At 71.9% G+C, this 56,616-nt stretch carries 49 protein-coding genes, 2 tRNA genes and 1 pseudogene (1 of these 52 only partly in view); 22 read left to right on the plus strand and 30 right to left on the minus strand.

Annotated elements, in window-relative coordinates:
* Positions 1-564 precede the first annotated feature (564 nt).
* From ACIBEC_RS36710 to ACIBEC_RS36720, 3 genes are all read right to left on the minus strand, one after another.
* A complete protein-coding gene (locus ACIBEC_RS36710) occupies positions 565-1,509 on the minus strand; it encodes a hypothetical protein (RefSeq protein WP_360502304.1) in 945 nt (314 codons plus the stop codon).
* A 339-nt stretch (positions 1,510-1,848) separates the two neighbouring features.
* Positions 1,849-3,201: a hypothetical protein gene (locus ACIBEC_RS36715; protein ID WP_360502306.1), complete on the minus strand. Its 1,353-nt coding sequence runs from the start codon at positions 3,199-3,201 to the stop codon at positions 1,849-1,851.
* A gap of 10 nt (positions 3,202-3,211) precedes the next feature.
* Entirely contained in the window at positions 3,212-3,895 is a 684-nt protein-coding gene (locus ACIBEC_RS36720; protein WP_360502309.1) for a hypothetical protein, read from the minus strand.
* 133 nt (positions 3,896-4,028) lie between these two features.
* Here ACIBEC_RS36720 and ACIBEC_RS36725 point away from each other — a divergent pair, with 133 nt between their 5' ends.
* Positions 4,029-4,868, plus strand: coding sequence for a glycosyltransferase family 2 protein (locus ACIBEC_RS36725; RefSeq protein ID WP_396289932.1), 840 nt, complete (start codon positions 4,029-4,031; stop codon positions 4,866-4,868).
* Here ACIBEC_RS36725 and ACIBEC_RS36730 read toward each other — a convergent pair.
* The 3 genes from ACIBEC_RS36730 to ACIBEC_RS36740 all read right to left on the minus strand — a co-directional run bounded on the left by ACIBEC_RS36730 (position 4,865) and on the right by ACIBEC_RS36740 (position 6,510).
* Positions 4,865-5,899, minus strand: coding sequence for an NAD-dependent epimerase/dehydratase family protein (locus ACIBEC_RS36730; protein WP_360502315.1), 1,035 nt, complete (start codon positions 5,897-5,899; stop codon positions 4,865-4,867). The genes ACIBEC_RS36725 and ACIBEC_RS36730 overlap by 4 nt on opposite strands.
* A 25-nt stretch (positions 5,900-5,924) precedes the next feature.
* Positions 5,925-6,128, minus strand: coding sequence for a hypothetical protein (locus ACIBEC_RS36735; RefSeq protein WP_360502318.1), 204 nt, complete (start codon positions 6,126-6,128; stop codon positions 5,925-5,927).
* Positions 6,129-6,273: 145 nt separating this feature from the next.
* Positions 6,274-6,510 carry a hypothetical protein gene (locus ACIBEC_RS36740; RefSeq protein ID WP_360502321.1) on the minus strand — a complete coding sequence of 79 codons (237 nt, stop codon included), beginning with the start codon at positions 6,508-6,510 and terminating at the stop codon, positions 6,274-6,276.
* Positions 6,511-6,731: 221 nt separating this feature from the next.
* Between ACIBEC_RS36740 and ACIBEC_RS36745 the strand changes: the two genes are divergently transcribed.
* Both ACIBEC_RS36745 and ACIBEC_RS36750 read left to right on the plus strand, forming a co-directional pair.
* Positions 6,732-8,114, plus strand: coding sequence for a Tat pathway signal protein (locus tag ACIBEC_RS36745; RefSeq protein WP_360502324.1), 1,383 nt, complete (start codon positions 6,732-6,734; stop codon positions 8,112-8,114).
* 13 nt (positions 8,115-8,127) lie between these two features.
* A complete protein-coding gene (locus ACIBEC_RS36750; protein WP_360502327.1) occupies positions 8,128-8,619 on the plus strand; it encodes a TrmO family methyltransferase in 492 nt (163 codons plus the stop codon).
* A gap of 147 nt (positions 8,620-8,766) precedes the next feature.
* Here ACIBEC_RS36750 and ACIBEC_RS36755 read toward each other — a convergent pair whose 3' ends face one another.
* From ACIBEC_RS36755 to ACIBEC_RS36770, 4 genes are all read right to left on the minus strand, one after another.
* A complete protein-coding gene (locus tag ACIBEC_RS36755; RefSeq protein ID WP_360502330.1) occupies positions 8,767-10,521 on the minus strand; it encodes a relaxase/mobilization nuclease domain-containing protein in 1,755 nt (584 codons plus the stop codon).
* A complete protein-coding gene (gene mobC, locus ACIBEC_RS36760) occupies positions 10,518-11,186 on the minus strand; it encodes a plasmid mobilization relaxosome protein MobC (protein ID WP_360502333.1) in 669 nt (222 codons plus the stop codon). Before mobC ends, ACIBEC_RS36755 begins: the two co-directional genes overlap by 4 nt.
* Before the next feature lie 389 nt (positions 11,187-11,575).
* On the minus strand, positions 11,576-12,547 hold the full coding sequence (locus tag ACIBEC_RS36765; RefSeq protein WP_360502335.1) for a DUF2637 domain-containing protein: 972 nt from the start codon (positions 12,545-12,547) through the stop codon (positions 11,576-11,578).
* Between the two features lie 243 nt (positions 12,548-12,790).
* Entirely contained in the window at positions 12,791-14,341 is a 1,551-nt protein-coding gene (locus ACIBEC_RS36770) for a DnaB-like helicase N-terminal domain-containing protein (RefSeq protein ID WP_360502338.1), read from the minus strand.
* Between the two features lie 1,104 nt (positions 14,342-15,445).
* On the opposite strand from ACIBEC_RS36770, the gene ACIBEC_RS36775 reads away from it, so the two are divergent.
* A complete protein-coding gene (locus ACIBEC_RS36775; protein ID WP_360502341.1) occupies positions 15,446-16,252 on the plus strand; it encodes an SAVMC3_10250 family protein in 807 nt (268 codons plus the stop codon).
* Between the two features lie 66 nt (positions 16,253-16,318).
* Here the strand turns inward: ACIBEC_RS36775 and ACIBEC_RS36780 are convergent, their stop codons facing one another.
* Entirely contained in the window at positions 16,319-17,758 is a 1,440-nt protein-coding gene (locus ACIBEC_RS36780) for a recombinase family protein (protein ID WP_360502343.1), read from the minus strand.
* A gap of 23 nt (positions 17,759-17,781) precedes the next feature.
* On the opposite strand from ACIBEC_RS36780, the pseudogene ACIBEC_RS36785 reads away from it, so the two are divergent.
* From ACIBEC_RS36785 to pyrE, 5 genes and pseudogenes are all read left to right on the plus strand, one after another.
* A pseudogene (locus ACIBEC_RS36785) lies at positions 17,782-18,213 on the plus strand (aminotransferase class I/II-fold pyridoxal phosphate-dependent enzyme); the annotation flags it as partial.
* Between the two features lie 501 nt (positions 18,214-18,714).
* Positions 18,715-19,245 carry a DUF2617 family protein gene (locus ACIBEC_RS36790; protein ID WP_360502346.1) on the plus strand — a complete coding sequence of 177 codons (531 nt, stop codon included), beginning with the start codon at positions 18,715-18,717 and terminating at the stop codon, positions 19,243-19,245.
* 307 nt (positions 19,246-19,552) lie between these two features.
* Complete coding sequence (locus ACIBEC_RS36795; protein ID WP_396289933.1) at positions 19,553-21,067, plus strand: polyamine aminopropyltransferase; 1,515 nt, start codon at positions 19,553-19,555, stop codon at positions 21,065-21,067.
* A gap of 196 nt (positions 21,068-21,263) precedes the next feature.
* A complete protein-coding gene (locus ACIBEC_RS36800; RefSeq protein WP_360502351.1) occupies positions 21,264-22,322 on the plus strand; it encodes a hypothetical protein in 1,059 nt (352 codons plus the stop codon).
* Between the two features lie 46 nt (positions 22,323-22,368).
* Entirely contained in the window at positions 22,369-22,905 is a 537-nt protein-coding gene (pyrE, locus tag ACIBEC_RS36805) for an orotate phosphoribosyltransferase (protein WP_360502354.1), read from the plus strand.
* A 130-nt stretch (positions 22,906-23,035) separates the two neighbouring features.
* Here the strand turns inward: pyrE and ACIBEC_RS36810 are convergent, their stop codons facing one another.
* Entirely contained in the window at positions 23,036-23,755 is a 720-nt protein-coding gene (locus tag ACIBEC_RS36810; protein ID WP_360502357.1) for a VTT domain-containing protein, read from the minus strand.
* A gap of 297 nt (positions 23,756-24,052) precedes the next feature.
* Here ACIBEC_RS36810 and fbaA point away from each other — a divergent pair, with 297 nt between their 5' ends.
* Positions 24,053-25,075 carry a class II fructose-bisphosphate aldolase gene (gene fbaA / locus ACIBEC_RS36815; protein WP_360502359.1) on the plus strand — a complete coding sequence of 341 codons (1,023 nt, stop codon included), beginning with the start codon at positions 24,053-24,055 and terminating at the stop codon, positions 25,073-25,075.
* Between the two features lie 113 nt (positions 25,076-25,188).
* Here fbaA and ACIBEC_RS36820 read toward each other — a convergent pair whose 3' ends face one another.
* The gene (locus ACIBEC_RS36820; protein WP_360502362.1) at positions 25,189-25,608 is read right to left on the minus strand and encodes a DUF3151 domain-containing protein; all 420 of its coding nucleotides are present in this window, start codon (positions 25,606-25,608) and stop codon (positions 25,189-25,191) included.
* A 309-nt stretch (positions 25,609-25,917) separates the two neighbouring features.
* On the opposite strand from ACIBEC_RS36820, the gene ACIBEC_RS36825 reads away from it, so the two are divergent.
* Positions 25,918-26,709 carry a DUF3152 domain-containing protein gene (locus tag ACIBEC_RS36825; RefSeq protein ID WP_360502365.1) on the plus strand — a complete coding sequence of 264 codons (792 nt, stop codon included), beginning with the start codon at positions 25,918-25,920 and terminating at the stop codon, positions 26,707-26,709.
* 104 nt (positions 26,710-26,813) lie between these two features.
* Positions 26,814-27,515, plus strand: a complete 702-nt coding sequence (locus ACIBEC_RS36830) for a hypothetical protein (protein WP_360502368.1) — start codon at positions 26,814-26,816, stop codon at positions 27,513-27,515.
* A gap of 3 nt (positions 27,516-27,518) precedes the next feature.
* Here the strand turns inward: ACIBEC_RS36830 and ACIBEC_RS36835 are convergent, their stop codons facing one another.
* The 4 genes from ACIBEC_RS36835 to purS all read right to left on the minus strand — a co-directional run bounded on the left by ACIBEC_RS36835 (position 27,519) and on the right by purS (position 31,585).
* Complete coding sequence (locus tag ACIBEC_RS36835) at positions 27,519-28,334, minus strand: sterol carrier family protein (protein ID WP_360502370.1); 816 nt, start codon at positions 28,332-28,334, stop codon at positions 27,519-27,521.
* A gap of 67 nt (positions 28,335-28,401) precedes the next feature.
* On the minus strand, positions 28,402-30,657 hold the full coding sequence (purL, locus tag ACIBEC_RS36840) for a phosphoribosylformylglycinamidine synthase subunit PurL (protein ID WP_360502373.1): 2,256 nt from the start codon (positions 30,655-30,657) through the stop codon (positions 28,402-28,404).
* Positions 30,657-31,334: a phosphoribosylformylglycinamidine synthase subunit PurQ gene (purQ, locus tag ACIBEC_RS36845; RefSeq protein ID WP_360502376.1), complete on the minus strand. Its 678-nt coding sequence runs from the start codon at positions 31,332-31,334 to the stop codon at positions 30,657-30,659. Before purQ ends, purL begins: the two co-directional genes overlap by 1 nt.
* Positions 31,331-31,585, minus strand: a complete 255-nt coding sequence (gene purS, locus ACIBEC_RS36850; protein WP_030232982.1) for a phosphoribosylformylglycinamidine synthase subunit PurS — start codon at positions 31,583-31,585, stop codon at positions 31,331-31,333. The genes purQ and purS overlap by 4 nt, the downstream gene beginning before the upstream one ends.
* A 468-nt stretch (positions 31,586-32,053) precedes the next feature.
* Here purS and ACIBEC_RS36855 point away from each other — a divergent pair, with 468 nt between their 5' ends.
* The 7 genes from ACIBEC_RS36855 to ACIBEC_RS36885 all read left to right on the plus strand — a co-directional run bounded on the left by ACIBEC_RS36855 (position 32,054) and on the right by ACIBEC_RS36885 (position 36,708).
* Positions 32,054-32,371 carry an Lsr2 family protein gene (locus ACIBEC_RS36855; RefSeq protein ID WP_030056585.1) on the plus strand — a complete coding sequence of 106 codons (318 nt, stop codon included), beginning with the start codon at positions 32,054-32,056 and terminating at the stop codon, positions 32,369-32,371.
* A 164-nt stretch (positions 32,372-32,535) separates the two neighbouring features.
* A tRNA-Gly gene (locus tag ACIBEC_RS36860) sits at positions 32,536-32,608 on the plus strand.
* Between the two features lie 39 nt (positions 32,609-32,647).
* Positions 32,648-32,720, plus strand: a tRNA-Gly gene (locus ACIBEC_RS36865).
* Positions 32,721-32,895: 175 nt separating this feature from the next.
* Complete coding sequence (locus tag ACIBEC_RS36870) at positions 32,896-33,921, plus strand: ABC transporter ATP-binding protein (protein WP_360502378.1); 1,026 nt, start codon at positions 32,896-32,898, stop codon at positions 33,919-33,921.
* Entirely contained in the window at positions 33,918-34,748 is an 831-nt protein-coding gene (locus tag ACIBEC_RS36875) for an ABC transporter permease (RefSeq protein WP_360502381.1), read from the plus strand. The genes ACIBEC_RS36870 and ACIBEC_RS36875 overlap by 4 nt, the downstream gene beginning before the upstream one ends.
* Before the next feature lie 90 nt (positions 34,749-34,838).
* Positions 34,839-36,071: a histidine kinase gene (locus ACIBEC_RS36880; protein ID WP_360502383.1), complete on the plus strand. Its 1,233-nt coding sequence runs from the start codon at positions 34,839-34,841 to the stop codon at positions 36,069-36,071.
* Positions 36,072-36,084: 13 nt separating this feature from the next.
* Positions 36,085-36,708, plus strand: coding sequence for a response regulator transcription factor (locus ACIBEC_RS36885; protein ID WP_360502386.1), 624 nt, complete (start codon positions 36,085-36,087; stop codon positions 36,706-36,708).
* Positions 36,709-36,741: 33 nt separating this feature from the next.
* On the opposite strand, the gene ACIBEC_RS36890 is transcribed toward ACIBEC_RS36885, so the two are convergent.
* The 4 genes from ACIBEC_RS36890 to purD form a co-directional block, all read right to left on the minus strand.
* On the minus strand, positions 36,742-37,641 hold the full coding sequence (locus ACIBEC_RS36890) for a phosphoribosylaminoimidazolesuccinocarboxamide synthase (protein ID WP_360502388.1): 900 nt from the start codon (positions 37,639-37,641) through the stop codon (positions 36,742-36,744).
* Between the two features lie 111 nt (positions 37,642-37,752).
* A complete protein-coding gene (locus ACIBEC_RS36895) occupies positions 37,753-39,291 on the minus strand; it encodes a N,N-dimethylformamidase beta subunit family domain-containing protein (RefSeq protein ID WP_360502551.1) in 1,539 nt (512 codons plus the stop codon).
* Positions 39,292-39,622: 331 nt separating this feature from the next.
* Positions 39,623-41,206, minus strand: a complete 1,584-nt coding sequence (locus ACIBEC_RS36900; protein WP_360502391.1) for a hypothetical protein — start codon at positions 41,204-41,206, stop codon at positions 39,623-39,625.
* A 536-nt stretch (positions 41,207-41,742) separates the two neighbouring features.
* The gene (gene purD / locus ACIBEC_RS36905) at positions 41,743-42,990 is read right to left on the minus strand and encodes a phosphoribosylamine--glycine ligase (RefSeq protein ID WP_360502394.1); all 1,248 of its coding nucleotides are present in this window, start codon (positions 42,988-42,990) and stop codon (positions 41,743-41,745) included.
* Positions 42,991-43,358: 368 nt separating this feature from the next.
* Between purD and ACIBEC_RS36910 the strand changes: the two genes are divergently transcribed.
* Entirely contained in the window at positions 43,359-44,144 is a 786-nt protein-coding gene (locus ACIBEC_RS36910) for an SLATT domain-containing protein (RefSeq protein WP_360502396.1), read from the plus strand.
* 61 nt (positions 44,145-44,205) lie between these two features.
* Here the strand turns inward: ACIBEC_RS36910 and ACIBEC_RS36915 are convergent, their stop codons facing one another.
* From ACIBEC_RS36915 to ACIBEC_RS36925, 3 genes are all read right to left on the minus strand, one after another.
* Positions 44,206-44,853, minus strand: coding sequence for a hypothetical protein (locus tag ACIBEC_RS36915; protein WP_360502397.1), 648 nt, complete (start codon positions 44,851-44,853; stop codon positions 44,206-44,208).
* 117 nt (positions 44,854-44,970) lie between these two features.
* Positions 44,971-46,050 (minus strand): GntR family transcriptional regulator, encoded by a 1,080-nt coding sequence (locus tag ACIBEC_RS36920; protein WP_360502399.1) that lies wholly within the window; start codon positions 46,048-46,050, stop codon positions 44,971-44,973.
* Positions 46,051-46,209: 159 nt separating this feature from the next.
* Positions 46,210-47,007, minus strand: coding sequence for a carbon-nitrogen family hydrolase (locus ACIBEC_RS36925; RefSeq protein ID WP_360502401.1), 798 nt, complete (start codon positions 47,005-47,007; stop codon positions 46,210-46,212).
* A 173-nt stretch (positions 47,008-47,180) separates the two neighbouring features.
* Here ACIBEC_RS36925 and ACIBEC_RS36930 point away from each other — a divergent pair, with 173 nt between their 5' ends.
* A complete protein-coding gene (locus ACIBEC_RS36930) occupies positions 47,181-48,002 on the plus strand; it encodes a maleylpyruvate isomerase family mycothiol-dependent enzyme (protein WP_360502404.1) in 822 nt (273 codons plus the stop codon).
* Positions 48,003-48,128: 126 nt separating this feature from the next.
* On the opposite strand, the gene ACIBEC_RS36935 is transcribed toward ACIBEC_RS36930, so the two are convergent.
* The 3 genes from ACIBEC_RS36935 to ACIBEC_RS36945 all read right to left on the minus strand — a co-directional run bounded on the left by ACIBEC_RS36935 (position 48,129) and on the right by ACIBEC_RS36945 (position 52,297).
* Positions 48,129-49,511 (minus strand): MFS transporter, encoded by a 1,383-nt coding sequence (locus ACIBEC_RS36935; RefSeq protein WP_360502407.1) that lies wholly within the window; start codon positions 49,509-49,511, stop codon positions 48,129-48,131.
* Positions 49,512-49,675: 164 nt separating this feature from the next.
* A complete protein-coding gene (locus ACIBEC_RS36940; RefSeq protein WP_360502410.1) occupies positions 49,676-50,908 on the minus strand; it encodes a M64 family metallopeptidase in 1,233 nt (410 codons plus the stop codon).
* Between the two features lie 165 nt (positions 50,909-51,073).
* Entirely contained in the window at positions 51,074-52,297 is a 1,224-nt protein-coding gene (locus tag ACIBEC_RS36945) for a benzoate/H(+) symporter BenE family transporter (RefSeq protein WP_360502411.1), read from the minus strand.
* Between the two features lie 206 nt (positions 52,298-52,503).
* Here ACIBEC_RS36945 and ACIBEC_RS36950 point away from each other — a divergent pair, with 206 nt between their 5' ends.
* Positions 52,504-53,436 (plus strand): LPXTG cell wall anchor domain-containing protein, encoded by a 933-nt coding sequence (locus ACIBEC_RS36950; RefSeq protein ID WP_360502413.1) that lies wholly within the window; start codon positions 52,504-52,506, stop codon positions 53,434-53,436.
* 79 nt (positions 53,437-53,515) lie between these two features.
* On the opposite strand, the gene ACIBEC_RS36955 is transcribed toward ACIBEC_RS36950, so the two are convergent.
* The 3 genes in view from ACIBEC_RS36955 to pdhA are tightly spaced (at most 14 nt apart) and all read right to left on the minus strand, a layout consistent with a single transcriptional unit that may run on beyond the window.
* Entirely contained in the window at positions 53,516-54,955 is a 1,440-nt protein-coding gene (locus ACIBEC_RS36955) for a dihydrolipoamide acetyltransferase family protein (protein ID WP_360502414.1), read from the minus strand.
* A gap of 14 nt (positions 54,956-54,969) precedes the next feature.
* Positions 54,970-55,944 carry an alpha-ketoacid dehydrogenase subunit beta gene (locus ACIBEC_RS36960; RefSeq protein ID WP_396289910.1) on the minus strand — a complete coding sequence of 325 codons (975 nt, stop codon included), beginning with the start codon at positions 55,942-55,944 and terminating at the stop codon, positions 54,970-54,972.
* On the minus strand, positions 55,944-56,616 hold the 3' portion of the coding sequence (gene pdhA, locus ACIBEC_RS36965; protein WP_396289912.1) for a pyruvate dehydrogenase (acetyl-transferring) E1 component subunit alpha. Its footprint extends 482 nt past the window's final position; 673 of the gene's 1,155 nt are visible here — the last part of the coding sequence; its start codon lies off the right edge, out of view; the stop codon is at positions 55,944-55,946. The genes ACIBEC_RS36960 and pdhA overlap by 1 nt, the downstream gene beginning before the upstream one ends.

The following is a 56,616-nucleotide window of genomic DNA, read 5'->3' on the forward strand; positions in this document are numbered from 1 at the left end:
CGGTCTGACAGCAGAGCTCGAACGGCTCCGGCGAACGGAGTGCTCACCCGCTGGCGGCTACGGACCGTAGTCTCCCTCACGGCCCGTCGGGTCCCATTAGGCGAGCGGACAGCTCCGCCAGGCGGTTGGGCCTTGTGTAAGCGATCGCCGAGAGTCTTCGAGTCACCTCGGACAGTCTCGGAGCGAACGCGTACGTAGCAGCAGTCCCAATCGGCACACCGGGCCCGTCCTGCGACTGGTCCGCTCGCCCTTCAGGCCCTGACTTTCCAAATCCGTTTGCCGAACTGACCGTTGCGGAGCCACCCCCCGACACCGTCCAGTCACCCCCCGAAGCCGGATGATCACAGAAGATCTCGCGGGGACGACCGTACCAAGCAGCAGCGGGCTGTACCGGCTGAACGAGAAAACAGTCTGTGCTCGCGCTACTGCAGCAATGACTGGGCGACGGAGCGGTGGGGCCAGGTCTCGCCGGTCGGGGCAGCCCTGCCTGAGACGATCTACGGCGCGATTTCAGCCCGGGGTGGGGCGCACCCCACAGGTGCCTGACGTTTCGTCGGATTGAAGCTATCCGGTGACGGTCAGGCTGCCAAGACTGAGCGCTTCCTTGGCAGCGCGCAGGGCGACTCTGGCGCGGGCTGCACCGCTGCGGGTGGCCGCCTCGCCGCCGCCGACCCCGACAGTTCGCACTCCAAGGCCTGCGCAGGGGCCGCAGATGCCGGGCTGGGGCACCGGGTCGTGACACTTGACGCATTCGGCGTACCGGGCCGCTGTGGGCCGCACAGCGGTCTGCATGGGCGGCATCTTGCGCTCCAGGCGGTAGCGGAGCACCCCGACCACCGAGTACATCGGGGCGGGCAGGCCTGGCAGCAGGGCCTGCGAGAGGTCGGCTTGGGTCGCGCCGCGCTCCAGCCACTGCGCGATGAGGGGCGCGAGTTCCTCGGCTTCGGCCTGGCCGACCCGCAGGCGCGGCTCGGGGCGGATCACCCGGAACAACGTGGCGACCGCCTCGCGGACCTGCTCGTCTGGCAGCGCCACGGGCTGCTCGTCGAGGTCTTCCGCCCGCCCTCCCGTCCTCACCGGTGGCTCGTCGGCGAGGACCGGCTCGCCGGCCTGCTGGGTGGGGAGGGAGGTTTCTTTCGCCGGGTTCTTTACAAGGGCGTCAGCACCGCCGGTGGTCGCTTCACCGGAGACCGGACGGGTGACACCCGGAAACGCAAGCTGCGGGGTGTCGTAGACGTGGGTCTCGGTGATGATCGTGCCGTCCGGCATGCGGATCTTCTCGACCTGATAGAAGCCAGCCTCGGTCAGCTCCTTCAGGGCCTTGCGGATCGCACCACGCCCCTGAGGGCTGGTGTCGGCCATGTGCCGGCCGTCCTCTCGCCAGCCGTCCGGGCGGGAGAGGAGGTCCGCGAGCAGGCCACGGGCGGTGTAGGACAGCCGCCGGTACTGCAGGACGCAGTTGGGCAGCACGGTGAAGTTACGTACGTGTTCGGTACGATGGACTCGCATCGGGAGTTCGCGCTCCTGGTGCCGGACCCCGGGATGTTCGCGCATCGCCGGGGTCGCCTATTTTCGATTGGACCACGGAACGTACCACAACGACCAGGCACACAAGGCGCGTTCACGCCAGCGGCCTCGATCACATTCAAGGCGCGTCGTTGGTGGAGCCGTGTGCGGTGGCCAGTGCGGGTCCTCGGGGGCTGGCGTCGGCCGACTCGAACTTTCCGCCGACGATCACCCAGTACGGGTCGATGCCGGGGCGAATGCGCTCGATCCCGAGTCACCGGCAGCGTGGTCACTGAGGTCATCTACGCAGCTCAGAGATAGTGCTGGAGGTGCTGGTGGTCACTACTGGGCGGGCCCTGCTGCCGACGAGGCGTGCGTCTGGTGTCCTGCGGCCTTCCCCGTCTCGTCTCTCCGCATGGCGGTCATGGACAGCTCGGCGAGGCGGGGTAGGAAGGCGACGTCGAGTTGTTCGATCGGGTGCAGCAGGCCGCGCTCGCAGGTCTCCGCGGTCCAGACTGTGCAACTGGATCGCGAATAGGCCGTGTTGATGCCGATCTCGCCCTTCGGGATGGTGCCGTTGAACGGTGTCGGGATGCCTTCGGCGTTCCAGTAGTTCCATGCCTCAAGGGCCTTGGCCTGCTCGAACGCAAGGTAGAGCAGCGGGTAGCGGTCGATGATCCGCATCTCGCGGAAAACGAGTTGCCCCAGCAGTTGCGGCGCAGTCGCGGCGACGGTGTCGAAGTCGGCTTCTCGGAAGGTGAAGGAGGCCGCGTCCCGGCCGGGCGCGAGTGCCACGCTAGCGAACAAGTGCGACAGGCGCCTCCTGGCGAAACGGGCTACCCCGGCAGTCAGGCCCGGCTCGATCTGTCCGACGAGCTGGAGGAGGCGTTCGTGTCCTGGGTTGAAGCGGGCCAGGTCGAAGAGCTGGTCCATGCCCTGGACCGCGGAGAATGCCAGCCTCTTGTAGAGGCGGTTGTTCATCTCGCCGAGTTGGGCGTACGCCATGGTCTCGGGGGTCGCGGAGTTGAGCATGAGGTATTCGGACAGCACCTCGAAGTAGAGGTAGCCCAGGAATGGGAAAGCCGGCACGGTGGCGGCGAGCTGGTCGATGAACTCGGCGTCTGGCGTCGGCTTCCCAGCGGCGTTGGCGAGGAGGGTGTCGAGGAAGGGTGCCGCTGTACGGAGCCGCTTCATCACCACCCGGCGGAGCTGGGCGTCCTCGGGCCCGGTGAGGAAGCTGCGGTGGGTGAGGTAGGTGCGCAAGTGGATGGCGCCCAAGCGGAGGTAATCGATGCCCTTGGGTGGGACGGGGGCGTCGGGGGTGATCTCGAAGATCAGGGTGCGGGTGTGCTTCTTGGTCTCCAGGAGGTAGGAGCCGAGGTTGTGGGGGCGCAGGCCGGCGGGCTCGGGGGTGAGGGGCGCACAGTAGAGGGCCGCGACGAGGCAACCGGTGGAGGCGTAGAGGTGGCCGCTGGCGCGGATCGCGTCCAGGGCCACGGTGGTGTGCATCAGGTGGATGGGGCGTCCGGAGGCCAGCGTCTTGGTCATGGCGTTGCCGCTCAGGAGCCAGCCGTTGGGCGTCTCGCGTTCGAGGTGGTGGCGCCAGTCGGCTTCGGTCTCGGCGAGTCCGGACGGACCAGGTCGGATGGCACCGGTGGTGTGGTCGGTGTGGGCGTTGTCCCACTCATGGTGCATGGATGACCTCCTATTGCCGAGGGTTGAGGATCTGGCTGGCGTGGATGAGTGCCCCACGGTTCGTGGCGCCGTCGAGCCGGGCCTGTTCGCTTCGGACGACCAGGTCGAAGGCGACGCGGTGGAGCCAATCCGGGATGGCGATGCGCAGGTGGGAGGGGTCGGGCCACCAGCGGATGAGGGGAAGCCGGTAGCGGTCCAGGCAGTCGGCCGCCTTCAGCAGGTCGACCAGGTGGGGTGCGCTCCGGTAAGCGAGGTTCTGCTGCGGGGTGAAGCCCGCGTACGGAAGGTCGTGGAGGCCGATCGCTGTGGCTGCCCGTTCGGCCAGGTCCGGCAGCAGTTGGCGGCCGAGCATGGTGGACGTCACCGTGTGCTGGTTGCGGGTGAACCAGGCTGCTGCCCGCTGGCCGTGCCCCGGGTCATCGCGGTCGTCCTGCCGCCGGCAGTCGTGGACCGCTGCGGCAGCGCACAGAGCAGCGGTGTGATCGCGGTCGAGCCCGTACTCCTGGGCGAGCAGACCGGCGAGCAGGGAGACGCGGGCGTTGTGCCGGATGCCGTGGATGGAGTCGACGAGCTGGGCCTCCGCGAACCAGGTGACGTCCGGTACCAGCATGAGCGGCGGATGTGGCAGGGTGGGCGGCGCGGCTGAGGCTTCGAGCCGGTTCCTGGCGATCCAGGCGAGTGTGTCCTGGTCCATGACCTGATGAGCGGGAAGGCTCCGGTTCTCGGCGAGTTCTCGGAGCGACGCGGAACCCGGTTTCGGCGTTCGTGAGGTCATCTCTGGTTCCTCGAAGGGAAGAGGTTCGGTGGACGTCAAGCTGGGCGTGGCGATGCTGACCATGGGCACGCGGCCGAAGGAACTGGCCGAGCTGCTGGCCTCGGTGGAGATGCAGACGGTCAAGGCCGCGAAGATCGTGGTGGTCGGCAACGGGTGCGCGCTGCCAGAACTGCCGTCGTGGGTGGAGAGCGTGGAGCTGGCGGACAACCTCGGGGTGACCGGCGGCCGGAACGTTGCCCTGGAGCACCTGCGGGACGTGGACGTCGTGATCGACCTGGACGATGACGGCCTGCTGGTCGCGGACGACGTCCTGGCACGGATCACCGCCCTGTACGAGGCGGAGCCCCGGCTGGGCATTGTGAGCTTCCGGATTGCGGACGAGACCGGCCTCACCCAGCGGCGCCACGTTCCCCGGCTTCGGGCTGGTGACCCGATGCACGGTGGTGAGGTGACCAGCTTCCTCGGCGGCGGCCACGCGCTGTCGTCGAAGATGCTGGAGCAGGTCGGCGACTGGCCGGACTGCTTCTTCTTCGCGCACGAGGAGACCGACATGGCGTGGCGGGCGCTGGATGCCGGCTGGCGGGTGCTGTACGTCCCTGAGCTGTTGCTGCAGCACCCGCGGACCAGCCCGACCCGGCACTCGTTCTTCTACCGGGTGAACGCCCGCAACCGGGTCTACCTTGCCCGTCGGCACCTCCCGGCCCTGCTGGTGCCGGTCTACCTCGGTGTGTGGGTGGCGCTCACTGTCGCCCGCACCCGGGACATGGCCGGGCTGAAGGCGTGGTTCGCGGGCTTCGCCGAGGGCTGGCGCACACCGTGCGGCCGTCGCAAGCCGATGCGCTGGCGCACGGTGTGGACCATGACCCGCCTGGGTCGCCCGCCGATCATCTAGGCTGCCACCGCCTGTTGCATCCAGTCCGGGATGGCGTCAGGGGTGGCCCTGAGCCAGGCCACGTAGCGGGCGACGCCCTCCTCGACGGTGATGCTCGGCCTCCAGCCCAGCGTGTCCTCCATCCGCTGGACGGAGGCGTACCCGCCCTCGGGGTCACCGGGCGGCATGGGCGTCTCGACTAGCCGGATGTCCGGATGGTGGCTGCGGACCAGCTCGGCAACCTGCCGGATCGAAGTGCCGGTTCCGGTACCGATGTTGACGGTCGCGTTGTGTGCGCGGGGCGCGACCAGCGCGTACAGGGTGCCGGTGGCGATGTCGTCCACGTGGACCAGATCGCGGATCTGGTGGCCGCCGCCATTGAGGTGCAACGGAAGCCCGAGAGCGGCCCGCATGGCGAACCAGGCGACCACCCACGAGTGGCTGTTCTCCTTGACGACCTGCGGCTCGCCGTAGACGGAGAAGTACCGCACTACGGCGTACGAGGTGCCGCCCCCGAGCACGGCGGCGGTCTGGTACTCGCCCCAGACCTTGCTGTTCCCGTACACCGAGACCGGGGAGACAGCCGCGCCTTCGGTGAACTGCGCGGGCACGTGATCGTGCACAGGTTCCGGCGAGGTGCCATTGCCGTAGACGCTGGCGGAGGAGACGAACACCATCCTCTGCACCTGGTCCGAGGCGGCCACGGCGTCGAGCACGCGCTGGGTGCCGATGATGTTGGTGTCGATGGCGTCCAGCGGGCGGCGCGTGCAGGCGGCGACGTCGGCCAGGGCGGCAGCGTGGATCACGTAGTCGCTGCCGGAGATCGCCTCGCTCATCAGCTCCGGGTCGGCGATGTCACCGACGATGAAGTCCGGCTCGGTGGTGTTGATGCCGAACCGGTCGCGGTAGACCTCGGGCGGGTAGGCGTCGAGCCTGCACACCGAGATGGGGCGGGCGCCGAGCCGGCGGAGCTGGGAGGTGATGCGGCTGCCGATGAGGCCGCCCGCTCCGGTGACCAGCACGGTCTTTCCTGAAAGCTGTTCGAGGGACAAGGGAGCTCCTTTGCTCGGTGGTTGATCAGCCCTCGCGGTGCTGCGGGCACCGGCAGATGGGCCAGGACGCGGATGGGTGGTAGGCCGCCGGGTCGGGCTCCGAGTCGACGATGACGACTCCGGAGTCGTCGTAACGGGTGCCGTCGGCCGCGACCCTGAAGGTCCGGATGTACAGGCCCTGGCGCCGTTCGGCGGGGAGCTTGAAGTCCGGGGAGTTCTCGTTTCTCACGCCGCCGACTCCCGGTACTGCTTGCGGCGACGTCGTCCAAGGGCGAGCTGACGCAAGACCTGGGCACGCCTTCGGGCGCGTTCCCGGTCCGGAACGATGACCGCAGTCCGGTCGCCGGCCGCCTGGATGCAGAGGTCCACGGTGTTCACGTCGTGCCCCCGGACCTGATGCTCCTGGTCACGTCGCAGGGCCACAGGCTCCCGCACCGTACGCACTGGCCCTTCTCGCTGCGGTGCTCGTCCAGCAGCATCCGGTTGTTGGTGGCCATGGCGCTCTCGGCCGTCGAGCTCGTAGACCGGCGCGAGGCCGACGAGTTGGGATCCACCAGCGTGGAGGGGCCGTTGAGGCTCCACGGGTGCGGTGTACGGTCGGCAGTCGTCATCAGCCTCTCCGGGTTCGCGAACTGGCGCGACTGCCCGTCGGCGTCGAGGGACGCAACGACGGAGCTGCCGCAGACGGCCGCGCCGCGGGCTCCCTGCCGGTGTCGGCTGCACCCTGCGGAGCGGCATGTCAGTTAGCGAACCGCCCAACCGTTACCAGGAGTACGGTGTTGGACACGCAATGCGGTTTAAGCGGTTTAACGGCCAGTCAGGTAGGTGGGCGTTGGCGTCGGCGAGGGAACCGAACGAGAAGCTGCGGGCGGTCATCGACGAGACGAAGCTCTCGGGTGATGCGATCGCGCGCCTGGTCAAGCGAGTTGCGGCCGAGCACGACGAGTTCCCGGAGACCAACAAGTCGAGCATCACGCACTGGAAGAACGGGGGTCAGCCGTCCGGGAACGTCGGGCTGTTCCTGGCCGAGGCGTTGGGCCGTGCGCTGGGCGGCCGGGTCGTGACCCTGGAAGAGATCGGCCTGATCGCCCCCTTACCTCAAGTTCCCGACTGGGACGCCGATACGCTGAGCGCGCTGGCCGAACTCGGGAGAACCGACGTGGACGTGGAACGCAGGCGGGCGCTGGGGGTGGCGGTCTACTCGGTGGCCGCCCTCTCGCTACCCGGCGAGGACTGGTGGAGCCGCATGTCCGAGCGGGGCAGCGCGCGCAGCTCGGCCGCAACGCGACGGGTCGGCCCCGGAGACCTCGCCGCCGTCCGGGACATGACCACTCTGTTCTCCCAGGTGGACCAACGGCGTGGCGGTGCTCACGCCTGGACGTCCGTGGTGCAGTACCTGACCACCGACGTCACCGCCTACCTGTGCGGCAAGTTCACCGACGAGCGCGTTCGCCGTGACCTCTTCTCCTCGGCCAGCGAACTCGCCTACCTGGCAGGCTGGATGGCGTTCGACAGCGGTCGACACGCGACCGCTCAGCGGTACTTCACCGAGGCCGTGAAACTGGCGGCCGAGGCCGACGACGCACCCATGGCCGGCCATGTGCTGCGGGCGATGGCGCACCAGGCGATCGACCTCGGGCACCACCAGCAAGCGCTGGATATCGCAGCCGCGTCCATCGACGGCGACCGGTACGAGCTCGCCTCCCCACGTGAGCGTGCCCTCCTGGGCGTCGTCCACGCCCGGAGCCTGGCCGCTGCCGGGCGCAAGAACTCCGCCGCCAAGGCGTTGCTGCGGGCCGAGGACGATCTGTCCGCCGCCAGCGATGGCATCGAGGAGCCGGACCGGGTGTTCTTCTTCGGCGAGGCCAGCCTGGCTCACGAGACCGCGTGTGCCCTGCGCGACATAGGAGACCTCGACGGCTCCGTCCGCGAGTTCCACCACAGCGTCCGCACCCGCAAGACGGCGAAGTTCACCCGCACCCACGCGGTGACGCTGGGATATCTCGGCTCTGTGTACGCGCAGATGAACAACATCGACCGGGCTTGTGCCACTTGGTCGCAGGCACTCGATGCCATGGACGGCGTACGGTCCGGCCGCACCCGGCAGGCCGCTGCCGACATGCGCACCCTGCTGTCCCCTTACCGACGGCGCGGCGCTTCGTCGGTAAGCGAGATCGACGCGCGCGCCGCCGCGTACCTGTCCGAAACAGCCTGATGAGGAGCCACTGATGGCAGACCGTGAGACGTTCGAGGTCGAGGCACTCGGCCATGTGGTCGGCGGCCGGATCGAACCCACTGACGACTTCTGGGGTGGCACCCGGGCGATCATCCGGCTCGACGGGTCCCTCTTCACGCCCGACGCGACCAAGGGCCTGGAGGACTTCTCGCACCTGGAGGTCGCCTTCCGCTTCCACCTCACCGACCCGACCGATCTGAACCTCGGAGCCCGCCGGCCCCGGGACAACCCGGACTGGCCGGAGGTCGGCATCTTCGGGCACCGCAACATGCGGCGCCTGAACTGGCTCGGGGTCTCGCGCTGCCGCCTGATCAAGGTAGACGGCCTGGACCTCCACGTCGAAGACCTCGACGCCGTGGACGGCACCCCGGTCCTGGATGTGAAGCCGTGGTTCGCCGAAATGGGGCCGCGCGGCGAGCAGCGCCAGGCCGACTGGACCACCATCATGCTCCACGACTACTTCGCGCCAGCAGTCGGCGACTGACAGGGGCGAGTTCACGAAAGCTGCAGGCCGCCACCGAGCAGTGGCGGCCTGCAGCTTTGGGCCGGTCAGCCCCAGGTAGCGTCGGCGAGCAGTGGTGGGGCATTAGGTCGGTGCCCGACGTGAGGTCGGCCGGTGTCCGGGGCGGGCTCAGCGGGTTCGGCGCTGAGGTGCGGTGGCCGGCGCGGTCGGCGGGGTTACCGGGCTGGCCGGGACGGTGGGAGCGGGCCGCTGGCCGGGGGAGATCGCGGTGGCTGCGCGTATGCGCGCGGCTTCGGCGGTGGGGTTGGGGGCGGGGTTGCGGCTGGTGTGCTGAATGCGGCCGAGAAGGACCTTGGCGGGCAGGCGGGCGGTGGTGAGTTCGCGCCTGGCGGCGGCTTCGGCGATCAGCTCCATCGGCTGGTGGCCGAGGGCCTTGGCGTCGGCGAGGACGGTGGCGAGAGCGGGCCAGTTGGGGTCGGCGAGGATCCGCTTCGCGTGGTCGGGGATGGCGGAGCGAACGTCGCCGGCGAGGGTGTTGGTGATCTCCCTGGTCGGCTGGCGGTGGGTGAGTGCGGCAAGGTGGTCGATGGCGGCGTGGTCGTAAGCGGCCTGCAAGTGCTGGACGGCCTGCTGGGCGGCCTGGGCCTGCTGGGCGTGGCCTCGGGCCTGGTGCCAGCGACTGGTGAGGATCGCGGCCCACACGAGGGCTGCGAGCGTCACGGTGAGTGCGTTTCCGTCTGGCCCGTCGCCCGCGTGGATGATGTCGCGGGCTGCTCGGCGAAGGTCGGCGGCGGCCTGGTGGTCGGCGCGGATCCTTGAGCGCTGGGCTCGGGCGAACGCGCGGGTGGCGGATCGTAGTTCGGCCCGGAGTTCGGCGGGGGCGGTCTGCGCGGTGGCGTTGATGATGTCGCCCAGTGCGGTGATCTGCGCCTGCGCCAGCGCACCGTTCCCATCCCCACCGGTTCCGCTGGCGGTGTCCTCGGTGAGGTGCTGGTGGAGGGTGTCGAGGGCGTCGGTGGTGCGCTGCCAGCTGATGGTGGGCCGGTTGCGCCGGGCGGTGGGGTGCTCCTCTGGGGTGCCGGCCGTGAGGCGGGCCTGAAGCTTGGGCAGGGAGAGGTCGGGGGCGATCTTGCCGCCGGGGATGTAGATCTGCTCGCCGGCCTTGTTCACGTCGCCGGGACGGCCGACTGAGTAGCCCTGGAGGTCGCCGGAGGGCAGGCGGCGGATCTTGACCTCGACGCCGTCCGCCTGGAGGTAGGCGAGGAGTTCCTCGACGTTTGCGGCGTGGGGGATGGCGTCGCGGATACGTTCCTGCAGCCAGACGCGGCTGGCCTGCTGCCAGCCGAGGCGGTCGGCCTTGTGCATCTCGGCCTGGGTGGGATGGCGCTCGCCGGTGCGGTCACCGGCGGGGACTTGGTAGAGGCCGAGTTCCTTCTCGATCTGACGGGCTTCGGCCTGGGCGTGCTTGCCGCAGTTGTGGAGTTTGGGGCGGCGGCCGTCCTCGCGGACGGTGGTGGCGAGTATGTGGATGTGGTCGTCCGCGTGGCGGACGGCGATCCAGCGGCAGCCGTGCGGGTCGCGGTCGGGAGCGATGCCGGCGGCGTGGACGATGCGGCGGGCGATCTCGCCCCACTCGGCGTCCGAGAGGTAGCGGTCGGTCTTGGCGGCACGGACGGGGCAGTGCCATACGTGGTCGGTGACCTTCCGCCCGAAGCCGCTGTTGCGCAAGTTGACCGGCTCGTCGAGGATCCGGGCGAGCTGGGTGAGGGTCGCGCTTGGGTCGCGGCCGGGGTCGGCCAGGCCGAGCGGGCTGAAGGAAGCGACGATGTGCGGGTCGATGTGCTCATCGTGGCGGCCGGGCCCGTACAGGTAGGCAAGTAGGCCGCGGGTGTTGTGGCCGAGGTCCTTGACGGAGGGGATCACGCGGGTTCGCCTCCTTCGGGGCTGGTGGTGGGAAGGAGCAGGGCACGGGCGATGTCGCGGAGCAGGTTCTCCACGCGGATCAGGCGCTCACGGCTGTCAGGTACGAGGCGGTCGTCGCGGTGGAGCACGTGGACCATCTGGTTGATGTTGTTGCCGATGGCGTTGATCTCCAGGCGGACCTCGGCCCGGAACTCCTGAAGGGCGAGGCGGTCGGTGTGCAGGGGCAGGTCGACGGTGAACTCGCCCCGGATGAACGCCAGGGAGATGTCCCCGAGGTATCCGGAGATGGTGTCCCCGTAGCCGTGGTGGTCGGAGGCATCGAGCAGCTCTGCGTACTCGGGTTCGGTGAAGCCGACCGGACCGACTCGTTCCGTGCGGCGCTTCCCGTTGAACTTCCGGATCTTCCCCTTCGGCATCGGCTGGGCGCCTTCGGGAGCGTTCAGTTTCGGGACGTCGAGGGCGGCGGTGTTCACGTGCAGGAACGCGTCGCGGGCGGCGCACACGCTCTCGTCATCGACGGCGGCGGGCGTCGCGGTGCTCGGCTGGTCGGCGTGGACGCGGGCGAGGATGTCGAGCTGCAGTGCGTTGAGCTTGTCCGGGTCCAGGCCGCCCTCGGCCTGGACCTCCTGGCTTGGCGCGCCCTCGCGCCGGGCTTCCTCCGCCACGCCTGGGGCGGAGGACCCCAGACCCGCGCGAAGTGTCGGAGACTGGGTACAACTGGCTCCGCCAGGAGCCGAGTTACCGAACGCCCGGAGCAGACGGCTGAACAGCCTACCGGCCTTCGCACCCTGCTCGGGGACAGTGACGCCGGCATCGAGGGGGTGCTGCGGATCGGGCACGGGGTCCTCCGGATTTTCTGTCGGGACAGGCCGATGGGCGGTGGGGTGTCGCGGGTGATGGTCCAGGCGAATGCCGGTTTGGCAGTGCCGAATTTGCGGTGTAGCAGGCGGCGGTCCGGGGCTTCGCGGCAGGGGAACGGGCACGGCGCTGGGCGGATGCGGCGGGTCGGGCATCTCGCCTCGCCGGGTCGGCGAGGTGCCCGGAAGGACGCGGATCAGTCGGCGGCGGTCGGCTGGTGGGGCTCGTCGTCGGGGCGGAGCATCTTCATGACCTCGGTGAGCCGCTGGTCGGAGATCGTGAGGCCCCGTTCCCGTATGGCATCGCGGACCACGGATCGGCTCAGCTTCCGGGCGTCGGTCCACGCCTGGAGGCCGATGGCGGCCAGTTCGTCCAGGGAAGCGCCCGGCGGACGGCCTGCGGGCTTGGCGGTTGGGGGCTGAGCCGTATTTCCGCTCGGCCTCTGGCCTGCGGGTTCGTCGGGGACGGTGTCCTCGGTCCGGGCGTGCCCGCGGCTGCCCGGAACTGTCCACGGAAGATCTTCGGCCGCTGCGGACCGGCTGCGGGCCGCGGGCCGTTCCGGCGTCGTCTGCCCGACTCCGCTCTCGCGCGGCTCGCTTGTCGGTAGCTGAGCGGGGACGCTGCCGTGTTCTGCGGGCCTCAGACCGCCCGCAGTTTCGCTCACCGCCCGGACGGTTTCTTCGACCGGGGACGGGTCGCCGGTCCGGGCGGCGGTGGGGTGGGTGTGGCGGGCGGTGATAATGCCCAGGTGGACGGACCCGGCGAGGGCGAGCGGGGCAACGGCGGACAGGACGCCGACCGACACATCGCTTAGGTACAGCTGACCGGTGACCGCGAGGGTCTGTTGGTTGAGGCGGACGGCGTGCAGGACATTGGCCCAGATGCTGGCGGTGGTGGAGGCGCCGAAGAGCAGCCACACGTAGGCGCGGGCCGTCAGTGGCGCGATGCGCAAGATCAGCAGCGCGCGGACGCTGTAGGCGATGAACCCGTCGATGATCAGAGGGAAGAGGTAGGTGAGCGGGCCTCGGACATGGATCGCGATGGCCGTCTGGCGCAGGGCGTCGTAGGAGAGAGCGAAGCCGACGAGGGCGAGCAGGCCGATCGCGGCAAAATCCCAGCCGGTCACGCGGCTTGAGGTCTGGGCGGTGCGGTCCAGGGTGGCGGGCATGGGGTGGTGTTCGTCCCTTTGGCTGTCGGGGTGTTGGGTGCCTGGCCTGCTGAACGCGCACGCGTTCCCCCTCTTAAGGAGGGGGAACGCGCGTGCGACTGGGGCCGCGTGAACGGCATGCAGGGGCGCGTGCGCTGCGGGCTCGCGGTTTTCGGTGGTTGGCGTGCGCGGTGTGGGCGGCGCGTGGTGGCCAGCACGGCGGGTGGCGCGTGATCGGCTGCGTGATCGCGACTGGTGGGCCGGTCAGGAGACGGCGGCGATGTGGCGGACGGTGGAGCGGTAGCGGGTCTGCTGGCCGCCCCCGGCTCCGCCCGTGGCGCCGTCCTGCCGGGTGGCCTTGCCGGTCTTGACCAGGTTCTCCAGGCGCCTGCGGGCCTTCTCGATGTCGGAGCGGTCGGGGTCGGCCTCGCCGGTCAGCCGGCAGGCCAGCTCACGGGCGGTCATGCCCTGTGGGGCGGCGGCGAGGATGGCGGCCGGGTCGAGGGCCGCCTCGACGGTGGAGGTGCCCCGGGTGTGGTCGTGGACCACCGACAGCGGGCCGACGTCGCCGGTGACGGTCTTGAGCTGGTGCAGCTTGACGATCGGATCCCCGGCCGCGCCGGCGAGGAACAGCACGCTGCCGGCTCCGGCGGTGAACCACGCCGACCCGTACACCCGGTCCAGCACTGGCCGCTCACCGCGCTTGGCGTCGCCGCCGGACTTGCGCTGGTGGTGAAGTTCCAGCAGCTGGGTACCGGAGCGAAGCAGCCGCTGACGGGCGTTGTTGTAGGCGAGGCCAGCCTCGTCGTCGGTGAGTTTGCCGACGACGTCCTTGAGGCTGTCGATGACCACGGTGTCCGCCCGGTGGGCCTCGGCCATCTCGGCCAGCAGGTTGGGCTCCCGGTCGAGGCCGGCGGGCAGCGGGCCGGTCCAGAAGACCAGCCGCTCGGCGAGGTGGCGCCGGTCTGCGGGCAGGACGCGGCGGGCGAAGGCGCGGGCGATCTGCGGCGGGCGGTCCATCGCCAAGTACAGGACGCGCTCGCCCTCGGCGACCGGCATGTCCAGCACGGCAGAGAGCAGGCCGAGGCGGGCCAGGACGATCTGGTGGGCGATCGTGGTCTTGCCGACCCCCGGCGGGCCGACCAGCATCAGGGACTCGCCATCGGCCCAGGCGGTCTGCTCGCGGCTGCCCCAGATCGGGGCGACCTGGTCGCCGAGGTCCTGGACGAAGGACCAGCCGTCCACCGCGAACCGGGTCAGCCGCTGCCCGCCCGCACCGAAGCCCCGGTCGGCCGCCGAGGTCAGCTCGGCGTCGAGTGCGGCCCGGATCCGCTCCGGGTCGGCGCCCTCGGCGTCGGTCTGCTGGAGCAGACGGACGGCGGTGGCCTGCCAGCGCCGCAGTTCGGCCTTCTCCCGCACGATCTGCGCGTGGTAGTCCGCGCCGGAGACGGGGACGGCGGCGGTGAACAGGCGGTGAAGGTAGGACGGGCCGCCGACGCGGCTGAGGTTGCCGCCCTTGGCGAGCTGAGCGCCCACGGCGGTCGGGTCGGTCGGGGCGCCCTCGTCGCGCAGCGCGAGCAGCGCGCGCCAGACATCGCCGTGCGCGGGCCGGTAGAAGTCGCCCGGCTCCAGGATCGGGCGGATCACGTCGATCGCCTCGGCCTGGAACATGCCGGTGCCCAGCACCATCGCCTCGGCGTCCAGGTCGTGCGGCGGCACCGGCAGCCCGCCCAGCCCACCGAGGGCCAGCGAGGTGGGCTCGTCATCCTGGAAGGGGGGTGCGGTCCGGGAGCTGGGAAACGTACGCTGGGACACGGAACTCCTTGCGCGGTGCCGTACGGCTGGCAGGCCGAAGGCACCCGTGTTGATCGTTATTTGTGGGCGGTCGTCAGGGAGTCGTCTCGGCCCTTGGTGCTCCAACACCAGGGGCCGACCCTTTCCCGGGGCCCGCGCCGTGCGCGGGCCCCGGGTGAGCGCGGTCAGGCCGCGAGAGCCACGGCGCTGGCCGTAGCGGTCCCCATCAGGTCGGCCAGGCGGGCCGCGCTGCGGGGGCTGATTGTCGTCCGGAAACCGGAGCAGACCCTCTCCAGCGCTCGTGCGCGCTCATCGGCCGGGCCGTCGATGCGCGGCCGGGTGCTGGTGGAGCCGTCGGCTCGGTGGGGCGCGATCACCTTCCCGTGAGCGTCGGGAGGGTGGGCGGCCTGAGGGCGTACGGGCAGGGTCAACTGAGCCTCCTCACGGACGGGGTGCGGGGCTGGGCAGGCCCTCAACGTGCACCGGGCCGCGCGGGTTGTGGGCGGTCGTCTGGTGGTGTCCCTGGCCGTGGTGCTCCAACACCACGGCCAGGAGGCTGCCGCACTCCGAGCGCTGGCAGGCGGTCGTCGCGGCTCGGGCGGGGTTACGGCATGTTGGGGTTCCTCGTATCTGGGCAGGCTGGGGCGTCCGGCGAAGGCGCGCTGCCTTCGCCGTGCACAGATGACCACGGGTTGGCCGGTTTGGCGCTGCCGGAATCCGGTGATAGTGACCGGCCATAAGGCGAGGGACCCGATCTGCCTGCCCGGTCGCGAGCAGAACGGCCTCTCGTCATCAGTTCCTCTTCCCTGTCTCGTTCTGTCCCGGATGACGCTTGGTCGGCAGCGGAATGCAGCCCGCAGACTGCACATCAGCATCGCGATGAAGCGGCCGTTTCCAAGCGGCCGACCTTCGCGGCAATGGGCCCTCCTGCCGTTCTGATCGGTGCTCTGGCGGGCTGGTCTAGCGCGCTGGCCCCAGCACCCGAGGCTGCTGGCGCTCGCCGTGGCCGGATTCATCAAGGCTGTGTGTGGCACATGAGAGCCGTCGTCCAACGCTGAATCGGCCTCGCGCCTGGCGCTGCCGTCCTAGCATCAGCCGTGAGGGTCGGCGCACCAGGAGGGCGTTGTGGCAGATCTCGTCTACCTGTCCGAGAGGAAGATCCGCGATGAGCTTGATCGTCTAGGTAAAGCTCCACGTCAGCGTTCAACCGGGCTTGAGTTAGCGGCCGTTCCCAAGCTCACAATCGCTGAGGCACCCCTGACGCCCGGGGCCGATGACTTGCCGCAGAGGTTCCAACGGGCCTTGGCCTACGTAGAAAAGGAAGCAAGAGCGTTCACGGATCCGGCGATTGAGTTGGCAGAGTGGATCACCTTCGACCTACCCATGGGATACGCACTGGGCGGCCGGGATGGGCGAACCCCACCTGTTCAAGACGTCGCCCTCTTCGCCGGCGCCGTTCCTGGAATTGCTGTAGGCCAGGAGCGACCCATCAAGCTCTTGCTCTCCGGCGACGCCAGGCATCTGCTGATGGGTGGCTGCAAACCGCTCAGCCCAGATGATCCCGTCGGTGTGGGTTGGATGGGCTCTGGGACAACCTGGCTGTACCACCTCGTTCAGACGATCGAAGACTTCACCGACCGTGGCATCGATGAACTGCCTTCCTTCCTACGAGATCCTGCTATTCACCTCCGTCGAGGAAACGACCCCGAACAAGTAGCGCAATGGGTGTATCGCTATGTGGCTCGCAGCCATCCAGCCGGGCAGGAGGAACGGCTGCGGGGATACGCACGGGTTCTCCTCAAGACAGAGCGTGACTGGCCAGAGCGCCTCGTTCTGGCCACTCCTCTATACATCGAACATTCCAGGCCTAGGCCCGCACGCTGGTTGATCCCTCTGCGTCGGTCCCGACGATTCAGGCACCAGACAGCATGAGTTGGGTGACAGCTGCCCGTGCCACCCGCCTCCCAGAGCGCGGGTACGACGGCACTCGATAGCAGTTCAGAGCGGGTTCTGATCGATCCGGATCCGGTCCCAGTCCATGTATCGGCCGTACTTCGAGGGCTCGTCGATCACCACGCCGGAGAAGAGGAACCGTAGCACCGCGTTCCGCCGCTCGTCCGTCATCTCCTTGGCGAACCACGCTTGCCGAGCCCCGGCCCCGGTCAGGCCGTCCAGCAGGACCATCGGCCGTACGACGACCCTGCGTTGGGCTTTCGCGATGCGGGCCTGGATCTCCTTGCGCATCTTGCGGAACTCCGCGGTGCTGATCTCCTTGGCCGTCCACATCTCGTTCAGCTCGGCGAGCTGCTGCTGGTCTGCATCGACCGCCTCGGCGGCATCGCCCGACATGTTGCTGGCCGCAAGACGGCCGTCAACCCTGAGCTTCCCGAGCAGCTCGATCGCGGCATCCCTCACGAAGTCCTCCAGCGACTCCGCCCTGATCGAACGAACGCACTTCTGATCGCCGTTCCGGTTCCGCCGGTTGCACTGGTAGGCCGGACCGTTCTGCTTCGCGGTACCGGACATCAAGGTGCCGCACCGCGAGCACATCACGAGGCCGCGCAGGAGGTAGAACCGCTGCGGAGGCTTGCTCCTGCTCTCCTGGTATGCCGCCGCCCGGTACTCACGCCGGGCTCGGACCTCCTCCCAGGTACCCGGCTCGATGATGGCCGGCCAGGCACCCCGGCCCACCTCCTCCCCTTGGTGCATGCGGATGCCGGCGACATGCCGTGAGTCGAGCAGCGCGCGCACGGTCCCGGCGTTCCACGCCTTGCCGTTGGCCGTCTGGATCCCGCGCTGGTGCAGGTCTCGCGCGATCGGGGAGGGCCCCTCGCCCTTGAGGTATCGGTCGAACACCTCTCGGACGGTCTCCGCCTCCTCCTTCACGATCGTCATGCCGCCCGGCTCGTAGCCGAACCGGCGGACGCCGCCCTGCGGCTTCCCTTCCTGGGCACGGTCCTTCATGGCCGACTTCAACCGGCGGGAGGTGTCGTCGGACGAGCGGCAGGCGTGGGCCACCTCGATTCGCAGGATGAACCGGTCATCCGGGTCGGAGAGGTCACGCCGGTTCGCCTCACCATGGAGGGTGATCGCGTGGTCGTCCGAGACCTGGAGCAGTTCCTCCAGGTCTCGCGGCTGCCGCATCAGCCGGTCCGGGTGGTAGGCGATGATGTGCCGGAAGTTCCGGTTCCGGGCCTCCTCCAGCAGCTTGTCCCAGCCCGGCCTCTTCCTCTTCCGCTTCCAGGCCGACCGGCTGTTGTCCACGTACACGTGCTCAGGGTTGATGACGAAACCACGCCGCTCGGCGATCTCGCGGCAGATTCGCTCCTGGCGGTCCACGCCAGTCTGGTCGTCGTCGTCCGCCTGGGATATTCGGCAGTAGATCGCCGCCGGTTCTCCGGCGGCGGAGGTTCGCAGGTCAGAACTGGTTCGTCGCATGCGAATGAGTGTACGAACACGGAGTGGCCTGGGTCACCGCGAGCCCGGCCCTGGTCGCGGCCGTGCGCACCGCCAAGCAGTACCTCACCTACGTGAGCGCCGGCCCCTTCCAGTACGCCGTCGCCGAGGCGCTGCGGCTGCCCGACAGCTACTTCGACACCCTCCGCGCCGACCTGCGGCGCAAGCGGGACCTGCTGGTCGACGGCCTGGCGGCGGCCGGCTTCCGGGCCTTCACCCCCGAGGGCACGTACTTCGTCACCACCGACATCACCCCACTCGGAGGGAAGGACGGCGTCGAGTTCTGCCGCGCCCTGCCCGAGCGCTGCGGGGTCGTCGCCATCCCGAACGCCGTGTTCTACGACAACGTCGACGCCGGCCGTAGCCTGGTCCGCTTCACTTTCTGCAAAAAGGACGATGTCCTCCAGGAGGCCGTGACCCGTCTGCAGCGCCTCTGAGGGCCCGCGCGCCCCATTTCGCGCCCTTCGAACAGGAGCGGTCCCGCCCCGACAAAAGTTCTGAGGCACCATCAACTTGCTTGGTCGGCTTGCCCGTTTACTGCCAACGAGGCACATCCGACGGCCTTTCCGGCACACCTCCGCCGCCCTCTCCGTCGCGTGCAGGGAGGGCGGCGGCGCGTGATGCGCGCGGGCGGCGCACACCCGGCGCGCACGGCGCGCGACCCGGTGGGAGGGGCGCGCGCTGTGCAAACTCGCACACCGGGTCGATCAGAGCCGGGAAGCAGGTGTGCTCGAAACGGTGAATGCTTGACAAAGTTGGGTAAATCACCGGCGGACCCGGCGTATTCGTGCTTCTCTGCTGCTGAATCTCCAGCCGGAATCCTTCCTTCCACGGTCGGCCGCGCCCAGGGCCGCACAGCCACGAACAGCCTCGCGATCGCCTAGGCCTACTCGCTGCTGCTCGGCGGGCGCGCACGGAGCTGAAACGCGGAGCCGAGCATGCTCACCACACTGCAGACCTCCTACACGGACACCCGCGCCGGTGACCTCGCCTGGTGCCTCGGCGGCGACCCGCTGCCCGCTCTCGCGGTCCGCGACCTGAGACTCTCCGGAGGCGGCCGTCCGGGCACGACCGGCACCCTCCAGCTGCGGCTGCTGGGCGCCTCGCACCAAGTGGTGATCGACGCCGCTCCCGGCCGGTGCCTGGAGACCGTCGCCTGCCTGCCCGGCCGCCGCACCCCGCTGCCGGCCCGGGTGGCCAAACAGGTCGGCGGCTGGGAGTACGAGTTCGCCGCCCGGATCGAGGCGCTGCCGCCGCACGACTTCGCCGCCCGCGCCCAGGAACTGCTCACCCTCGTCGAAGGCCACCCGCGGGGCCTCGCCGGGGTCTTCCCGGGCGACCCCAGCGCCTTCACCGCACTGGTCACCCAGGGCGGCACGGACCGCCTGCTCTGGCGGACCTGGCACGCCTACCCGCAGGAGGGGCAGCTGGTGTGCACCCGCTCCTCGCTCGTGGTGTCGGGGCCATGACCACCGAAGGCCAGGACGGAAGCACCGATCCGGACATACGCCGCAAAGTGAAGGCCTCAGAATCGTACGCAGGAACGATTCGTCAATCCGACGTCGCTCACTGTCCGTCGGATGGGCGCAGCTATCCGTCCCGCACGTCCCCTAGCGTTTGTTCGTGATCAACCATCCGGCCGGTCCGCCCGCACGCCCGCGAGTGGACCTCGACGACGGCACCCCACCCCGCCCCGGGCACGGCCTCGCCCCACTGCCCGCCCGCCGTCGGTCCCGGCTGCGCTGCCGCCCCCGGCTCGCCCGCCTGACCGTCCTGATGGCCGCGTTCGTCTGCGCGGCCTGCGGACTGGTCTACGAGCTCGAACTCGTCGCGCTCGGCGACTACCTGCTCGGGGACACCGTCACCCAGACCTCCGTCGTGCTCTCCGTCATGGTGTTCGCGATGGGCCTCGGCTCCCTGCTCGCCAAACGGCTCACCCGCCGACCCGCCACCGCCTTCGCCCTCGTCGAGTGCGCGCTCGCCCTCACCGGCGGACTCTCCGTCCTCACCCTCTACTCCTGCTGGGCCTGGCTCGGCCGCTACCAAGCCGCGATGATCGGCCTCACCTGCCTCATCGGCACCCTGATCGGCGCCGAGATCCCCCTGCTGATGACCCTCATCCAACGGATCCGGCGCGAGGACGCGGGCCGCGCCGCAGCCGACCTGTTCGCCGCCGACTACGTGGGCGCGCTGATCGGCGGACTCGCCTTCCCGTTCCTGATCCTGCCCGCGCTCGGCCCCGGCGACGGCGCACTTGTCACCGGCGCCGTCAACGCCGTCGCCGGCGCCGCCGTCGTGCTCTGGCTCTTCCGGGAAGAACCGGCCCCGCCGATACGACGGCTCCTCTGGGGCGGCTGCCTGCTCGTCCTCGCCGTGCTCGCCGCGGCCGCCGCCGGCTCCGAGAGCATCGAACGCGCCGCCCGGCACGCCCTCTACGGCGACCAGGTCCGCTACGCCACCCGCAGCCGGCACCAGGAAATCGTGCTCACCGGCCCCGCCGAGGGCCCCCTCCGGCTCTACCTCGACGGACGACTCGCGGTCTGCGGCCCCGACGAGTACCGGGCCAGCGAGGGCCTGGTCCACCCCGCCATGGCCGCCGGCCCCGACACCCGCGTCCTGCTGCTCGGCGGCGGCGACGGGCTCGCCCTCCGGGAGGTCCTGCGACACCGGGGCGTCCGCTCCGTCCGGCTGGTCGACGCCGACCCAGCCCTCCCCCGGCTCGCCCGCACCGACCCCGCCCTCGCCGCCCTCGGCGGCCACTCCCTGGACGACCCCCGGGTCCGCACCACCGCCGCCGACCCGATGGCCTGGCTGCGCGGAGCGGGCACGGACGCGGGCACGGACGCGGACGCCTCCGGCGGCGACGGACCGTACGACGTGGTGCTCGCCGACCTGCCCGCACCGGCCGACGGCGGGCCGGTCAAGTTCCACTCCCAGGAGTTCTACGGCCTCGCCGCCCGGCTGCTCTCCCCCGGCGGCCGGATCGCCGTCCGGGCCGGAAGCGACCTGGACGGCCTCTGGCAGATCGACTCCGGTCTGCGCACGGCCGGGCTGCAGACCACCCCGTACGCCGTGCCCGGCAGCCCCACCGCCACCTGCCGCCCCGGCCCACCGGACACCACCCAGAACTACCTCCTCGCCGCCGCCACCCGCCCCCCGCTCACCCTCGCCCCCGACGCCCCACCGCCCCTCGCCCTCACCCCCGACACCCTCCACGCCTCCACCACCCGCCTCACCACCCTCCGCCCCGCCCACCCCCCGGCCGCCCTCACCCTCCTCAGCCCCCGCTGACCGGCGGTCGCAGGCGCCCTCAGGAGCAGTCGGGCCTCCGGGGGAGCAAGCGCGATCGGAACGACGGCGGGCCGGGCGGGTCGCGAGGCGCCGGGCGGGGGTGTGGGGGGTCGGTCGGGGTGGGGCGGGTGAGGTGGGGAAAGTCGGGTGGTGGTGGGTAGGGACCGGGCGGGTTCGGGTCGGTAGGCTCCGTGGCATGGAGCATGAGGTTGTCGTCCCGATGTCCGCCGAGCTGGTGCGGCAGGCCTTGCAGGATCCGGCACTGCTGGCGCGGAGTGTGCCGGGGCTGAGCACCGAGCCGGCTGCGGTCGGGGGCGGGCCGGCCGAGGAGATCAGCGGGCGGCTGAAGCTGCGGATCGGCAGCTCCACGATCACGTACAAGGGTGTGCTGTCGCTGATCGGGGGCCGGGAGGGCGTGCTGACCGTGCTCGCCGAGGGCCAGGAGGCCCGGGGCAGTGGTGAGGCGACGGCCACCGTACGGGTCAGCGTCGCGGACGGCGCCGAGGACGGCACCGCCGTGATCCGCTTCACCGGCGATCTGAGCGCCACCGGTCGGCTGACCGAGTTCGACGGGGAGTCCCTCGACGCCACCGGCCGCCGACTGCTGGACAGGTTCGCCGCCGCCCTGGTGGCCCCGGAGGGCGACCAGGAGGGCGACCAGGAGCAGGACCAGGACCAGGAGGACGCCGAGGCCGGGACCGCCGGAGTGGTCTTCATCGAGGACCGCCTGGACCAGCCCGGTGGCGACCTCGACGACGACCTCTCCGACCTGATCGCCTTCTCCGACGCCGACGCCGAGCGCTTCGGTCTCCCCACCGGCTCCGCCGACGACGAGGACACCGAGGACGCCCAGGCCGCCCAGGACGGGCAGAACGAGGACGGGGACGACAGCGGCGCCGAGGTGGCGGACGACGTCGAGGAGGGCCCCGCCGAGCAGGACGCCGTCGCCGAGGAGATCCCCGTCGAGCCACTCTTCGCGTACGAGGAGGAGCCGGTGCTCACCGGCCCGGTGCGCCGCAGCATCGTCGGCCGGTCCGCCGAGGAGGTGGATCACGCCCCGCCGCGCGGTCCGTACGCCCCGGCGCTGCCGTCCCGCAGCGCGCGGGCCCGGGCGGCGTCCCGCTGGGGCGGCGAGGCGGGCGGGATCGTGGTGCCGGGTGCCGGCGGCCGTAGTGCGGTGCCGTGGGTGATCGGCGGTTCGGTGGCGCTGCTGGGTGGTGCCGTGGTGCTGGTGAGGGCGCTGCGCCGCCGCTAGTCGGCCGGAGCGCCGCGGGGATCGCCAGGCCCTAGACTGAACGCTCATGAGCAACGACCGCGACGCCCTGCTGGCACAGATCAAGGACAAGGCCGTCGTGCACGGCAAGGTCACCCTTTCCTCCGGCAAGGAGGCCGACTACTACGTCGACCTGCGCCGGATCACGCTGGACGGCGAGGCAGCCCCGCTGGTCGGTCGGGTGATGCTGGATGCGACCTCGCACCTGGAGTACGACGCCGTCGGCGGTCTGACCCTGGGCGCCGACCCGGTGGCCGCCTCGATGCTGCACGCCGCCGCCGCTCGCGGGCAGAAGCTGGACGCCTTCGTGGTCCGCAAGGCGGGCAAGGCGCACGGCCTGCAGCGCCGGATCGAGGGCCCCGAGGTGAAGGGCCGCCGGGTGCTGGCGGTCGAGGACACCTCCACCACGGGCGGCTCGGTGCTGACCGCGGTCGAGGCGCTGCGCGAGGCGGGCGCCGAGGTGGTCGGCGTCGCGGTGATCGTGGAGCGCGGCGGCGCGGGTGCCATCGCGGAGCAGGGCCTGGAGTACGTGACCGCGTACACCCTGGACGACCTGGGTCTCTGACGTCCGAGCCGCAGCACGGAACCGCCTGACGGGACCGCCTTGCCGGGAGCCTGACGGGACCACCTGACGAACGACAGAGGGCCGGGTCTGTTTCACGTGAAACAGACCCGGCCCTCTGGTGCGTCTGCGGTCAGCCCCGCCGGTGCCGACCGCCGCCGGCCTGGGCCGAGGTGTCGTCGGTGTGGTCGGCGCCGCCCGCCTTCTTCTTCTTCCGCTCGCGCATGACCTCGATCAGGATCGGCGAGATCGACAGCAGCACGATCAGCAGCACCGCCGGGATCAGGTACTTGTCGATGACCGGGGCGAGCGCGTCGCCGAAGAAGTAGCCGATCAGCAGCATGGACTCGGTCCAGAGCACACCGCCGATGACGTTCCACAGGAAGAACGTCTTGGCGGGCATCTCCAGGGTGCCGGCGACCGGGTTCAGGAAGGTGCGGACGATCGGCATGAAGCGGGCCAGCAGCACGGCCTTGCCGGAGCCGAACTTGTTGAAGTACTCCTCCGCCTTCACCACGTACTCGCGGCGGAAGATCTTCGAGTCGGGCTTGTCGAACATCTTCGGCCCGACCTTGGCGCCGATCAGGTGCCCCAGCTGGGCGCCGGCGATCGCCGCGATCGGGCAGCCGACGAGCAGGACCCCGATCGGCAGCCTGGCGCCTTCACCGAGCACCGACGAGGCGGCGCTCGAGGAGGCGACGCCCGCGATGATCAGCAGCGAGTCGCCCGGGAAGAAGAAGCCCACGAGCAGGCCGGTCTCCGCGAAGATGATCGCGATCAGCCCGATGGCGCCGAGGGACGAGATCAGGGATTTGGCGTCGAGCAGATTGACGGCCAACTGGTTGTAGTCCACGGGCGCAGGATAGCGGGCGGACCTTACGGACGAGCGGGCGTACCGTGCCCGGGACCCCTGTTCCGACAGGCGGGCTCCTGCTGACCTGTGGGCACGAGTCTGGGAAGATGGCCCAGGCGTCCGGTCCGCGGCGGCCCACCACCCTCATGGCCGTACGCGGAGGTCGCCTCGAAGCTTGGTGCCGGAGAGCCACACCGCAACGCCGCGCGTCGGCGGGCCGGCACGGAGTCGTCACGAAGGCGTACACAGCGTCGGACAGCACCGTCCGTACGCCGCAACCCGACAGGAGCGGATCGCATGCCCATCGCAACTCCCGAGGTCTACACCGAGATGCTGGACCGGGCCAAGGCGGGCAAGTTCGCCTACCCGGCCATCAACGTCACGTCGTCGCAGACCCTGCACGCCGCGCTGCGTGGTTTCGCCGAGGCCGAGAGCGACGGCATCATCCAGATCTCGACCGGTGGCGCGGAGTTCCTGGGCGGCCAGCACAACAAGGACATGGTGACCGGCGCGGTCGCGCTCGCCGAGTTCGCCCACATCGTCGCCGCCAAGTACGACATCACCGTCGCGCTGCACACCGACCACTGCCCGAAGGACAAGCTGGACGGCTACGTCCGCCCGCTGCTGGCGGTCTCCGCCGAGCGCGTGGCCAAGGGCGAGAACCCGCTGTTCCAGTCGCACATGTGGGACGGCTCCGCCGAGACCCTGGCCGACAACCTGGCCATCGCCCAGGAGCTGCTGGCCCAGGCCGCCGCCGCCAAGATCATCCTCGAGGTCGAGATCACCCCGACCGGTGGCGAGGAGGACGGCGTCACGCACGAGATCAACGACGAGCTGTACACCACCGTCAACGACGCCGTGCGCACCGCCGAGGCCCTGGGCCTGGGCGAGAAGGGCCGCTACCTGCTGGCCGCCTCGTTCGGCAACGTGCACGGCGTGTACAAGCCGGGCAACGTCGTGCTGAAGCCGGAGCTGCTGCGCGAGCTGCAGGACGCGATCGGCAAGCAGTACGGCAAGACCGACCCGTTCGACTTCGTCTTCCACGGCGGTTCGGGCTCCACCGCCGAGGAGATCGCCACCGCGCTGGAGAACGGCGTCGTGAAGATGAACCTGGACACCGACACCCAGTACGCCTTCACCCGCCCGGTCGCCGGCCACATGTTCGCCAACTACGACGGTGTGCTGAAGGTCGACGGCGAGGTCGGCAAGAAGAACACCTACGACCCCCGCACCTGGGGCAAGCTCGCCGAGGCCGGCATGGCCGCCCGCGTGCTCGAGGCCGCCCAGCAGCTGCGTTCGGCCGGCAAGCGCCTGAAGTGAGCACGGCAGCCGCGTGAAGTGAGCGCGATAACCGCGTGAACCAGGCGCGATAGCCGCGTGAGACACGGGTGCCCCCGGCGGAGGACCGCCGGGGGCACCCGCACGTCGGGTTCCTACTGCTTGAGCTCCGCGTACGCCTCCGCGCTGCTGTCCTTCAGGAACTGCCAGCAGCGGGTCTCCTCCTCGGTCTCCTTGATCGCGCCGGCCGCCCGCGCGAGCGCCGCCAGGCAGCGCAGGAAGCCGCGGTTGCCGCGGTGCTCCCACGGCACCGGGCCGTGGCCCTTCCAGCCGCTGCGCCGCAGCGCGTCCAGGCCACGGTGGTAGCCGGTGCGGGCGTAGGCGTACGACTCGACGTACCGGCCGGCCGCGTAGGCGTCGTCGGCGAGCATGGCCCAGGCCAGGCAGAAGGTCGGGAACTCGGCCGCCACCTGGGTCGGTGAGGCCGACTCCTCCGCGAGCATCCGGTAGGGCCGCTCCTCCTCGGGCAGGTGGGTCGGTTCGGGGCCGTCGAGAAGATTCCTGTGAATCGCCATGAGCTGAAGTCTGCCACCCGAGACGCAGGGGTCAACCGCCGCACCGCGGTCGGCGGGCCCGTGCCGCCGTGCGCTCGGTGCGCGAGCTGCTGGACCCGGTCCGTTCGCTGGGCATGCCGGCCGCCCGGGTCCACGGGAGCCGGGCGGAGATCCGGCCCGAGATGTGCATACCGGGTACATGGACATTCACCCGTTCGCCATGCCAAGGTGACGATCATGCCCGCAGTCCGACCCGCCAGCAGGCGCGCCGCCCCGTCCCGAAACGGCGGCCGCAGACGCCGCCGGCCGCGCCGGAGAGTAAGGCCTGGCATGCTCACGGCACTGGTGCTGACCGCCCTGGTGCTGGGCGCCACCGCGGTCATGCTGCACCGGCCCTCCGGCACGCCGACCGCCACTGCGACCACCCAGGCGAGGGCCGTCCCGCCGGGCGAGGTGACCACCACGACGTCACCGCCCCCGGCCCCGGTCACCGCCCCGGCGCCCACCCCGACGCCCCCGCCGCCGGCCCCGCCCACCCCCGCCGAACCGGACCCCGGCCCCACCGCGGGCGCGGGCACCTTCACCATCGCCCCCGCCACCGCCAAGGCGGTCGGGCGCGGCACCGTGCGCCGCTACCGGGTCGAGGTCGAGGACGGCATCGGGATCGACGCCGCGGCCGCCGCCGCCCAGATCCACGGCATCCTCGGCGACCCGCGCGGCTGGACCAACGACCACAAGAACGGCTTCCAGCTGGTCGCGAACGGCTCGTACGACTTCACCGTGAAGATCGCCTCGCCCGCCACCGTGGACAAGATCTGCGGCGCCTCCGGCCTGGACACCCACGGCGAGGTCAACTGCAACGTCGGCAACCAGGTGCTCGTCAACTCCAAGCGCTGGAACATCGGATCACCGCAGTTCAGCGGGCCGATCGACGAGTACCGGGCCCTGATCGTCAACCACGAGGTGGGCCACCGGATCGGCCACGGGCACGAGGGCTGCGCCGGCCCGGGAAAGCCCGCACCCGCGATGATGCAGCAGATCTACGGCCTCAAGGGCTGCACGCCCAACGCCTGGCCGTACTCGGCGGACGGCACCTACCTGAGCGGGCCCCCGGTCCCGTAAGACCCCGTCGAGCGGAACAGCGCGGAGTCGGAACAGCGCCGATTCGGAACAGAGTTGAGGTCGAATCGGCAACCGGCGGGGCCGCGGCGCCGTAACCTGCGGTCATGACCGCTGCCCAACGCCGTAGGCTCGCCGCCGTGTTCGCGTCCGCCGGGATCCTCCTCGGCACGGCCGCCTGCTCCTCCTCCCCGGGTGGCCCGCCCGGCTCCGGCAGCGTCTCCTACGACGGCGTCCGGTCGGTCGCCCGGCAGCTGCACCAGGACCAGCAGAACAGCTGCCCGTTCGGCCTCGACCTCGCCAAGGCCCTCAAGGCCGCCGAGATCCCCGGATCGGTCGGCCCCGACACCGCGGACGGGCCCGCGGCCGACGGCAGCGTCAGCGACGGCACGTCGCCGCAGCCGTGGCCGTCCGGCATGAGCCACCCGCCGTCCATGCCGTCCGTCCCGGCCGTGCCCCCGAACGCCGATGTCACCTGCGGCTACCGGGTCGGCGAGACCCGGATCGGCATCGAGTTGCTGGCGATCCCGCAGTACGGCGCGGTCAACCTGCTGCTCCCGCGCATCCAGGTCGCCGCACGGATCGGGGCCGCGCAGGTCCGGCAGTTCGCCACCGAGCAGCCCGACGCCGGGCAGGCCAAGCTCGTCCCCGGGGAAGGCACCGCGGCCGTCGCCCGGATCAGGCCCAGGGGCGCGGGCGACATCGCCCTGCTGCTCTCCCAGGACGTCGGCGACGGCGGACCGGACCGGGCCTTCACCGGCGAGCCGCTGCGCAAGGCCGCCCAGGCGCTGGCCGACCAGTTGGGCTGAGCGCTACCCGAGCACCGGCAGGTGGGCCGCCAGGTCGCTGCGCTCGCCGGACGCGGACACCGCGGCCGCCTCCACCGCCGTCGGCCAGTCGGTCCGACCGGTGGCCAGCCGGATCCAGGTCAGCGGGTCGGTCTCGACCACGTTCGGCGGGGTGCCCCGGGTGTGCCGGGGGCCCTCGACAGCCTGCACCACGGCGTACGGCGGGATCCGCAGCTCGACCGCACCGCCGGGGGCCCGCTCGGCGAAGGCATCGGCCAGCATCCGGGTGACAGCGGCGAGGGCCCGGCGGTCGTGCGGGAAGGCGTCCAGGCCGAGCGCGTCGGCCAGGTCGTCGGCGTGCACCACGGCCTCGACCAGCCGGGTCACCAGGTAGTCGGTCAGCAGCATCGACCGGCCCCCCAGGATGGTGATCCGCCGCCCCGGCTCCGCCACCAGCGGCCCGTCGAGCACGGCCTTCACGGCGTCGAGCGGCCGGTCGAACGCGGCGGCCACCTCCTCGGGCGGGCCGGCGAACCCGGTCGCCGCGTGCTCGGTCACCGCGGTGTCGACGGCCTCGGCCATCGTCCTGCTCAGCTCCGCGTAGCCGGCCAGCGAGAGCACCGGCCCGTCCGGCCCCTGGTCGTCCACCGAGGCCGGCAGGTGGCCCAGCGCCAGGCCCAGGTGGGCCACCAGCTCCCGCACCCGCCAGGAGCCGAGCCGGGTCGGCCGGTCGAGGTCCGGCGCGGTCAGCCGGTGCACCACGGCACGCAGCGCCTCGTTCTGCGCCGCCAGCGCGGCGCTCGTCTTCTGCGGCTGGTACGTACGGGACTTGGGAGGCATGGGCCCCAACATACGCCGAGGGGCGGACGGTTCCGTATCGGACCGTCCGCCCCTCTGGGTGCTGCGATCAGGCCAGCAGGGCCTCGATGACGCCGGTGTGGGCGTCCTTCAGCTCGGCCAGCGAGACGCTGAACTGCCCCTGGACGTCCAGCTCCTGGCCGTCCACGACACCGATCCGGGTGGCCGGCAGGCCACGCGCGGTGCACATGTCGTTGAAGCGGAGCTCCTCGCTGCGCGGCACCGCCACGACGGCGCGGCCGGCCGACTCCGAGAACAGCAGGACGAACGGGTCCGTGCCCTCGGGCACGATGATCCGCGCGCCGTGGCCGCCCTTGAGGCAGCTCTCGACGAGCGCCTGGCCGAGGCCGCCATCGGAGAGGTCGTGCGCGGCGTCGATCATGCCGTCGCGCGAGGCGGCGATCAGGATGTCGCCGAGCAGCCGCTCGCGCTCCAGGTCCACCTTCGGCGGCAGGCCGCCGAGGTGGTCGTGGACGGCCTGGGACCAGGCCGAGCCGCCGAGCTCGTCCGCCGTGTCGCCGAGCAGGTAGAGCAGCTGCCCTTCCTCGGCGAAGGCGAGCGGGGTGCGCCGGGTGACGTCGTCGATGACGCCGAGCACCGCGACCACGGGGGTCGGGTGGATGGCGACCTCGCCGGTCTGGTTGTAGAGCGAGACGTTGCCGCCGGTGACCGGGGTGCCGAGCACCAGGCAGGCGTCGGCCAGGCCGCGGGTGGCCTCGGCGAACTGCCACATCACGTCCGGGTCCTCGGGGGAGCCGAAGTTGAGGCAGTCGGAGACGGCGAGCGGCTTGGCACCGCCGGCCGCGACGTTGCGGTACGCCTCGGCCAGGGCCAGCTGGGCACCGGTGTACGGGTCCAGCTTGGCGAAGCGGCCGTTGCCGTCGGTGGCGACCGAGACGCCGAGGTTGGTCTCCTCGTCGATCCGGATCATGCCCGAGTCCTCGCCGACCGAGAGCACGGTGTTGCCGAGCACGTAGCGGTCGTACTGGTCGGTGATCCAGGACTTGGAGGCCTGGTTCGGGTGGCTCGTGACCTTCAGCAGGTCGGCCTTGAGGCCCTCGCCGGTGGTCGGGCGGGCCAGCCGCTCGGCGGTCGGGACGTCGGCCTGCAGCGCGTCCTGCCAGCTCGGGCGGGCGAACGGGCGCTGGTAGGTCGGCCCCTCGTGGGCGACGGTGCGCGGCGGGACGTCCACCACGAGCTCGCCGTGCCAGTAGATCTCCAGGCGCTCGCCGTCGGTCACCTCGCCGATGACGTTGGCGATGACGTCCCACTTCTCGCAGATCTCGAGGAAGCGGTCGACCTTGTCGGGCTCCACGATCGCGCACATGCGCTCCTGCGACTCGCTCATGAGGATCTCCTCCGGCGAGAGCGTGTGGTCGCGCAGGTGCACGGTGTCGAGCTCGATCCGCATGCCGCCGGAGCCAGCCGAGGCCAGCTCGCTGGTGGCGCAGGACAGGCCGGCGCCGCCGAGGTCCTGGATGCCCTTGACGAGCTTCTCGCGGAAGATCTCCAGGGTGCACTCGATGAGGAGCTTCTCCTGGAACGGGTCGCCGACCTGGACCGCCGGGCGCTTGGCCGGTTTGGTGTCGTCGAAGGTCTCGGAGGCCAGCACCGAGACGCCGCCGATGCCGTCGCCGCCGGTGCGGGCTCCGTACAGGATGACCTTGTTGCCGGCGCCGGAGGCCTGCGCGAGGTGGATGTCCTCGTGCTTCATGACACCCACGCACAGCGCGTTGACCAGCGGGTTGCCCTGGTAGCAGGAGTCGAAGACGACCTCGCCGCCGATGTTCGGCAGGCCCAGGCAGTTGCCGTAGCCGCCGATGCCCGCGACGATCCCGGGCAGCACGCGCCGGGTGTCGGGGTGGTCGGCCGCGCCGAAGCGCAGCGGGTCCATCACGGCGACCGGGCGGGCACCCATCGCCAGGATGTCGCGCACGATGCCGCCGATGCCGGTGGCCGCGCCCTGGTAGGGCTCGATGTACGACGGGTGGTTGTGCGACTCGACCTTGAAGGTGACCGCGTAGCCCTGGCCGACGTCGACCACACCGGCGTTCTCGCCGATGCCGACGAGCATCGCGTCCGAATCCGGCTTCTTGTCGCCGAACTGCTTCAGGTGGACCTTGCTGCTCTTGTACGAACAGTGCTCCGACCACATGACCGAGTACATCGCGAGTTCGGCGCCGGTGGGGCGGCGGCCGAGAATCTCCCGGATGCGCGTGTACTCGTCCTCCTTGAGGCCGAGCTCGGCCCAGGGCTGGGCGGCGTCCGGGGTCTGCTCGGCGTTCTTGACGGTGTCGAGGCTCATCAGGCGTTCACCAGCTGCTTCAGGACGGAAGTGAAGAAGCCCAGGCCCTCGGTGGTCGGACCGGTGAGCGGCTCCACGGCGTGCTCCGGGTGCGGCATCAGGCCGACGACATTGCCGGCGGCGTTGGTGATGCCGGCGATGTCGCGGTACGAACCGTTCGGGTTGACGTCCACGTAACGGGCGACGACCCGGCCCTCGGCCTCCAGCTCGTCCAGGACGTGCGCGTCGGCGACGAAGCGGCCCTCGCCGTTCTTCAGCGGGACGACGATTTCCTGGCCCGCCGAGTAATCCCGGGTCCAGGCGGTGTCGGCGTTCTCGATGCGCAGCTTCTGGTCGCGGCAGATGAAGTGCAGCGAGTCGTTGCGGGTCAGCGCACCGGGCAGCAGGTGGGATTCGCAGAGCACCTGGAAGCCGTTGCAGATACCGAGCACCGGCATTCCGAGCTTCGCCTGCTCGATGACGGTCTCCATCACCGGGGAGAAGCGGGAGATCGCCCCGCAGCGCAGATAGTCGCCGTAACTGAATCCGCCCGGCAGGACGACGGCGTCGACCTGGTGGAGATCCTTGTCACGGTGCCAGAGGGCGACCGGCTCGGCGCCGGCGAGGCGGACCGCCCGCTGGGCGTCGCGGTCGTCGAGGGAGCCGGGGAAAGTGACGACGCCGACGCGGGTGGTCACTTCGCCGCCTCCTCGACCCGGACGGTGAAGTCCTCGATCACGGTGTTGGCGAGAAAGGTCTCGGCGGCTTCGCGGATACGGGCGAGCGCCGCGTCGTCGACCGGGCCCTCCACATCCAGCTCGAAACGCTTGCCCTGGCGGACGTCGGCGATCCCGGTGAATCCGAGACGGGGCAGTGCACGCTGCACCGCCTGTCCCTGGGGGTCGAGGATCTCCGGCTTGAGCATGACGTCGACTACGACGCGTGCCACTGGCACTCCCGGTGGTGTCTTCGGTGAGGCGGGGGAACTCCAGACTACCGGTGGTTTCGGGCCGGATTGCTGGCCGGGGATAGCGACGCGCGTAGACCCGGGCCCCTTACGCCACAAGGGATCCGGCCTCCTGACCCCCCGTCCGGCACCACCGGTTTCCCCGGATTCGACGCCCGGAACGGCCCCCTCCGAAGAACACCCGAATACGGCACTTGGGGACAGATCCGCCCGTCCCGCTCATCGGTATCCGACAGTCCCGCGAAGACACGTGAATATCCGGAAAAGAATGCCGGACTCTTCGATTTCGACCCCCTTCGGGTGCAGAATAGGGCCACCTGTCGCGGCAAGTGCTGCGTATCAGGCGGGCCACCAGGCCTGCCCGTATGCGCTTGCGCGAGTTGGTGCACATCAGGCCCCGGGCGTACCCCCGCGGACCGGTGGCCGAATTGCCCGAGAGGATTGACACCCATGGCTCAGCGTGTAGTTGTCACGCTCTCCGACGACCTGGACGGCGGCGCCGCCGCGGAAACCGTCCACTTCGGCGTCGACGGGAAGTCGTACGAGATCGACCTGTCCGTGGACAACGCGGAAAAGCTGCGGGAGGCCCTCGCCCCGTTCGTCGCCGCGGGCCGCCGCCAGAGCCGCACCGGAAAGTCCTTCCGCCGCACCGCGCTCACCCCGGACCCGGCCGCCGTCCGCGCCTGGGCCCTGTCCCGCGGGATGGAACTGCCGGCCCGCGGCCGCATCCCCAAGCACGTGTACGAGGCGTTCGCCGAGGCGAACTGACCCCGCCCCTCGGGGGCACCCGCTCCCCCGGTCGCCCTGCCTGCCCAGGCCCAATGGCCTGGACCGAAAGGGTGGGGCGACCACCCCGAACGATGCTGTAGAGTATTCCTCGTCGCCGCAACGGAGAGATCCGAAGAGGCAGCTGGTGCCCCACAAGGCACCGTGCGGACGTGGCTCAGTTGGTAGAGCATCACCTTGCCAAGGTGAGGGTCGCGAGTTCGAATCTCGTCGTCCGCTCGCAGTGCGCGAGCACAGCACAACTCAATAGTTTGACCTGCGGACGTGGCTCAGTTGGTAGAGCATCACCTTGCCAAGGTGAGGGTCGCGAGTTCGAATCTCGTCGTCCGCTCAGGAACGAAGGGCCCCCTCGATCGAGGGGGCCCTTCGGCATTCCCGCCGCGAACCCCGAGCCTCGAACCTCGAAATGGTCCATGACATTTGTCATCGCCGACCCGTGGATCCGCACCGCGATGTCATGACGGCGCGCACTGCCCGCGCGGCCCGGGCGGCGGAAGGCTTGAGGCATGGAAACAAGCCGGCCCGCCAGCCACCGCGACACCGTGATCGAGGTCACCGACCTGCACCGCCACTACGGCAGCGGTGCCACCGGCTACCACGCCGTCCGGGGCGTCGACCTCGCCGTCGGCCGCGGCGAACTGTTCGCCCTGCTCGGCACCAACGGCGCGGGCAAGACCTCCACCATGGAGCTCATCGAGGGCCTGGCCGCCCCCAGCGGCGGCACCGTCCGGGTGCTGGGCCATGACCCCCACCGGGAGCGCGCCGCCGTCCGCCCGCGGATCGGCATCATGCTCCAGGAGGGCGGCTTCCCCGGCGACCTCACCGCCGCCGAGACCGGCCGGGCCTGGGCCGGGATGACCAGCAGCGCCCGCCCGGTCGAGGAGGCCCTGGAACTGGTCGGCCTCGCCCACCGCCGCACCGTCCGGGTCAAGCAGCTGTCCGGCGGCGAACGGCGCCGGCTCGACCTCGCGATGGCCCTGCTCGGCCGCCCCGAGGTGCTGTTCCTGGACGAGCCCAGCACCGGCCTCGACCCCGAGGCGCGCGCCGCCGTCTGGCGGCTGGTCCGCGAACTGCGCGCCCAGGGCACCACCGTGCTGCTCACCACGCACTACCTGGAGGAGGCCGAGGAGCTCGCCGACCGGCTGGCGATCCTGCACGGCGGCCAGGTCGTCACCACCGGCACCGTCGCCGAGGTGATCGCCGGACGGCCGTCCCGGATCACCTTCGAACTCCCTGAATTCGCCGGGGTCGCGCTGCCCGTCCTGGCCGGCGCCGAGGTCACCGTCGACGGCCGCAAGGTCACCGTGCAGAGCACCGGCCTCCAGGACACCCTCACCGACCTGCTCGGCTGGGCCCGGCACCACGGGATCGCACTGGGCGCCCTGGACGCCCGCAGTGCCTCCCTGGAGGAGGCCTTCCTCGCCATCGCCTCCGAGGCCGCCCACCAGGCCCCGCCGCGCACCGCACCGCCTTCAGGGCCCGCCGCCCCCGCCCGTCCCGCCCGCCGCCGCCTGATCGGATCCGCCCGATGACCACCGCCGCCCCCGCCACTCGCACGGGTGCCCCGAGCACCACCGCCGGCCGTCTGCTCGCCCTCGGCCGCGCCGAGGCCACCCTGCTGCTGCGCAACCGCACCGCCCTGTTCACCGCCGTGGTGTTGCCGGTGGTGCTGATCAGCTCGCTGCGCGGAATCCTCAAGAAGCAGGCCGAGGACAACCCCGGCCTGGACATCGACTCGATGCTGGTCTACGGCTCGGTCGGGATGGTCCTGGCCTTCGTCGTGTACTACAACCTGACCGCCGCTTACGTCGGGCGGCGCGGCGAACTGGTGCTCAAGCGGCTGCGCACCGGGGAGGCCAGGGACCTGGAGATCCTGCTCGGCACCGCCGTCCCCTCGCTCGCCCTCGGCCTGCTGATGGCCGCCCTGATCGGGGTCGGCGGCAGTCTCGGCCTGCACCTGGCGGTGCCGGTCAACCCGCTGCTGATGCTGGTCGGCCTGGTGCTGACGCTGGCCACCATGATCGCCCTGGCCGCGCTGTCCAGCGCCTTCACCAAGACCGTGGAGAGCGCGGGCATCACCACCATGCCCGTCATGCTGGTCATGCAGTTCGGCTCCGGCCTGTTCGTCCCGCTGGAGGTGATGCCCTCGCAGCTGGCCGACGTGTGCCGCCTGCTGCCGACCACCCCGGCCTTCCAGCTGATCCGGGTCGGCTGGTTCGGCACCGACGGCTCGGCCGCCCCGACCGACTTCTTCGGCAGCTGGGGCGCCGCCGCCCCGCACCTGGTCACCGGCACGGTCTGGCTCGGCCTGGCGGTCTGGGGCGCGGTCCGCTACTTCCGCTGGGAACCGCGCCGCTGAGCCCGGCAGAAGGGAATCCGAAGGATCCGCCCCCGTTCCGCCTCTGATATGAAGGCACCAACACGATCGTGATCAGACGGGGGCACTGCGATGGTCCGGGGGCCGATCCGCCGCTGGAAGGGCTACGGCAAGCCGCAACGCGCCGAGCTGTACTTCCGCTGGTCGCTCTACCTGGTGGCATGGTTCATGCTGCCGTTGAACCTGCTGGCCAGCGCCTCCTCGGTGCGGAACACGGATACGGCCCCCGCCGTGCGGGTCGCCCTGGTCCTGTCGCTCGCCTCGGTCCTGGTCACCCTCAGGGCCTACCGCACCTCGCTCGACCGCTACCTAGGGCGGCCCAGCACCTACCGGCGCTGGCTGACCGCCAACGCCCTCCTCACAGTGGCCGGTTCCTGGGCCGTGCTGCTGCTCGGCCCGTCCTCCGACGGGGTGTCGCCCCACCCCGGCCAGCCGTTCACCGTGGTGATCGCCGCCGCCCTGGTGGGCGCGACCGCAGGCCCCGCGGGGGTGGGCCTGGGGTTGCGCTGGGCCTTCCTCGCCGGAGCCGCGCTACCGATCGCGATCGCCCCCGCGATGCTGCTGGCCGGCGTCAGCCCCGCCACCACCTCGGGGTGGGTGTGCGGCGCGATCATCGGCACGCTCGTCCTGATCGGCAGCTGCCGCAGCTTCGCCTGGGTGACCGCCATCGTCTGGGAGCTGGACGCCGCCCGCGAGGCGCAGTCCCGGCTGGCCGTCGCCGAGGAGCGGCTGCGCTTCTCCCGCGACCTGCACGACGTGATGGGCCGCAACCTCACCACCATCGCGCTGAAGAGCGAACTCGCCGTCCAACTCGCCCGGCGCGGACGCCCGGAGGCCGCCGACCAGATGTCCGAGGTGCAGAAGATCGCCCAGGAGTCGCAGCGGGAGGTCCGGGACGTCATCCGCGGCTACCGCACCGCCGACCTGCACGCCGAGGCGATCGGCGCCCGCGCGGTGCTGCGCTCCGCCGACATCGCCTGCGAGATCGACCTCGGCGAGAACGCCAACGGGCTGCCGCTGCCGGTGCAGTCGGTGCTCGGCTGGGTGATCCGCGAGGCCACCACCAACGTGCTCCGGCACAGCGAGGCCGCCCGCTGCCTGATCCGGCTGCGGCAGGAGGACGGCCGGGCGGTGCTGGAGCTGGAGAACGACGGGGTGCCCGAGGTGCCGCTGCCCTCGCAGGGCGGCGGCACCGGGCTGCGCGGCCTGCGCGAGCGCCTGGCCGCCCACAACGGCGAACTGACCGTCCCGACCGCCGCACCCGGCACCTTCCGGATGCTCGCCATCGTCCCGCTGCCGGGCTGAGAGAGGCCTCCTGATGACCGAGAACCCCGCGCCCGTCCGCGTCCTGCTCGCCGACGACGAGCACCTGATCCGCGGCGCGCTGGCCGCGCTGCTCTCGCTCGAGGACGACATCGAGGTGGTCGCACAGGCCGGATCCGGTCCGGAGGCGCTGGCGATGGCGCAGTCGCACCGGCCCGACGTCGCGGTGCTGGACCTGCAGATGCCCGGCAAGGACGGCATCGAGGTGGCCGCCGAACTGCGCCGGCTGCTGCCGGACTGCCGCTGCATGATCGTCACCGGCCACGGCCGCCCCGGCTACCTGAAGCGGGCGCTGGAGGTCGGGGTACGCGGCTTCCTGCCGAAGACCGTCTCGGCGGCGGACCTGGCCGGCATCATCCGCACCGTACGGTCCGGCGGCCGGTACGTGGACCCGGAGCTGGCGGCGGACGCGATCAGCGCGGGCGAGACCCCGCTGACGCCCCGCGAGACCGACGTCCTGGAGCTGGCCGCCGACGGCACCCCGATCGCCGAGATCGCCGCCCGGGCCGCGCTCTCCCAGGGCACCGTCCGCAACTACCTGTCCTCGGCGGCCACCAAGCTGGGCGCGGAGAACCGGCACGCCGCGGTGCGGATCGCCCGCAAGCACGGCTGGATCTAGGACCTGCCGCGCTCGCGGGCGTCGCCGGGGGCGTTACGCCCAGGTGGTGCCGGTCAGCCGCTCGTACACCTCGATGTACTTGGCACGGGTCTGCTCGACGATCTCGGCGGGCAGCGCCGGCGGCGGCTGCTCGCTGTAGCGGTCCCAGCCGGAGGCCGGGGAGACCAGCCAGTCGCGGATCAGCTGCTTGTCGAAGGACGGCTGCGAGTGCCCCGGCTGCCACTGGTCGGCGGGCCAGTAGCGGGAGGAGTCCGGGGTGAGCACCTCGTCGCCGATCACCAGCTCGCCGTCCAGCAGGCCGAACTCGAACTTGGTGTCGGCCAGGATGATGCCGCGGTCGCGGGCGATGTCCCGGGCGCGGGCGTAGACGTCCAGGGTGGTGCGGCGCAGCTGGGCGGCGAGCTCGGCGCCGATCCGGCGGGCGGTCTCCTCGTAGGGGACGTTCTCGTCGTGCTCGCCGACCTCGGCCTTGAGGGCCGGGGTGTAGATCGGGGCGGGCAGCTCGGAGCTGTTCTCCAGGCCCTCCGGCAGGGCGATGCCGCAGACCGTGCGGTGCTCGTTGTACTCGGTCAGGCCGGAGCCGGCCAGGTAGCCGCGGGCGACCGCCTCGACCGGGACCATCTCCAGGCTCTTGCAGATCAGCGTGCGGCCCTTCCAGTCGGCGGGGGCGCCGGCCGGGACCTCGGTGGAGATCACGTGGTTGGGGACGATGTCGGCGATCCGCTCGAACCACCACAGCGACAGCTGGGTGAGGACGCGGCCCTTGTCGGGGATCTCGTTCGGCAGCACCCAGTCGTGGGCGGACGTCCGGTCGCTGGCGACCATGACGAGCTCACCCGACTCGGTGCGGTAGAGGTCGCGCACCTTGCCGGTGTGCAGGTGGACCAGGCCGGGCACCTGGACCGGCTCGGGCTTGGTGACAAATCCGCTCAAGGTGTCTCAGTCCTCAGGGGTCGTTCGCGGGCGCGGGGCACTGCGAAAGGGGAGGTCACTGCCCCTGCAGTCTTTCACGACCGCCCGGACGACGGTTTTCCGGTGTGGACCTCAGTTCTTGCAGAGCCGGTCCAGCAGGTTGGCGGTGGCCCGCTGGATCCGCTCGTCGGTCAGCCCGGGGCGGCCCAGCGCGGGCGACCAGGCGAAGGTGCCGGCCGCGAAGACGTACGCGCCGCTGGGCGCCCGGTAGAGCGAGGTCTCCTGGTAGCGGGTGCGGCCGGCCAGGTCCTGGTACGGGGAGTGCGCCAGCAGGACCCGCTCGGTGTGCTCGGGCAGCGCCACCTTGGGGTAGTACCGGTCGGCCTCGCCGGCGACCAGGCCGGGCAGCTCGTCGCCCTCCTGCAGGCCGGTGCCGTCCCAGAGCCAGTGCGCGGTGTGCCGGGCCACCAGCGGGACGGGCGCGGCGACCCGGCCCGAGTACTGCACCCCGAGCAGGTGCTGCTCGGGCTCCCCCGCGTCCCGCCACAGCGCGCTGGCGGCGCCGGTGGCGCCCGCGGCCGGGCTACCGGGCGGGGCCTTCTGCCGCTTGCGGCAGTTGAGCAGCCGGTTGGGCTCGCCGGAGGCGGCGGCGGTCAGCTCGACGCGCCAGTACATGGTGTTGGCGGAGAGGAACACCAGCGAGGTGCCGCCGTCCCGGGCCCGCTCGGCGGCCCGGCGCATCGGCTCGGACCAGTACTCGTCGTGGCCGGGGAAGACCAGCGCCCGGTGCCGGGACGGGTCGACCAGACCGGCGTGCAGGTCGGTGGCGGTGGCGTAGGAGAGGTCGTAGCCGTAGCGCTCGGCCCAGCGGATGAAGTCGTACGCGTGGCCGACGTGCAGCGGCAGCCCAGCGGTGGCGTGCGGGCGGTCGAAGGAGACGGTGACGGCCGCTTCCGGCTCGCCGACCAGGCCGCCCGTGCCGTCCCAGGCGTGGTAGAGGCTGGCGCCGGTGCGGCCGTCCTCGGGGAAGAGGTTGTACGCCTGCCAGGTCACGTCCGGGAGCACCAGGAGCAGTTCGGCGGTGTGCCCATGGTCCTCGAAGTCCCGGACGGTGAACGGGATGTGGCTGCGGTGCAGCATGTCCGCGGTGGTCAGCACGGCGACGTACGAGCCGGGCTTCCAGTGCGCCGGGACCTGCAGCCGCCAGGAGTGCCACCAGTGGTGGCAGGAGACCGTGCGGTCGACCACCAACGGGGCGGGTTGGGCGAGCCCGGCGATCAGCGGGCTGGAGGTCATGTGGCGGGCGCCGTCGCCGCCGTAGTGGCCGATCCGGTAGACGTCCACGGTGAACTCGCGGGGCGGGTTGACGGTGACCCGGAAGTCCACCGAGCCACCGGGGCGGATCACTCCGGCCGAGGCAAAGCCCTTGATCTGCTGGTCCACGTCGTTGGAGCTCTGCGGGGTGCCGACCGGCGGCTTGGGCCGGGCGCCTGCGGTCAGCGGCTGCTGGCCGGGCGCGTCCACCGAGACGTACCAGGGGACGGCGCCCTCCGCCCCGGCCAGGTACTGGTCCGGGCTGCGCAGCCAGGGCAGCGGGCCCTGGCCGAAGGGGTCGGAGACGCTGTAGGCATGCGTTCCGGACTCCCAGCGGCGGTTGAGTTCGGTGCCCACGCGCCCCTCCCAGGTGCACTTCTGTGACTCCTCGCTCACCTCCGGGCGCTCCTGGTCCGGTGCCGACGGTCCTCGCTCGCACGCTCGCTGCGCTCGCTCGTCGCTTTCGGCACCGGCGCGCCCTTCGGCCCCCGAGGACCGGTTGGCACGTGCCCCCCGGATGTGCGTGCGGTCTAATACACCACAGAGTGCTGGCGCTCCGTCACCTTCCGGTGCCAATTGGTGCCGGGAATCTTGCGGTCCGCCCGGAGGGGGCCTCCGGCCTGCGGAGACGACCGGCGGCCGACTCGTCCGGGGGCGCGTGCGGGGGCGTCGAGCGCCGTCCCACCCGTCACAGCCGGACGGGTTTCTCCAGGCGGACGTCGGCGGCGTCCAGCCAGGCCCGCAGCGGGCCGTCCTGGCCCTGTTCGACGGCCTGGGCGACCGGGCCGGCCAGGTCGGTGCGGCGGACCCCGCCGAGCAGCAGCACCGGGCCGTCCAGCCAGTCCAGGCCGGGGACGCCGCCGGCGGTGTCCACGGCCGCGCAGCAGACCATCGCGGTGACGTGGTCGACCAGCAGGTCGCGGCCGGAGCGGTCGGGTTCGAGCAGCGGGGCCGGGGCGGTGGTGCGGTCCGGCCGGGCGGCGAGCGCCGCGGCCAGCCGCTCGCCGTCGCCCTCGGCGAGCCGGACCAGCAGCCGGGTGAGGGTCGGGGAGCCGGGGCGGGACTGCGGGGCGGGCCGGTCCAGGGCGGCCTGCAGGCCGGCGGCGCCCGCCCGCCAGCCGGCGTCCACCACCTCGGCCGGGTAGTCGGCCCACTCCAGCTCGTGCCAGGCGCCGGCCGCCGGGCGGCCGAAGAACAGCTCGGCGGCGAGCCGGGAGACCGCCCGGTCGACGGTGCCGGGCTCCTCCAGCAGGTCGCAGGCGGGGCGGTCGCCGAGTCGGCTGCCGTAGCCGTCGGCCAGCCGGTCGCGGCGGGACAGCTCGGTGAGGGCGGCGACCACGCCGGCATTGAGGTGGGCGGGGTGGCGGCCGAGCCGCCAGGCGGGCAGCGCGACCCGGGTGAGCAGCCGGTCCCAGCCGGCGTAGGCGAGGCCGACCTGCTCCTGGGCGGCGATCCGCAGACCGTAGTCGACTGTCCTGGCCTGCTCGGAGGCCCAGCTCGCGACGGAGCGCTCCAGTTCGGCGGAGTGGCCGCGGCAGGCGCCGAGCAGTCGGCGGGTGATCCGGCGGGTGACCCGGTCGGCGAGTGCGGCCGGGCCGCGCCGGGGCGGCCGGGGCGGGGCGGCCAGGGTGCCGCCGCCGAGGCCGGGGGCCGCGCCCTGGCCGGAGTCCAGGCACGCGTCCAGGCCGCGCAGGAAGCGGCGGGCGGCGGCGATCTCCGGGTCGGCGGAGGCGGCGGTGCCGGCCACCACGGGGGCCAGCAGGGCGCGCAGCTCGCCGGCCCGCATCCACCAGAGGAAGGGCGAGCCGATGACCAGGACGGGCGCCGCAGGCTCGGCGTGCGGCCGCAGCGGGCCCGGGTGCCGCAGCGGGGGGACGTCCTCCAGCCAGCTGTCGCAGTCCGGGGTGAGGGCGATCGCGGAGGGCGCGGGGACGTCGAGCCGGTCGGCGAGTTCGTTGATCAGCCGGTACAGCTCGGGAGCCTCGGCGCGGTCCAGCGGGACGGCGGGAGTCCGGGGCGGCTCGGCCCGGCGCAGGGCGCGGGCGGTCAGCCCGGCGACCAGCAGGGTCAGCGCGGCGACCGCGCAGACCGTCCAGCGGGCGGCGTCCCAGCCGGTCGCGTCGGCGGCGCCGGGCGCGCCGATCCGGCCGGTGAACCGGCCCGCGAGCAGGACCACCGCCACGGCGGTGGGCAGGACGGCGGAGGCCAGGGCGAGGCCTCGGACCCGCAGGACCGCCTGGGCGTGATGGCGCGCGGTGTCGATAGCGGCCATACGGTGCGGCACCCCCTTCGGAGCCCTCGGGTGCCCGGCTACGGGCCCTGAGCCGACTCGAACGATCAGTTCCGACCGGGAAGCGGAGGCGTCCGATCCCGGTAGTGCATGCTGCGTGGCGCTACTGACATTTTCGACGCCCGGTCCGGGTGGTCGTTCCGGATCGCCCCGGTTTCCACTCGTCCCGGTGACGTCGCCCGAATTCCGGACGCCCGCCACCGGTCCGGTGCGAAGCACCCGGCGACCGCCCGGCCGGACGCCGTCCAGCATCCCCCCGCGGGAGCGCCGCTACCCGGCGGCGCCCCCGGCGCGCGGGCCCCGTGCGCTGCAATCCAGCGCACCATAAGGCCGGGCAGCCGGTTACGTCAGCTGGATGCGGTTGCTGTCACCCGATGGGCTGGAATCCGTCGACCGAACGGTGTGTCCGCCCCTGGAATCACTCCCGTCCCGAAACGCCGGAGGCGCTGCGCCCATGGGGTTGATTCCCACGGTCCGCAGCGCCTCCCTCGAAACACCCCGGGAGCAGCCGAACTTCCCTACGCGGTGGCCGCCTTCAGCGCGATGTCGGTGCGGTGCTGGCCGCCCTTGAGCGAGATCCGGTCCACCGCGGCGTACGCGCGCTCGCGTGCCTCGGCGAGGTCGGCGCCGGTCGCGGTGACCGACAGCACGCGGCCGCCGGCGCTCAGCACCTGCCCGTCCTCGCCCGCCCTGGTCCCGGCGTGCAGCACGAACGCGGTACCGTCCGCCTCGGCCTCGGCCAGGCCCTCGATCGGGTCGCCGGTGCGCGGCGCGGCCGGGTAGCCCTCGGAGGCGACGACCACGGTGACGGCCGCGCCCTCGTCCCAGCGCAGCGGCTCCAGCTGGTCCAGGGTGCCGGTGGCGGAGGCCAGCAGCACGGCGGCCAGCGGGGTGCGCAGCCGGGCCAGCACGACCTGGGTCTCCGGGTCGCCGAAGCGGGCGTTGAACTCGATCACCCGGGTGCCGCGGGAGGTGAGCGCCAGGCCCGCGTACAGCAGGCCGGAGAACTCGGTGCCGCGGCGGCGCAGCTCGTCCACGGTCGGCTGCAGGACGCTCTCCAGGACCTCCTCGACCAGCCCGGCGGGCGCCCACGGCAGCGGCGAGTAGGCGCCCATGCCGCCGGTGTTGGGGCCCTCGTCGCCGTCCAGTGCGCGCTTGAAGTCCTGCGCGGGCTGCAGCGGGACGACGGTGGTGCCGTCGGTGATCGCGAACAGCGAGACCTCGGGGCCGTCCAGGTACTCCTCGATGACCACGCGCTCGCAGGAGGCGGCGTGCGCCAGTGCGGCCTCGCGGTCGGAGGTGACCACGACGCCCTTGCCGGCGGCCAGCCCGTCGTCCTTGACCACGTACGGGGCGCCGAAGGCGTCCAGCGCCTCGGCGGCCTCCGCGGCGGTGGTGCAGACGTAGGAGCGGGCGGTGGGGACGCCGGCGCCGGCCATCACGTCCTTGGCGAAGGCCTTGGAGCCTTCCAGCTGGGCGGCCGCGCCGGACGGGCCGAACACCGGGATGCCGGCCGCGCGCACGGCGTCGGAGACGCCGGCGACCAGCGGGGCCTCCGGGCCGACGACGACCAGGTCGGCGCCGAGCCGCTCGGCCAGCGCGGTGACCTGTGCGCCGTCGAGCTGGTCGACCGGGTGGACCGTCGCCACCTGTGCGATCCCGGCGTTGCCCGGGGCACAGTGCAGCTCGGTCACGGCGGGATCTTGGGACAGAGAGCGGCACAGGGCGTGTTCGCGGGCGCCGCCGCCGATGACGAGGACCTTCACGCCTGGAAGCGTAGTCGGTGGCCCGTTCCGGCCGCCCTCCGGTCCCGTCGGATCCTCCAGGAGAAGAGCTCCGTACGCCGACGATGCCGGAGGATCCTCCAAGCCCGAGGGGGTCCGGTGGACGGTGGGTGCGCGAGTCACGACCGCGGGTCACCGGGCCCTCGCTCGGACGGGTGAAATCTCGCCGAGCCCCGCAACCCGCTCACCTCGGGTTCCGATGGCCTGAACCGGTAACGATCAACCGGGAAGCTCCCCCATGGTCAGCCATTTGGCGGTAAGAAGTGCTGTTGGACAACCACCGGCAGACGTCACGTCAGCCGATGCGCCGCCAGTACCCAGCCGCCCGCCCGCCACAGGGAGCCCCACAGGTGAGCCAGCCGGAAATGCAGCCCGAGGAGAGTGCCTGGGGCAAGGAGATCGGCGAGGAGGACCCGCCCGCGACCGCCGTGGTCCAGCCGGCCTCCACCCGCCGTCGGACCGATCTGAGCACCCGCCAGTTCCCGCTCGGGGACTGGGGCGAGCCGGCCGAACGGCTGGAGGAGCTCTACCGCTGGTCCGAGGAGCGGGCGGTCGAGGCGATCGAGTGGTACCGCCGGGACCGGATCTGGAAGCGCCGGTGGGCACGCCTGCTGCGCTTCGGCACGGCCGGCTTCGCGGTGGGCGGGGTGACCGCCCCGCTGGTCGACCTGGCCGGCAGCTTGGCGCACGGCACCGGTTGGGGCTACGTCGGGCTGGCGCTCTCCGCCGCCTGCTACGGCGTCGACCGGGCCTTCGGCCTCACCTCCGGCTGGATGCGGGACGTCTCCACCGCGCAGGCCCTGCAACGCCGCCTGGAGGCGTTCCAGTTCGACTGGGCGTCGGAGTGCGTGCGCGAGGTGCTCGGCCCGACCGAGGGCACCGCGGGCGAGGCCGCCGAGCGCTGCCTGGGCGTACTGCGCCGGTTCTGCGAGGACGTCTCGGACATGATCCGCACCGAGACCTCGGAATGGATGCTGGAGTTCCGCGCCTCGATGACCCAGCTGCCCACCCAGGCCCCCGGGAGCTGGGGCGGGCGCTCCGAGCCGGGGGTCGGCGCCCAGGTGCGGGTGCTGCCGCCGCCGGGCACCAGGCCCACCATGCCGCGCCAGCGGCCGCCGGAGGGGCCGCTGCGGTAGGGCGCCTCGGTGGTCGTGGTCGTAGCGGTGGTCGTAGCGGCCGCCGCCCAGGCCGTGGGCGCTACGCGAAGACGATCATCGAGCCCTGGGTGACGCTCCGGGCCGCCGCCGCGTACAGGCCCGACCAGGCGTGCCGTTCCCGGGCGAAGGGGTGCACGTCGTCGATCGGCGGCCCGAACGGCTGCTCCAGACCGGTCGGGCCGAGCGGCCGGGTCGGGTCCGGCGGGTTGAGCGGGTCGATGCCCAGCGCCGGTGCCACGGCCTGCAGTTCACGCAGCAGTCCGTGGCTGGAGCCGAGCGGGCCGCCGGAGGCGAGCAGCGCGTCGTCCACCAGCGGCACCGCGAACTCGATCGGCACGTACGCGCCCGCGTGGTCGAAGTGCCATACCAGGTGCGACTGTTCGGCGCTGCTCTCGAACATCTCCAGCAGCTGCTCGTAGTCGCCGCCGAGCGCGTCGACCGGGGTGATGTCCAGGCCGGTGAGGCCCAGCAGGTAGGCGCGGCGCAGGAAGTGCAGCGAGTCGTAGTCGAAGGCGGCTATCGGCTCGACCGCGCCGCTGAGGCCCGGGACGAACTCGTAGACCGGCACCTCGGGGAGCCCGTACGAGGTCAACACCGCGTTGTAGAGGGCTAGATCGTCCCGGAACGGGTTGTCGGGGCTGTGGCTCAGCACGTCCACCAGTGGGACGAGCCAGAGGTCGCAAGCCATGGCCGGCAGTTCCTCTCCGGGCGGCGGGGATCGCCCGCGGGGCGGGGCGACGACGGGGGCGGAGTCGGTACTCGGACGGCCCTTTTCGGGGGGCGCCCGGTTCGACGCCCGCTCACCCTACCGGCCCGGGGCGGTGTGCGGGTCGGGCCGTCCCCGCGGAGCCTCGGGGGCCGACGAAGGCAGCCGTCGGCCGAACCGGCCGTACGGCACCGAGCGGGGCTGCGGCACCAGGCCGAGGCCCAGGCCCAGCTCCCGGCCCAGCTCCCGGCCGACCTCGTCACCGCGCAGCGGCCGCTCGCCGCGGGCCCCGCCGAGATCGGCGGCGGGCTCTCCGGGGGGCCGCGACAGAGGCCCGAACGCGGGCGCGGGCTCCGCGGACGACGGCTCGGCCGACGGCTCGGACGCCGACTCGGACAGCGGCTCGGACGCCGACTGGGCCGGGACGGGCGGCGGCTCCGTCCCGGTGGTCTCGGCGAGCAGTCCCAGGACGGTCACCGACTCCAGCGGCTGCCCGGCCAGCTCGGCAAGCAGCCGGGCGGTGTACAGGTTGTACTCGCAGATGATCCGGTGCGCGCCGGCCAGGTCGCCTGCCTCGATCGCCTCGACCAGGTCGGGGTGGCGGTCCCAGCAGACCCCGGCCAGCCTGGGCATCTCCCGCAGGTAGGGGGCGGCGAACATCCAGGACTGCACCCGCAGCCAGTCCAGGTAGTCGGCGATCCGGCGGTTGCCGAGCAGCCCGGCGACCTCCTGCCAGAACCGGCGGTCGCAGCCCACCATCACGTCCAGGTTCCCGGCCCGGGCGGCCCGGACGGCCGCGTCGGCCCGGCGGTGCAGCGAGGGCAGCCGGGTGAGGTCGGGCAGGGACCGGCGGGTGGAGAACTGGCGGTGGAAGCTGTCGGTGAGCAGCACCCGGGACTCGAAGATCTCCAGGAAGTCGTCCCAGCACAGCTCGGGCACCGTGAAGCCGCGGTGGTGCTCGGCGCGCAGCAGCCCCTGCGCGCCGAGGTCGACCAGCGCCTCGCGGGCCGGGGTCGCGGAGACGCCGTACAGCTCGGCGATCTCCTTGACGGTGAAGTTGCGGCCGGCCTCCAGTCGGCCGGCCATCATCTCCTCCCGCAGCGCGCCGGCGATCTGCTCGCGCAGGCTGTTGCGGTGGATGACGGGGCGGGGGGAGTCGCCTGCGCCGTTGCCAGGCATGGGCGCGACCTCCTCGGGCGGGCCAACCGTGCCGGGCCTCGACGGACCGGCGGGAACACGACGAGTGCTCATCTTCTCAAACCCGCCCGGGCCACGTACGAACCAACCCTCCGAAAACGCCGGGAGCCGGGCTCCGCGCAGCGCCGGACCGGGCTGGGCTCAGCGCTGGACCGGCGCCGGGATCCCCAGCAGGCGGTCCCGCAGCACCGGGAACTCCTGGCGCGCCTTGGCCACCTCGGCAGGGTCGAACTCGACCGTCAGCACCTGCTCCTCCGTCCCCGCCTCGGCCAGCACCCGCCCCCACGGATCCACCACGATGCTGTGCCCGGCCTGCTCCACCCCGGCGTGCGTACCCGCCGTGTTGCAGGCCAGCACGAAGGCCTGCTCCTCCACCGCCCGCGCCCGGGCCAGCAGCGTCCAGTGCTCGCGCCGCCGGGCCGGCCAGGCCGCCGGGACCACCAGCAGCTGCGCGCCGGCGTCCAGCAGCGCCCGGAACAGCTCCGGGAAGCGCAGGTCGTAGCAGGTGGCCAGGCCCAGCGTGGCGAAGTCGGTGGGCGCGGTGACGATCTCCTGACCGGCGCCCATCACCACCGCCTCGCCGCTGTCGAAGCCGAAGCGGTGGATCTTGCGGTAGGTGTGCACCAGCTCGCCGTCCGGGGCGAAGAGCATCGAGGTGTTGTAGATCGGCCCGTCCGGATCGCGTTCGACGATCGAACCGGCGTGCAGCCAGACCCCGGCGGCCCGGGCGGCGGCCGCCATCGCGTCGGAGGTGGGCCCGTCCAGGCTCTCCGCGCCGTCCGACCAGAGGTCGTACGCGAAACCACCGAGCGGCCACAACTCCGGCAGGACCACCAGGTCGGCGCCCTGCTGCACCCGTACCAGCGCCGCGGCCCTGGCCCGCCGCTCGGCGGGCGGCTCCGTGTCGGAGACCGCGAGTTGGATCAATGAAGCGCGCACAGTACCACCGTCCACGGCAAGAGACCTACGATCGTCACCCGAAAGCGCTGCCCAGCTGTCTCCCGGCAGCGTAACGTGCGGTTAGCGTGTGCGCCCGGAAGCCGGACCATCCCGACCGGCGGTGACGGCGGGGCACAGACGGCAAGGAAGCTGACGGAGGGCCGGAGATTCCCGTGACGGACAACCAGACGGTGCAGGCTTACACCGAGGCGTGGACCCAGAGCATCGAGTCCATATCGGAGCTGGTCGCCCCCCTTCCCGAGGGATCCTGGAACCGGGCCACCGAGTGCCCCGGCTGGTCCGTCCGGGACGTCGTCTCGCACGTCATCGCGGTCGAGTCCGAGCTGCTCGGCGACCCGCGCCCGATCCACTCGCTGCCGCGTGACCTCCGTCACGTGACCACCGAGTTCTCCCGCTACGTCGAACTGCCCGTCGACAAGCGCCGCTGCCACACCGCGCTGGAGATGACCGGCGAGCTGGAGTACACGATCATCCGCCGCTCCCGGGCGCTGCGGAACGCCAAGCAGACGCCCGACGAGCCGGTGCGCTGGCCGGCCGGACCGCTCGCCAGGGAGGTCCCGTACCACGAGCTGCTGCGGATGCGGGCCTTCGACGTCTGGGTGCACGAGCAGGACCTGCGCCGGGCCCTGGACGCCCCCGGCAACCTGGACGCCCCGGCCGCCCTGATCGCCCGGGACCTGCTGCTGGAGCTGCTGCCCAAGGCCGTCGCCAACAAGGCCGGCGTCCCGGCCGGGACGGCCCTGGTGCTGGACGTCACCGGCCCGGTGGAGTTCCTGCGCACCGTCCGGGTGGACGCCACCGGCCACTGCACCGTGGACGAGTCGATCAGTCTGGCCCCCGACGTCCAGCTCGCCATGGACTGGGAGACGTACCTGCGGCTCGCCTGCGGCCGCGGTCGGCCCGGGCCGGTCTCCGTCGAGGGTGACAAGGAGCTGGCCGAGCGGGTGTTGGCGAACTTCTCGGTCACCATCTGACGCCCGCGCCGCGAGAGGCCCGGGGCCGCGGTTCGGCCCCGGGCCGGTCAGCCCTTGACCAGGTCAGCTCTTGACCAGGTCAGCCCTGGGCCGGTTCAGCCGTGGGCCGGTTCGCCCCCGGCCGATTCAGCCCTGGGCCGCGACCTTCCGGCGCAGCCGCAGGATCATCGCCGTGCCCACCGCCAACGGGACGTACTGCCAGCAGAACGCCCAGCGGAAGGCGGTGGCCGAGTACGCCCCGGCGCCGTCCGGGGAGAGCGCGTCCAGCAGCACGCCGATGCCGAACAGCGTGATCATCGTGCCGATGAAGCCGCCCATGTTGACGATCCCGGAGGCGGTGCCGAGCCGCTCCGAGGGGTTGCGTGAGCGCGCGTAGTCCAGGCCGACCAGCGAGGCCGGGCCGTTGCTGCCCATCACCAGGATGATTCCGACCAGCAGCCAGGTCGGCGGGTGACCGCCGGGCCAGGCCAGCACCAGCGCCCAGCCGAGCGCGGTGGCCGTGATGGTGGTGAGCACGATCGGCATCCGGGCGCGCGCCGAGGCGGAGAGCAGCCGCCCGAAGACGAAGCCGCAGGTCATGTTGGAGAGCACCAGCAGGGTCAGCAGCCCGCCGGCTCCGGCCCGCGACATGCCCTGTGCCTCGACCAGGTAGGGCAGGCCCCAGAGCAGGCCGAAGGCGTTGCCGGGGAACTGGGTGGTGAAGTGCACCCACAGGCCCAGCCGGGTGCCCGGCTCCCGCCAGCAGTCCAGCACCTGCCGGCGCAGGCCCGGCCGGGTCCGCTGGTCCACCGGACGGTCCACCGACCGGTCCAGGGGCTGTACGGGGGCGGCCGGAGCCTCCTGGAGGAAGAGCGCGACCAGCGCGAACACCGCCACACCGAGCAGCGCGATCGCGGCGAAGGTGGGCGTCCAGCCCTCGCTGTGCAGCGCCTGGGCCAGCACCACGGTGGTGACCAGGTTGCCGCCCATCCCGGCCAGACCGGTCAGCTGGGCCACGAACGGGTTCCGGGCCGGCGGGAACCAGCGGGCGGCGATCCGCAGCACGCTGATGAAGGTCATCGCGTCGCCGCAGCCGAGCACCGCCCGGGAGGCCAGCGCGGGGGCGAAGGAGGAGCTGAACGCGAAGGCCAGCTGGCCGGTGCTCAGCAGCAGCACGCCGAGCAGCAGCACCCGGCGCGGCCCGAACCGGTCGACCAGCAGGCCGACCGGGATCTGCATGGCCGCGTACACCAGGACCTGGAGGATCGAGAAGGTGGAGAGCGCCGAGGCGCCGATGCCGAAGCGGTCGGCGGCGTCCAGCCCTGCCACGCCGAGGCTGGTGCGGTGGATGACGGCCAGGACGTAGACGCTGACGCCCACGGACCAGGCCAGCCAGGCCGCACGGCCACCGGGCGGCGCGGGCGCGGAGACGGCCACGGGGACGGGCGCGGGGAGGGCCGGGGGCCCGGCGGCGAGGAGGGGAGCGGAGGCGGACAGGGGCGCTGCTGAAGGGGCGGGCTCCACGGTCATAGTGCGACCCAGATTAGTCATCCCATGATGGGAGGCCCAGGGCGGGGTTCGGTCGTCCGGGCGCGAACCCGCGCCCCCTCGGACCCGTGGATCCGCCGGTGCGCCACCCGGCCTCAGCCGGTCGGCGGCCTCAACCGGGCAGCATCCTCAGCCGGTCGGCGGCCTCAGCCGGTCAGCGTCCAGGACACCGACCGGGTCATGAAGCGGTCCCGGAAGGCCTCGTCCCGCACCCAGTCGGTGGTGTCCCGGACGGTGGCCGTCACGGTGGCCGTCCGGCCCGGGGCCAGGTCCAGCCGCGCGGTGTCCAGCCAGGAGCCGTCGGCGGACTGCGACGCCACCGGGACACCGTCCACCTTCCACTCCACCTTCAGCTGCCGCGGCCCGGTCAGCGGCAGCGGCCGGACGTCGAGCCGGGGCCGCCCGGTCACCTCGCCGGGCGGCGGCAGCGGGGCGTCGGTCGGGCGGATCTTGCGGTACAGCTCCTCGATGATCGCCTCGCGCGAGGGCAGGTTGTAGGTGCTGCCCAGGGTGCGCATGACCGAGTCCGGGGTCGGCCGGTAGAGGCCGTTGCCGCTGCGGTACGCCCCGACGGTCCCGGCGCCGTCCGGGGACGCGGCGCCCAGCCAGCGCCACCACTTGGTCTGCTTCTTGCGCATGTCGTCGGCGTTGAGGGTGGAGAGGTTCGGGTAGTCGGCGTCGTCGGGGGCGCTGTCGTACTCGTCGCCGAGGTCCCCCACGGTGTGCCCGATCTCGTGCTGGATGATCCGTCCGGCGTCCTGGCTGCCGCCCGCCAGGGTGGTCACCCCGGTGCCGCCGGCGCCGCCGTACTCCGTGGAGTTGGCCAGCGCGATCAGGTACTGCGGCCCGGCGCCGTCCCCCGCGTACCGGGCGGTGGCGGCCTCGTCGGCGCAGAGCAGCCGGGCGGTGCCCTCGCACCAGAAGTGCATGCCGAGCGGGGTGGCCGGGTTGCGGCCTCGGCTCTCGGTCTCGGCTATCCCGGAGACCGGGGAGACCACCTCGACCCGCCTTATGTTGAAGAAGCCCTGGTAGGTGCGGAAGGGCTCGATGTCCATCAGCGCGTGCCAGGCCTTGTCGGCCTGTTGCCGGAACACGTCCTGCTCGCCCGCCGTGTATCCGTCGCCGAGCAGGACCAGGGTGATCCGGTTGGCCGGGTCCCCGGTGCGGCGTATGTCGACGGTCGGGGCGGCCGCGGGTATCCGCTGGTCGGCGCGGAGGGCGGTGTGCGGTGGCACCGCCCGGTCGGCCGGGGCTCCCGGCCCGATCACGCCGAACGGCGAGGGGCCGGCCAGCTCCAGGGCGGCGGGGAGCAGGGCGGTGGACACCAGCACGAGCGCGGCCAGACTCCGGACGAGACGGCCAGGGTTGCCAGGCGGCATACGGGTGCGTCCTCGAGGCTCCGGTCACCCGGCGTCGCCCGGGTGGTGGAGCGGAGACGTACCCGGACCGGCGTGTCGCCCCCACCGGCGGACGCAAATGTCACCGACCTGGCCGAACGATCCGCATCCTCCCAGTCATACGGGTCATACCAACCACATCCCCGCTCAGGCCTTCCGGAAGCCCAGCACCAGATGGGCGCCCAGCCCGAACAGCAGCCCCCAGAAGGCCGAGCCGATCCCGAACAGGCTCATCCCCGAGGCGCTCGCCAGGAAGGTCACCACCGCCGCGTCCCGCCCGCGCTCCTCCGCGACCGCCGCCGCGAGGCTGCCCTGCAGCGAGGCCAGCAGCGCGACCCCGGCGATCACCGCGATCAGCTCCTTCGGCAGCCCGGTGAACAGGCTGACCAGCACCCCGCCGAAGCTGCCCACCAGCACGTACAGCACGCCCGAGGACATCCCGGCGACGTACCGGCGGCGCGGGTCCGGATGGGCCTCCGGGCCCGAGCAGATCGCCGCCGTGATCGCCGCCAGGTTCACCCCGGGCGAGCCGAACGGCGCCATCAGCATCGACACCGCGCCGGTCGAGCCGATCAGCAGCCGGTCGTCGGCCCGGTAGCCGGAGGCCCGCATCACCCCGAGGCCGGGCGCGTTCTGCGAGGCCAGCGCGACGATCGTGAGCGGCAGCGCCAGCCCCACCAGGGCCGACCAGGAGAACGCCGGCACCGTCAGCACCGGCACGGTCGGCCCGCCCGAGCCCAGGTGCAGCGGCAGTCCGACGGTGAGCGCCGCCAGCACCCCGCCGACCAGCAGCGCGACCGGTACGGCGTACCGCGGCGCGAACCGCTTGGCCAGCAGGAAGGCCGCGAAGCCGCCCACCACCAGCACCGGCGCGCTGTGCACGGCGCCGAAGATCCCGGCACCGAAGGAGAACAGGATGCCCGCGAGCATCGCGTTCACGATCCCCACCGGCACCGCCGCGATCAGCCGGCCGAACCAGCCGGTCACCCCGAACAGCGTGACCACCACCGCGCTCACCAGGAACGCCCCGACCGCCTCCCGGTACGGGTAGTCGCCCAGGCTGGTCACCAGCAGCGCGGCCCCCGGGGTGGACCAGGCGGTGATCACCGGCGTCCGGGTCCACCAGCTCAGCGCGAAGCCGCTCACCCCGCTGCCGATCGCCACCGCCCAGATCCAGGACGCGGTGTGCGCCGGATCCAGCCGTCCGGCCGCCGCCGCCGCGAGCACCACCACCAGCGGTCCCGAGAAGGACACCGCGACGCACACCAGCCCGGCCAACAGCGCCGGCCCTGACACGTCCTGCCGCAGCGACCGACGTTCCCCGCTCCCGACCGGCGCCGTTTCCGGTCTGATCGTCAGTTCATCCGTCATCCCGGAAGTATCCCGAAGCGGCCTTCCGAAGACTCCCGAAAAAAGTTTTGAATCCACCTGCAACCCCCGGCGGGGATGCGCGTCTATACGGATGAAGGCACGGAGAGCAAGACCGGCAGAGCCGGGGGGCGCTTCCGCTCGGTAAGAGCGGGGCCGGTCGTCTTCACCAACACACCGTCAGTCACATGACCCTGGGGAGTCACGTCATGCGCACGTCCGTTATCACCCGTTTTGCGAAGAACGACCGCGCCTTCTCCGGCCGCCGCCGCATCGCCGTCCTCGCCGCCACCACCGTCCTCGCCGGCGGCATCCAGTTCCTCGCCACCGACACCGCCTGGGCCTGCGGCGACAGCGACGGCGACACCACCGCCGTGACGGCCCCGGCCGCCCCGGCACAGCACGACGGCGCCTACACCGTCGGCTTCCACATGACCCCGGACGGCCAGACCATCACCGCGGGCGGCCCCAAGGTCGAGGTCGGCGTCGGCGTCACCAACTTCACCGGTGCCCCGTACCAGAACGTCTCCGCGATGCTCTCGCTGTTCAACCCGAAGGGCGGCACCAACCTCCAGGACTTCACGGTCGAGGTCGCCACCGCCGGCGGCTGGAAGCCCGTCGCCCTCCGCCACGGCTGCGACCCGACGCTCTTCACCGTCACCTCCCCCGCCACCACCACCCCGCGCCTGGAGAACGGCCGGGCAGCCAACTTCATGTTCCGCGTGGGCCTCTCCGCGAAGGCGCCGAAGGACGTGGCCGAGATCCAGGTCGGCCTGGTCGCCAAGGCTCCCGGCTTCCCGGACGTGGTCGGGGACACGCACACCTACCACGTGGCCCGGGCCGCCGCCCCCGCCCAGCCGACCACCCCGGCCCCGGCCCCGGCCACGCCCAAGCCCGTCAAGCCCGCCCCGGCCGAGCCCGCCGCCGACAAGACCCCCGCCAAGGCCCCCGCCGCCGCCCCGGCCGCGCCCGTCGCCACCCCCTCCGCCGCGCCGGCCACCACCGCGCCCGCCGGCACCCCGGAGCTGGCCCAGACCGGCGCCTCCTCCACCAACACCTTCCTCGCCCTCTCCTCCGCCGCCCTGCTCGCCCTCGGGGCCGGCGTCCTGATCGCCGTCCGTCGACTCCGTCCCCAGCGCTGAGGTCGGACGGGCGCAAACGAAGGGGCCCTCCCCCGCACGATGGTGCGGAGGAGGGCCCCTTTCGGCGTGCTGTGCGCGATCAGCCCCAGGTGATCAGGCGCTTGGGGCGCTCCAGCAGAGCGGCCGTGTCGGCCAGCACCTTGGAGCCCAACTCCCCGTCCACCAGGCGGTGGTCGAAGGAGAGCGCCAGCGTGGTCACCTGACGCGGGACCACCTTGCCCTTGTGCACCCACGGCAGTTCCCGGACCGCGCCGAAGGCGAGGATGGCGGCCTCGCCCGGGTTGAGGATCGGGGTGCCGGTGTCGACGCCGAAGACGCCGACATTGGTGATGGTGATCGTCCCGCCCTGCATGTCGGCCGGCGAGGTCTTGCCCTGGCGGGCGGTCTCGACCAGCTCGCCGAGCGAAACGGCCAGCCCCGACAGGGTCTTGGACCCGGCGTCCTTGATGTTCGGGACGATCAGGCCGCGCGGGGTGGCCGCGGCGATGCCGAGGTTCACCTGGCCCCGGATGACGATCTCCTGGGCCGCCTCGTCCCACTGCGCGTTGATCTCGGGGTGCCGCTTGACCGCGGTGAGCAGCGCCCTGGCGACCAGCAGCAGCGGGCTGACCCGGACGTCCCGGCCCAGCTCGCCGCTCTCCTTGAGCCGGCGGACGAACTTCATCGTGCGGGTCACGTCGACCTGGACGAACTCGGTGACGTGCGGGGCGGTGAAGGCCGAGGCCACCATCGCCTGCGCGGTCGCCTTGCGAACGCCCTTGATCGGCACCCGGACATCGCCCGTGGCGGACCCGGCCACGGGCACCGGCGCCGCGACCGGCTCGGTCACGGCGGCCACGGCGGCCTCCGCCACCGGGGCGGCCGGAGCGGCCTTGGCCGTGGCGTGCGCGTGCACGTCCTCGCGGGTGATCACGCCGTCCCGGCCGGTCGGGGTCACGTCGCGCAGGTCGACGCCCAGGTCCTTGGCCAGCTTGCGGACCGGCGGCTTCGCCAACGGCCGGTCCCCGGTGGGCGCTTCGGCCACCGGCGCCGGAGCAGCCGGAGCAGGCGGAGCGACCGGAGCAGCCGGTGCCGGGGCCGGCGTGGTCGCGGTGACCGTGGTGGTGGTCGTCCGCCGGGCCCGACGCTGGGCGACGCCGGTGCGCGGGCCGTACCCGACCAGCACCTCGCGGCGCTCCGGCTCGGCCTCCTCGGCGGGAGCCGGCGCGGCAGGCGCCGCCGCGGCGGGGGCGGGGGCGGCCGGAGCCGCGGCCCCCGCCTCCCCGGCGACCGCGACGGAAATGATCACGGTGCCGACGTCGACCGTCGTGCCCTCGGGGAAGTGCAGTGCCTCGACCACCCCGTTGAACGGGATGGGCAGCTCCACCGCCGCCTTGGCGGTCTCCACCTCGCAGACGACCTGCCCGTCGGTGACGGTGTCACCGGGCTTGACGTACCAGCTGAGGATCTCGGCCTCGGTGAGGCCCTCGCCCACGTCGGGCATCTTGAACTCGCGGAGCGAGCGAACTTCGGTGGTCATCTTCGCCCCCTGGATCAGTACGCGAGTGCGCGGTCGACGGCGTCGAGCACGCGGTCCAGGTCGGGGAGGAAGGCCTCCTCGACCCGGGACGGCGGGTACGGCGCGTGGTAGCCGCCGACCCGCAGGACCGGCGCCTCCAGGTGGTAGAAGCACTTCTCGGTGAGCCGGGCGGCCAGCTCGGCGCCCATGCCCAGGAAGACCGGTGCCTCGTGGACCACGACGGCGCGGCCGGTGCGCTTGACCGACTCCTCCAGGGTGGCGAAGTCCACCGGGGAGAGCGAGCGCAGGTCGACGACCTCCAGCCGGCGGCCGTCCTCCTCGGCGGCCGCGGCGGCCTCCAGGCAGACCTTGACCATCGGGCCGTACGCGATCAGCGTCGCGTCGGTGCCGGGCCGGACGATCCGGGCGTCGTGCAGGCCCAGGTCGGCGGCGTCGCCGACCTCGCCCTTGTCCCAGTAACGGCGCTTGGGCTCCAGGAAGATGACCGGGTCGTCCGACTCGATCGCCTGCCGCAGCATCCAGTGCGCGTCGTGCGCGCTGGACGGGCTGACCACGCGCAGGCCGGCGGTGTGCGCGAAGTACGCCTCGTGCGACTCGCTGTGGTGCTCGACCGCGCCGATGCCGCCCGCGTACGGGATGCGGATGGTGACCGGCATCTTCACGTGTCCGAGCGCGCGGGCGTGCATCTTCGCCAGCTGGGAGACGATCTGGTCGAAGGCCGGGTAGACGAAGCCGTCGAACTGGATCTCCACCACCGGGCGGTAGCCGCGCAGTGCCAGGCCGATCGCGGTGCCGACGATGCCGGACTCGGCGAGCGGGGAGTCGATCACCCGGCCCTCGCCGAAGTCCTTCTGCAGGCCGTCGGTGATCCGGAAGACGCCACCGAGCTTGCCGATGTCCTCGCCCATGAGGAGGGTCTTCGGGTCGTTCTCCAGCGACTTTCGCAGCGCCCCGTTCAGCGCCTTCGCGATGCTCAGCTGACCGGCCATCAGAGGTTCTCCCCCGCCTCGAAGGAGGCCGCGTACTCGACGTACTCGGCCCGTTCCTCATCGACCAGTGTGTGCGGCTCGCTGTACACGTGGTCGAAGATCAGGGTCGGGTCCGGGTCCGGCATGCTGCGCACGCCCTCGCGCACCCGCAGCCCCAGCTTCTCGCTCTCGGCGTCGACGGAGGCGAAGAACTCCTCGTCGGCCAGGCCCTCCTTGTCCAGGTGGGCGCGGAGCCGGGAGATCGGGTCCTTGGCCTTCCAGGCCTCGGTCTCCTCGGAGTGCCGGTAGCGGGTGGGGTCGTCGGAGGTGGTGTGGGCGCCCATCCGGTAGGTGAACGCCTCGATCAGCACCGGGCCGTTGCCGCTGCGGGCGCGGTCGAGCGCCCAGCGGGTGACCGCGAGGCAGGCCAGCACGTCGTTGCCGTCGACCCGCACGCCGGGGAAGCCGAAGCCGGAGGCGCGGCGGTACAGCGGGATCTTGGTCTGGGTGGTGGTGGGCTCGGAGATCGCCCACTGGTTGTTCTGGCAGAAGAACACCACCGGCGCGTTGTAGACCGAGGCGAAGGTGAAGGCCTCGTTGACGTCGCCCTGGCTGGAGGCACCGTCGCCGAAGTACGCGATCACCGCGTCGTCGGTGCCGTCCTTGCTGATGCCCATCGCGTAACCGGTGGCG

It is taken from the genome of Kitasatospora sp. NPDC051164 (assembly GCF_044455625.1).
In the GTDB taxonomy this organism is placed as follows: domain Bacteria; phylum Actinomycetota; class Actinomycetes; order Streptomycetales; family Streptomycetaceae; genus Kitasatospora.

Bases quoted from the DNA above. Each gene is read 5' to 3' on its own strand.
- ACIBEC_RS36710 (WP_360502304.1), bottom strand. From the start codon at position 1,509: ATGCGAGTCCATCGTACCGAACACGTACGTAACTTCACCGTGCTGCCC.
- ACIBEC_RS36715 (WP_360502306.1), bottom strand. From the start codon at position 3,201: ATGCACCATGAGTGGGACAACGCCCACACCGACCACACCACCGGTGCC.
- ACIBEC_RS36720 (WP_360502309.1), bottom strand. From the start codon at position 3,895: ATGGACCAGGACACACTCGCCTGGATCGCCAGGAACCGGCTCGAAGCC.
- ACIBEC_RS36725 (WP_396289932.1), top strand. From the start codon at position 4,029: ATGCTGACCATGGGCACGCGGCCGAAGGAACTGGCCGAGCTGCTGGCC.
- ACIBEC_RS36740 (WP_360502321.1), bottom strand. From the start codon at position 6,510: ATGACGACTGCCGACCGTACACCGCACCCGTGGAGCCTCAACGGCCCC.
- ACIBEC_RS36750 (WP_360502327.1), top strand. From the start codon at position 8,128: ATGGCAGACCGTGAGACGTTCGAGGTCGAGGCACTCGGCCATGTGGTC.
- ACIBEC_RS36765 (WP_360502335.1), bottom strand. From the start codon at position 12,547: ATGCCCGCCACCCTGGACCGCACCGCCCAGACCTCAAGCCGCGTGACC.
- ACIBEC_RS36780 (WP_360502343.1), bottom strand. From the start codon at position 17,758: ATGCGACGAACCAGTTCTGACCTGCGAACCTCCGCCGCCGGAGAACCG.
- ACIBEC_RS36790 (WP_360502346.1), top strand. From the start codon at position 18,715: ATGCTCACCACACTGCAGACCTCCTACACGGACACCCGCGCCGGTGAC.
- ACIBEC_RS36795 (WP_396289933.1), top strand. From the start codon at position 19,553: ATGGCCGCGTTCGTCTGCGCGGCCTGCGGACTGGTCTACGAGCTCGAA.
- ACIBEC_RS36800 (WP_360502351.1), top strand. From the start codon at position 21,264: ATGGAGCATGAGGTTGTCGTCCCGATGTCCGCCGAGCTGGTGCGGCAG.
- pyrE (WP_360502354.1), top strand. From the start codon at position 22,369: ATGAGCAACGACCGCGACGCCCTGCTGGCACAGATCAAGGACAAGGCC.
- fbaA (WP_360502359.1), top strand. From the start codon at position 24,053: ATGCCCATCGCAACTCCCGAGGTCTACACCGAGATGCTGGACCGGGCC.
- ACIBEC_RS36820 (WP_360502362.1), bottom strand. From the start codon at position 25,608: ATGGCGATTCACAGGAATCTTCTCGACGGCCCCGAACCGACCCACCTG.
- ACIBEC_RS36825 (WP_360502365.1), top strand. From the start codon at position 25,918: ATGCTCACGGCACTGGTGCTGACCGCCCTGGTGCTGGGCGCCACCGCG.
- ACIBEC_RS36830 (WP_360502368.1), top strand. From the start codon at position 26,814: ATGACCGCTGCCCAACGCCGTAGGCTCGCCGCCGTGTTCGCGTCCGCC.
- ACIBEC_RS36835 (WP_360502370.1), bottom strand. From the start codon at position 28,334: ATGCCTCCCAAGTCCCGTACGTACCAGCCGCAGAAGACGAGCGCCGCG.
- purL (WP_360502373.1), bottom strand. From the start codon at position 30,657: ATGAGCCTCGACACCGTCAAGAACGCCGAGCAGACCCCGGACGCCGCC.
- ACIBEC_RS36855 (WP_030056585.1), top strand. From the start codon at position 32,054: ATGGCTCAGCGTGTAGTTGTCACGCTCTCCGACGACCTGGACGGCGGC.
- ACIBEC_RS36870 (WP_360502378.1), top strand. From the start codon at position 32,896: ATGGAAACAAGCCGGCCCGCCAGCCACCGCGACACCGTGATCGAGGTC.
- ACIBEC_RS36875 (WP_360502381.1), top strand. From the start codon at position 33,918: ATGACCACCGCCGCCCCCGCCACTCGCACGGGTGCCCCGAGCACCACC.
- ACIBEC_RS36880 (WP_360502383.1), top strand. From the start codon at position 34,839: ATGGTCCGGGGGCCGATCCGCCGCTGGAAGGGCTACGGCAAGCCGCAA.
- ACIBEC_RS36885 (WP_360502386.1), top strand. From the start codon at position 36,085: ATGACCGAGAACCCCGCGCCCGTCCGCGTCCTGCTCGCCGACGACGAG.
- ACIBEC_RS36900 (WP_360502391.1), bottom strand. From the start codon at position 41,206: ATGGCCGCTATCGACACCGCGCGCCATCACGCCCAGGCGGTCCTGCGG.
- ACIBEC_RS36915 (WP_360502397.1), bottom strand. From the start codon at position 44,853: ATGGCTTGCGACCTCTGGCTCGTCCCACTGGTGGACGTGCTGAGCCAC.
- ACIBEC_RS36920 (WP_360502399.1), bottom strand. From the start codon at position 46,050: ATGCCTGGCAACGGCGCAGGCGACTCCCCCCGCCCCGTCATCCACCGC.
- ACIBEC_RS36935 (WP_360502407.1), bottom strand. From the start codon at position 49,511: ATGACCGTGGAGCCCGCCCCTTCAGCAGCGCCCCTGTCCGCCTCCGCT.
- ACIBEC_RS36940 (WP_360502410.1), bottom strand. From the start codon at position 50,908: ATGCCGCCTGGCAACCCTGGCCGTCTCGTCCGGAGTCTGGCCGCGCTC.
- ACIBEC_RS36945 (WP_360502411.1), bottom strand. From the start codon at position 52,297: ATGACGGATGAACTGACGATCAGACCGGAAACGGCGCCGGTCGGGAGC.
- ACIBEC_RS36950 (WP_360502413.1), top strand. From the start codon at position 52,504: ATGCGCACGTCCGTTATCACCCGTTTTGCGAAGAACGACCGCGCCTTC.
- ACIBEC_RS36955 (WP_360502414.1), bottom strand. From the start codon at position 54,955: ATGACCACCGAAGTTCGCTCGCTCCGCGAGTTCAAGATGCCCGACGTG.
- ACIBEC_RS36960 (WP_396289910.1), bottom strand. From the start codon at position 55,944: ATGGCCGGTCAGCTGAGCATCGCGAAGGCGCTGAACGGGGCGCTGCGA.